The sequence below is a fragment of the Shewanella sp. 10N.286.54.B9 genome (genome assembly GCF_041468565.1).
In the GTDB taxonomy this organism is placed as follows: Bacteria; Pseudomonadota; Gammaproteobacteria; order Enterobacterales; family Shewanellaceae; genus Shewanella.
Genome location: NZ_JBFRIY010000010.1, coordinates 1 through 41,597, shown reverse-complemented (window position 1 = coordinate 41,597; position 41,597 = coordinate 1). Strand labels below are relative to the sequence as shown.

Sequence of the window (41,597 nt, the reverse complement as noted above, 5' to 3'; positions counted from 1 at the left end):
GATGCAGAAGGTAGAGCGAAGCAGGATGCTAGAGCCGAGAATAACTATTAGCTACAACCCACGTGCTTGTCTAAAGTGATTTAAATTCCCGCTGAATGGTCAACTCTTTAATGGAATTGGTATTAGTAAATAATACAACTACTTATTATGCAGTTAAATTAGGCTTTTATCTCCACATTTTGGCGAATAGTGAATATTTTTGATAATGATATAGGCTTTTCCTATCTCCGATTTCATAGAGATAGAATGTTGGTAGGGATGATCAAACAACTAAGGTGAGATCCCTTTAAGTAGCCCACCGCACAACCATGCCATGTAAGTAGCAGTCGCATAACCAAATACTGAAAAAAGTACCGCCACCGGAGCAAAGCTCTTGTGGTATGCCATGGCGACTACCGGTGATGATGCTGCGCCGCCTAGGTTACATTGGCTCGCAATGGCCATATAAGCGACTGGCGCTCGCATTAAGACCCCAGCAACGACAACAAATATTACGTGGATCAACAACCAAACAGCACCGAGCATAAAATAGATAGGAAAGTCAGCAATCGCAGTGATATCCATCTGCAAACCCATTATCGCAATCAACAGGTACAACATCACCGTAGAGACCTTTGACGCGCCTACCTGCTCTAGGTTTCTCGCCTTAGTATAGGACAATAGTAAGCTAGTCAGTGATACCACGACCACTATCCAGAAAAACTCTGAGGTAAAACTAAAGCGAGCCGATCCTGGATAATTAGCTTCGAAGTATGGCACTAAAATATCAGCAACTCCGTGTCCTAAACCCATAACAGCAAACGCCACAGCAAAAATAGCCATATAATCGTTAAGCGTTGGGAGCTGCTTTTTACTGGCAGATAAATGCATTGCCGATTGCTGTAGCCCTTCTAACTGGCGAGTATCTGCTTTGAGCTTACGGTCAATCACCTTGCAATGATTGGCGCAAAAAAGCAGAAACGACATCCAAAAAGCCGAAAAAACCACGTTTACAGTAATCATTACTGAGAAAACATCATCGCCAACTTGATAAATTTCTTTCATGGCAAGTTGATTGGCAGTGCCCCCGACCCAGTTACCCGCTAAGGTAGCCATGCCTTTCCATGCGGCATTGGCGCCCTCCCAAGGTACGCTGTCAGGTGAAATATTAGCAAGCAACAGCAATGCGACTGGCCCGCCAATAATAACGCCTAAACCACCCACCAGGAAAAGGATTATAAGCTTGGGGCCTTGCTGTAAAATCGCCTTTATGTCGACACTAATAATTAGCAGACAGAGACAAGCTGGCATGATGTAACGTGACGCTATTGTGGCCAATTGGCTATTTGAAGTATCAATAATCGCAAATGTATTAAATAGCGAAGGCAGGAAATAACACATTACCATCACAGGAATAAACTGATATAACTTGCGCCAAAAAGCCTGAGGCAATTGACTGGTGTAAAATACCAGTCCCAAAATACCAGCAACTAAACCAAAAAGTATGGGATCCGATGAAATCAAAATAAGCGGCGCCTATTGGGCATAACAAAAATCAAGAAACTTTGTTGCAAGCTCTGAAAGCGGTTCGTTTTCATGCACTATAGACCAATAATTGCGGCTATGATCCCACCCTTCCAGCTCCAGTCTAACCAGTTCACCTCGCTCAACCTCCTCCACAACAGCTAACCAAGGCAAAACACTCACACCGATCCCTGTTCCAATCGCTCGTTTTATAGCGCCCATGGTTGTCATCGTGAGCTCTTGTTCAATATTGATTTTGGCACTCTTCAGTAACTGTATCGCCCGAACTCTTGAGATTGACGTTGGTTGCGCTAGCACCCACAGCTCCTTTGATAAGCTTGCCGCACTCGGTTTTATCGTAGAAATCGGGTTAGTTGCACCAACAACGATACAAATATCATCCTTAAGCCATTGTTGAGTCTGTAGGTTTTTACTCGCTGGTTTTGCGTCAATAAAACCTAAGTCGAGCTCCCTTTCGCTCACCATTTTCTCAATAACCGCGCTATCTTCAACCACTAGCTTGATATCGACTAAAGGGTTGTCTTTTTTGAACAGCGGAATTTTACGCGATAACACATAATTACCTGCAGTTTTACTGCTACCCACCTTTAGTGAGCCTCTAACACCATTGTTTTTTTCAGTAAAAAGTTGCTCTAACTGCATCCCTTTTGAAAGCATGTCGTTGGCGTAAGGTAAAATAACAGCACCATTATCGTTAATCACTAACCCATGACTATTACGGTCAAACAGCCGGCTTTCAAGCGAGCATTCTAGATCTTTCAGTGCCATACTGACCGCTGGAACAGACATATGTAATGCTTTGGCCGCTTTAGAGATCTGGCCACTATTGTGAATAGCCTTAAAAATACTTAGCTGCTTTAGGGTTATTCTCATCATCGCTACCAGGGTAAGAATTTCGATTAATTATATCTGAAGCTAATATGAATACCCGATTAATCAAAAAACATAGATAAGATTTGCTAAGCAGTTAAAGCTTCATGCTAATTATTTGACCTAGAACTGCCAGCATTACAAGACTATGCTGACAGCGAGTTCATCTATTTAAAAATCATATCGAATACTGATACTCGCAACATTATCATCTGCTAACTTAATGACAGGGCCTGCGTTTGCGACGCGGTATTCACCACTGTACTTAGCATAATGAGCATACACTGTCGTTGTTTTTGAAAGTTTATAATCAGCTCCTACAACTAATGAATCAATATCGACATCAGTGGCTTGTTTATAATCATTAGAACTTGCTGCGCTATTTTTAAAATACTTGCCAAACCCAGCCTTATCCTTGCCATATTCAGCCTTTAGATTCACACCATTTAAATTATAAACAGCCGCCAAAAAGTATGAATCACCTTCTTTATCACTATAGCTTTGGCTTTGAGTGTTCTGAAATAACCCTGCCAATTTAAGCTGAGCCACTTTAACTTGTGCCACAGCGCGGTAAGCATCTACTCCGCCAACGGTATTATATGCAGCAGATAGGTAATAGTTAGTTTTCTTTAATTTTTTGTCTCCCGCAACTAGGCTTAATGCATATTGAGTCTCGTCATTATCTTCATAATTATCATCCATTAAGTAGGTCGCATTAACATTAAATGCTCCAAAAACTTTAGGTGAGTAATAAGTAAAACCATCGCCTCGCCTAACTTGTCCAGCTATCATTCTGTTATAAGCTGCGTTAGTTAAAGCAAAGGTTTCAGCCTTTCCTTTAGATGTTTTGAAAACGGTATCATTACGACCAACTAAGGCAGTACCTAGATTAGACTTAATCCCTAAGTATGTGTTTCTCGGTGTGAAAACATCATCATTATCGGTTGCACTATGTACTTGAACTTCCATTTTATATAGTAATTCAATGTCATTTGTTAGTTGTTCACTACCTTTCAAGCCCAATTTTGAAAAGTTGTTTTCAATCACCGTTCCAGACTTTTTATTTTGCGTAGTACTACCGTTATCTGAATGTGTAATAGAGAAATCAAGTCGCCCATAAACTTCAGGCCCATCAGCTAACGCAGAAAAAGAACAGCTTGACACAACAGATATGACAGCGAGAGATAAAAAAGAGCGTTTCATAATAATGCCTTTATAAATATAGTTATTAACAAATAAACTGTGACTTTGTTAACGCACATATTATTTAAGCAACAAACTCAATAACTTTAACCAGCTCACAATCGACTCAGATAAATGGCATCTTAAGTAAAACTTAAACTCTCTTAATAATTACTTATACAGATTTTTAACATGATGTAGATCTAGGTTTTATTTCACTCACCTGATTAACCTATTTGCAAATCACAGCGCGACTAAAAACTGCTGAATAATATGATCGTAAGGAATAAATGATGAGATTAACAAAGATTGCTTCACTGATGACGGTATTACTTCTAACCTCTGGCGCAGCCATCGCTAACGGCGATAACTTAGCTTCATTTCACACTGATATGGGCGGTTGTGACTCATGTCATGTCGCCGAGAAAATGAAAGATATCAAATCGAGTATGACAGATAGCCAAACTCACGAAAATGAGCAATGTCGTTCATGCCACGGTACATACGAAGAACTTGCTAATGACAAACTTGAATTTGATCCGCACACCTCGCATTTAGGCGATATCAACTGTACCTCGTGTCACTCCGGTCACGCAAAAGCGGAATTGACCTGTAATAATTGCCATAATTTTGAAATGGAAATGCCATTTGCTGCAGCAAAGGCTAAAAAAAGATGGGATGCAGGCTGGGATCAAGACAAGATCCAAAAAGCCATTGATAAAGGCCCAATCGAAACCGTCGATGTGATTGTCGTAGGTGGCGGTTCTGCGGGTTTTAATGCCGCAATTTCGGCACAAGCCGCTGGAGCAAAAGTGGTTTTATTTGAAAAAGCCGCTTATACCGGTGGTAACTCAATGCTAGCAGCTGGTGGTATTAACGCCGTAGGGACCCCGCAGCAAAAGAAAAAGGGCATTGAAGATAAAGTAGAGTGGTACGCTGAAGATGCAATGAAAGGTGGACGTTACCAAAATGATGAAAAGCTCGTACAAATACTAGCAGAAGAATCAGCCGATGCAGTTAAGTGGTTAGAATCACTAGGGGCGAATATGGATGACCTGAAACGCTCTGGCGGGGCTCGAGTAGAGCGTACTCACCGTCCATCAGGCGGTGCTTCAGTAGGGCCTCATATCATCGACACACTTCGTAAAGCTGCTATTTCTCGGGATATTCCAGTTAGAGTTAATTCTCGAGTAGAAAAAATTGTCCTTAATGACGACAAGTCTATCGCTGGCGTAGTGGTGCACGGACGCCACAGCGGCTATAACATGGTCGCGGCAGATTCTGTAGTATTAGCCACTGGCGGCTACGGTATGAATAAGCAGATGATCGCTTACTACCGTCCAACCATGAAAGACATGACAAGCTCTAACAATGTCACAGCGACTGGTGATGGCATTACTTTAGCGAAAGAAATTGGCGCATCGATGACGGATATTGACTGGGTTCAAGCACACCCGACTATTGGTAAAGACAGTCGTATCTTAATCTCAGAAACGGTTCGAGGTGTAGGCGCTATCATGGTTAACACTGATGGCCAACGCTTCATTAGTGAGTTGACCACACGAGATCGAGCATCTGATGCGATCCTAAAACAAAAAGACCAGTACGCTTGGTTGGTATTCGATGAGCAACTGATTGAGAAAAAGAAGATGGTTCGCGGATATGAGCACTTAGGTATGCTAAGTAAAGCAAATACAGTAGAAGAATTGGCAAAAATAACCGGCATGAGTCAACTAGCTAAAACCGCTAGCGACTATAATCAGTATCAAGCAAGCGGCGAAGACAAAGCCTTTGGCCGTGAAGATATGCCACTTAACCTAAGCAAACCTCCATTTTATGCAGTAAAAGTGGCACCTGGTATTCATCACACTATGGGTGGTGTTGCCGTCGACACAGATGCCAATGTGCTAAACCTACAAAGCTGGAAAATGTCAGGTTTATACGCTGCAGGCGAAGTAACCGGTGGCCTTCATGGATTCAACCGTCTTGGTGGTAATGCAATTGCTGAAACAGTGGTATTTGGGCGTAAGGCTGGAGAAAATGCCGCCAAGCATGCTCTCGCTAAGTAACATCATTTCAGTCGTGTAGGCTGAGACTATCCCCGCATAACAAAAGGCCAAACCTAAACAACTTGGCCTTTTCTATTAACAACAATAATCGTTATTTACAAACCATAACTGTAACTAGAACCAAGCCCTAACGGCAAGCCAATTGACCAGTACAACAGCAACCAAGCACTCCAAATTGCCATCAACGCTAAACTAAACGGCAACATCATCGAGATGAGCGTACCAATACCGATATTTTTCACATAGCGCTGACAATACACCACCACTAATGGGAAGTACGGCATCAAGGGGGTAATAATATTCGAGCTTGAATCTCCAACCCTATACGCCGCTTGAGACAAGTCTGGACTAATATTTAGCTGCATCAACATTGGTACTAAAACAGGCCCGATTAACGCCCACTTAGCTGATGATGAACCTACGAATAAGTTAACAAAGCCAACGAGGATTATCATTCCCACCACAGTGACTTCGGCTGGTAAGTTTAATGCTTTAAGGCCGCTCGCGCCCTCAACAGCAATTAATGCCCCTAGATTAGATGCCGAGAATGCAGCGACAAACTGGGCACAGAAAAATGCCATCACAATATAATGCGACATACCGCTCATCGACTTAGACATCGCCTGAACCACATCGCTAGAGTTCTTAAAACTACCAGTTATATAGCCGTATACTAGACCCGGTAACATGAAGAAAATAAAGATTAACGGCACAATCGATTGCATTAACGGTGCACTAAAGCTGGTAAGTGAACCATTACTATCTCTAAGTGTGGAGTTCTCTGGAAAAGTCAAAGAGAAGAAACCTACAATGGCAATTAACATCACCAGCGATGCACTTCTAAATGCTTTCATCTCCGTCGGTGTCACCTCATCCATCGCAGGCAGATCAACTTCATCACGATTAACTTTGTGAGTACGATTAAGTCTAGGCTCAAGAACTTTATCGGTTAACCACCAAATAAGCAGCGTAATAGGAATACAAGATGAAGCAGCAAAAAACCAGTTATTCAGCGGGTTAACGCTAATGCTTGGATCAACAATTTGCGCTGCTGATTGCGTAAAGCTCTGCAGCAGAGGATCAATACCGGATGGAATAAAGTTGGCGCAGAAACCACCAGATACCCCAGCAAAAGCGGCAGCAATACCCGCTAATGGGTGGCGCCCCACCGTGAAGAAGATAACACCTGCAAGCGGGATCACCACCACATAGCCTGCATCCGTTGCGGTATGAGAGATTATGCCGACCAACACAACAGCGGGAGTAAGTAACTTTGCAGGGGTCACTTTCAGCATCTGCTTCAGTGCAGTATTGATGAAACCTGAATGCTCCGCGACTCCAACACCTAACATAGCAACTAACACCACACCTAAGGGCGCAAACGCGGTAAAGGTGGTAACCATCGAGGTTAGAAAGTGAGTAAGCGCTTCTGCACTAAGCAAGTTATTAACCACTATCGGGCTATCGGTACGCGGGTCAATCGCATCAAAACTAACACCCGACAATAAGGCTGATAAGCCCCATACTGCAAACATCAATATTAAAAATAACATCGCAGGGTCAGGTAATTTATTACCGACACGCTCAATGCCATCAAGCGCTTTACCCAACATTCCTTGCGGCCCTTCCTCAGCAAGTGCCTGTTTATCTGCTTTCATCATTCAACCTATTTGTATTTAGCCAAATCATCGAGATCGATAAATCTCCTTAGAGTTATCGAACTCGTGCTTTTTTTATAACCTAACAGGATAAAGCTTAAGTCTGTAGTCAAACTTAAAAGTAGCAATTAAATGACGAATAAGGGATGAGTCAAGACTGAATGAAACAGGATTTTTTAGTTATAAAAAAAGCCCCGAGTCATCAACACAGGGCTTTTATAGCGAGACAACTTACTCGCTGATATCTATAAACTTATTTACTGGTGTCAATCGGGTCAAACGACTTAACTAAATCATCTACCGCTTTCATTTGGCTTAAGTAGTTCTCTAACTGATGCAAAGGCAATGCACAAGGACCGTCACATTTAGCATTATCAGGATCTGGGTGAGCTTCGATAAACAGTCCCGCCAAGCCCAATGCCATACCACTACGAGCAAGCTCTGTGGCTTGAGCGCGTCGACCACCTGCGCTATCGCTACGCCCACCTGGTTTTTGCAGCGCGTGAGTCGCATCAAAAATAACCGGGTAGCCCGATTGCTTCATCTCATCCATACCCAGCATATCAACCACTAAGTTGTTATAGCCAAAGCTTGAACCACGTTCGCACAAGATGATCTCGTCATTACCCGCCTCATTAAACTTACTAATGATATGACGCATTTCGTGTGGTGCAAGGAACTGCGGCTTTTTCACGTTAATAATTGCGCCAGTTTTAGCCATTGCCACGACTAAATCTGTTTGACGTGCTAAGAACGCCGGCAGCTGGATAATATCAACCACTTCAGCCACTGGTGCACACTGATGCACTTCATGAACATCGGTGATCAACGGTAGATTGAAGGTTGACTTAATCTCTTCAAAAATCTTCAACCCCTCTTCCATACCAGGACCACGATAGGAATTAACAGAAGAGCGGTTTGCCTTATCGAACGATGCTTTGAATACGTAAGGGATCCCCAGTTTTTGAGTCACTTCAGCGTAAGTCTCGGCAATCTGCATTGCAAGATCGCGTGACTCAAGCACATTCATACCACCAAACAACACAAAAGGTTTGTCATTAGCGATTTCAATCGAACCTAAATTAATGGTTTTATTGCTCATCAATCTCTTCTCTCTATCTGAGCCAAGATGACTGTCTTGGCATTATTCAAAATAAGTTTTGCTTTACGAGTCTAGCTCGCAACTAGTTGCAATATTTGGCCACACATCCACGCCATATAAGTGCCTAAAGCATAGCCCAACACAGCCAGAAGCACACCTACTGGCGCCAGCGCAGGATGGAAAGCTGCAGCGACAACAGGTGCAGATGCCGCACCACCAACATTTGCTTGGCTGCCCACCGCCATATAAAACAGCGGCGCTTTTATCAATTTAGCCACAATTAACATAAAGCTTGCATGGATCAGCATCCAAATCATACCAATAGCAAAGTACCAAAGGTTATCAGCATCGAACAATTTTGAGACATCCATGTGCAAACCAATGGTCGCGACCAGGATATACAGGAAAACCGTGGCGACTTTTGATGCACCAGCGGCTTCTAGATGTCGTACAGGGCTGAACGACATCGCTAAACCAATCGTGGTTACCGTGACAATCAACCAGAAGAATTTAGACGTTAAGCTGTAATCGCGAGTCCAAGGGTAGTTCGCTTCAAAAAATGGCCCTAAGAAGTCGGCGACCACATGGGCAAGACCGGTAATACCAAATCCAATCGCTGCAATCATCATCAGGTCATTTAGGCTTGGGATGCGTGCATTCTCTGCGTGATATTTCTCTACCTTGTCTTTTAATGCTTCTAGAGCCGATGTGTCTGCGCCAGTCTTAGCATCAATCTGTTTCGCTTTAGAGGCCATAAACAGCAGCACTGCCATCCAAATATTGGCCACGATAACGTCAACCGTCACCATGATAGAAAAGATATCGCCACCCGCTTCATAGATCTCTTTCATCGCCGCTTGGTTAGCGCCGCCACCAATCCAACTTCCAGCCAGCGTAGTCATTCCGCGCCATACAGCCTCAGGCCCAGTGACACCAAGCACTTCTGGGTTGATACTCGATATGATCAATAACGCAATTGGACCGCCAATCACAATACCGACAGTACCGGTTAAAAACATAATTATCGCTTTTGGACCGAGCGATAAAATCGCTTTCAAATCGACACTTAAAATAAGTAACACTAAACAAGCGGGAAGTAGGTAACGCGAGGCGACAAAATACAGCTTCGAGCTATCACCATCGATAATATTGAAGGTATTGAGCAATGACGGTAAAAAATAACACATTAACAATGCTGGAATGAAAGTATAAAACTTCTTCCAGAATTGATGGCTACTGTTACTGGTGTAAAATACAAAACCCAGCACAACCGCTAATATGCCAAGCGCTGTGGCATCATTGGTGACCAATGCACTACTGATCGAATCGGAACTACTCATTTTAGCCTATCCCCCTGATAGTGGCTGTATTATAAATAACAATACTTTGCCTAATTATTATTCTTGCTCTTCAATTTGTTGTTTTAGTAATGGTGTATTTGTACACTCTAATACTGATAGTGGTGTAACGAAAAAAGAGCCATTCGGCTCTTTTTTTTACGCTTAATGGAACGTTTCAACGTCCTCTTTAAGCTCTTTCAATTGCATCTTTACCAGCTCAATGACAGGGTCATGTGGACTGTTATCGACAAAATGTTTTAAATCAGCCGTCGCGACACTAATACAACCCAACTGCTGTGCAATAAAGGCTCGTTCGCGGTTGAGGTTGAGATCTTCCGGGTGCCATTGCAGCAGCAAATTACAGCACTCCATCGCAGGCTCAAATTTGTGCGCAACAATACTGCCCGCCTTCATCTCATGGATCATGCGTGACACTATGCGCTTTACTGATGCTGGTTTTAGGTAGCTTGGTTTAAATGCGGCAGCATTACCTAACTCACCACGTACTAATATATGCAATTGATGCTTGCTTAACTCATTGCCCGTTAGCGGATCAATATAGCGAATATCATCGTCAATTTGGCTCAAAAGTACTGTTTGCCCAGGTAAAAGCAATAGCTCTAATTTAAGATCTAATTGCTTGGCCAACAACATCAACACAGTGGCTAACGTGGTGCTATTGCCCTGTTTCGATGTCATGCACTTACCAAGATCTGCCGCTTCCGCACTGTAATAAGCTTCACGCGCACAGAAACCCAAGTCATTGTAAAACCAGTTCAGTAATGCTTTTAATCGGTCATGTCTGTCGACCACATAAAAGCTCAATACCGAGCCAGCCAGCTCCAGCCAAGCCCAATTAGCATTTTTTACTTTAGAAAAGCCCAGATGCTGTGCAACATCAAGGGCTGTTTCTGGTAATTGAATAGAATCGTTAAGTTTCAAGTGAGTCTTCAACCTAATAAAACTGCTTGCTTAAACACAGCCAGTTTCGCGGCGTAAACCACCCAACCAAGTGCACCCAATGCGGCAAATACTTTAAATAATTTATTACGATTAGCCTTAAGAGCGATAGTCGCTAGAAGGATATAAGCAACCACAGCACTTAGTTTTTCTGTCATCCAAGGGTCAACAAATGGATACTGTTTAATAGAAAAACACAAAATCAAACCGGATAGCAGCAGGAAGGTATCGATAACGTGCGGCGCAATTTTAACGAACTTTTCGTCCATTATCGGTGACTGACGTAAATGAAGCGAAAAACGCACAATAAAAAACAGCACACTTAACGCAACAAACGTCATGTGTGTATGCTTAAACACAGGGTATAAACTATAAAAAGTTTCCATGATTTTAGGTCTTTTAGCCGACAAAGGCGCTAGTGTACCCGATCCCCTTAACCATAACCAATATCAGCGAATAGTATTGAGTAAGAGTGGGCAAAATTTAACCTTTGCATTGATATGGTAACGCCTTTAGATGGAAGCGAACTGGTGATGCACCATCATTATTACTCTTGTACCGCTCTGCTCTTAACTGCCTCAGTGCTTTGTTGCCCCAAATCTAGCAATGGCTTCCACTGACTCTATTTCAATAGAGTCTATGTAATACCAATCAATGTAACGATTTGATCTAACGTGGGGGATTTTCATGAACTAAATCAAGGCGAGCGAATTCAAAACGCTGTCGGCAAATGGTGGGATTTGAGCTAATCGTTATTCTCGACTCAGGCATCCCCGGTTATTGCTCCATGTATGACTCTCGATAATTGCTCCTGCATTATTCTATCTTCAACCATCCTTGGTCTCGTACCTCCGAAATCTGACTGCCAAAGAAGGCGGAAATGTCTCATTTTGTATGGAACAAAATAGAGCATTTAGTCGTATATCCAAATCCCATAGCGAAGCAAACGGCGTTTTGCCCATTTTTTGACTTCAGCCGTACTACGTCTGAACGGGTCAAATACTTAATGCAATTGGTATAATGCAACTGCAATTATTGAGAGAAACGCAGGAGCATTTAATAGCCTATGATCATAGCCGCTAAACTCTCACTACTAATCAAATATGTATACTGATTAGTAGCAGAACAATAGGTTAGTTCTTTTCCAGCAAACCCAGCTCGTCCTTAGCGATTCGGCTCCAGCTCAATCTAGCTAAAACGACGAGATCGATAATATTTTTCTAGCATGCCAAGTGAGAATTCCGTCCAAAGTTGCACGTAAACTATATGTTTGCTCATAATATGCAAAATCTTTTACAAAGAGAAAAGCCCCCTCAAAACCCACTTTCCCACACCTACCCTATCGACACACAAAAGCAATAAAATCAACAGCTTAGCCACATAATAACCATCTAAAACAATACCTGCATACCGTAAGCTTCTAATTAACCAAATGATCGCTTTGAAAGAAACCTGCATCAATTAATTGCATATTGTATATCCTTTAGTGTTAAGATGAATAAAATTCAGACCCCCCTTATGGAAATGTTGTCTCAATTTGCAACAGCGGACTTCTGGACGTCTAGATGTTCACTGTGTTAGTCTATTTCATCGCAATAAAAATGAATTCAAGAGCAACATGAGAAAACTTCATGTGAGGATAAAATGATAGAGCTTAGACATTTACGTACATTAGTCGCCTTAAAGGAAAGCGGAAGTCTCGCAGGTGCTGCGAAAAAGCGCTTTGTCACACAATCGGCACTTTCTCATCAGATCAAGGAACTTGAAACTAGGATTAATTCAGCTATTTTTGTGCGAAAGAGTAAGCCGCTATCTTTCACTCAAGAAGGTTCAAGATTGTTAAACCTTGCTGAAGACATTTTACCTAAGGTTATAGAGACTGAATTTGACCTAAAAAAAGGCCTTGAAGAGGGTGATAATAAGCTTGGAGTCGGAATTGAATGCCACAGTTGTTTCCGCTGGCTAATGCCAGTTATGGAGCAATTTAGACAAGAATATCCCCAAGCAGATCTTGACCTTTCAAGCCGCCATCTATTTGATTCACTGAATGCTCTTGAGTTGGGCGAACTCGATGTGGTGCTAACGTCAGATCCTGTTCCAGGGCAAGCTATCGCTTATCAACATCTTTTTGACTTTGAAGTACGCCTCGTTGTGGCCAGTGATCATCCGCTTGCCAATGAAGAATTTGTAACCCCAAAACAGCTCGAAAACTTGTCCATTTTAAGCTACCCAGTATCATTAGAGCGTTTAGATATTTATCGCCACTTCATGGAGCCAGCGGGTATTCAAGCCGGCGCTGTAATTAAGTGTGATCTCACCATGATGCTGCTGCAACGTATTGCCTGTAAAGACGGCATAGCTGCATTACCTAATTGGTCAATCAGTGAAAGCCACGGTCTAAATCTAGTCAGTATTAAGCTCGGGCCTGATGGACTTAGAAGACCACTGTTTGGCGCCTACCGCAGAAACGGTTCAAATGCTCGTTTAGCCCAGCATTGGTTAGAAATGGTTGCTAAAGAAGGGGTTGAAAAGCAAAAGCTCAAATAGAACGACTTGCTCACCAATCAATCGATATAAAAAAGCCTGCTAAATGCAGGCTTTTTATTAACTCTATAGTGGTCTTAATAGGAGGTTTCGTTTAGCTAGCGTTCGTCTAAGTACTAAACCTGGCGACGATGCGTTATGAGTTTGTCGCAAATTATGAGCAATCAAAAATTCATCACGTAGCTCATCATCTAACCCTAGAGACTCAAAAGCTTCCATAGTCAGTGTTTGCTGCTGGTTTTCAAGAATACCTTTAAGCACACTCAGTGAATAAGGCTTTTCCGTTTCACTATTTAGGTATGCAAAGGCAGTCAGTGCAATGATGTCTCCAAAAACACTAAATAGCGCCAGTGTTTGCACTTCATCAGGGCTGATATCAAAACTATCCATTTTGTACAGTGTATCGACCGCATCAGTTGCTACAGCTTCTGTTAATGCCCAGTAACCGTGAACTAGCTTTTTATAAGGCTCTTTCAACTCATCGAGTCTTTCTTTCAAATAAAAAGTAAACGCATAGCGGTAAATATTCACCTGTCCAAGCCTGACTAAAGCATCCTTCAATGAACGATTCTTAGTCGATTGCGCCGAGATTTGATTTGCCGTGCTACTGCGCCACAATAAATGAGCTGATAGCGCGGGATCTGTCGAGACTATGTCAATGACATTTCGAATATCACCATCGGCTATGATGGCTTTTTTTAACGGGATAAGTATCCCTCTACGGCCAATTACCTGCTCTTCATTGCCGATAATAGCGCGTACTTGAGTAAATACCTGCTGCTCAAGATCTGTCATTTGAAACGTTAAACCTTTTATTATATTTATATATATGCTCAATCAGTCAAGGGCTCTTAACGATCAGCATTTGGAGCCAAGCTCTCTGCCCCTAGCTTAGCAAGTTTTAGCCATTTTTTGCGTATTAAATTTAGTTTAGTGAATAAATCTGTGATTCCAATAACAATCCAAATAAAGACTGTGTCAAAGGCATAAATCCCAGAAAACTGGCTAAGTAAGCCTTAATAATTAGTGAGTTCATGGGCTTAACAGTATTTCCAAGCCAACAACCAAGGATCAAGTTCACTATTTTGGCTATTTTTCAGCTGATAATACGCAATATCGCTACATCATTCTCGCGTTAAACGCTGTCTATATGATGATTAATAGCTTCAGCTAATACCCGGTAACCGCTGTCATTGAGATGAATGCTATCAGATTTTTTACTCGGACTGCCTAGCAGTTCACTAACCGTCTCTTCCAATAAGACTAGTTGGTACTCCTCCGCTAGCTCTGCATAGATAGGTGAAGGGGTAAGAAATAGGCTTTTCTTTGGCACTGCGATTAATAGTACTGTAACTCTTTGAGATTGCGCCAGTTCAATCATTGCTGCCAAATTACGTTTAGTCTCAGCCAGAGGATGGTTTCTTAGAAAATCATTGCCCCCTTCAAGTAAAATAAGCAGCTCGGGAGAATGTTTCGCTAATATCCCTGGTAATCTCTTCAGCCCTTTACTGGTTGTTTCTCCAGATATACCCGCATTGATGACGGTTAATTGAGTCATCTCAGCGAGTTGGGCAGGATAATCAGCCCCTTTGCTAGCTCCAACACCGGCGGTTAAGCTATCCCCAAAAGCGACAATGGTGGCGCCTGATGGCAACAATGGCATCCGTACATCTTGGCAAGATTGTAGTAGGAGTATAAAAGGTAATAAAAGCAGTAAACGAAAATTCATATCTGAAACGCACCCAAATTAAAAGATACTAATGGCTAGCATAATGGCTATTCCAGTTAAAATGAATGCTTAATTAGCTAGTCCAAAGGTTATTCACCCACTGGCATTCTAGGTTTCATTACAGTTCTACACTGTAAGCACAAAAAAATCGCTGATGCATCACAGCAGCGATTGTTTATTGCTTTAATTAAGCCTGATTCTATTTGCTGGTTTTCGCTTTACGCAAATAAGGAATAACGAGTAGCGCTACCCCCACTAACAAAAATGGAATACTCAACAACTGTCCTGCACTGAAAGTCCATGTATCTGCGTAAACAGCCTGCTTAACTTTCACCATTTCAATCACAAAGCGTGAACTAAACACTAAAACTAAGAACAATCCAAAAATGGCACCATGTTTCTGCTTCATCTCTGTCATTCTATAGATGCACCATAGCAAGGCGAAAATTGACAAGTAAGCGATAGCTTCGTAAAGCTGCGCTGGATGACGCGGTAACATATCAATTCTTTCAAAGATAATGCCCCATGGCTGATCGGTCGGTAACCCAAGAATCTCTGAGTTAACGAAATTTGCCATCCGCACAAAGAAACCAAAGATAGCAGTGGCAATAGCCAAACGGTCAAGCAAGAATAAAAATGGCAGCTTCACCTGACGCTGATAGTAATAGAGCGCTAAAATAGCACCCAGTCCGCCGCCATGGCTGGCAAGCCCTCCTTCCCAGATAGCAAAAATCTTTAGCGGATGGCTAAAGTAATAAGCCGGATCGTAGAATAGACAATGTGCTAGACGCGCACCGACAATAATACCGACTACGCAATACATCAGTAAATTATCTAGCGACTCTACCGGCAAGTTTTCCCTAACATAAATACGCTTCATCACCTGAAAGCCAGAGGCGATAGCCAGTGCAAACAATATGCCGTACCAATGTACTTTAAGCCCCATAAAGCTGATCGCTACAGGGTCTACATTCCAAATCATGTGGTCCAAATCTAACCTTCCAATGTTATGCTTTTAAATCAAAATATTCGAATCTATTGCGCAGTTTTACGCTGCAACAAATGAATTAGCAAGCGCAAACGCCAATATTGCCAAGCTGATTTTGTAAGAAATTCATTAGAGGCCAAATAATAACCACCAGAGTGTTGCCTTACTCGCTTCGAGTCTCGCACAGAAGTAACCATTATCAATACCGTTCCCCCTGATTATTGTGCTTTTAGCACCTATCAATGTTGCCATATTCAATCGTGTGCATATTCCACTGCATTAGAAATTTTGCTATAGTGCCGCCTCAGCCACCCTACATAAATTTAGGGCAAATTAGCTGCGTGATAACGCGTGCTAAAAAGCCCCCCAGAAATTGGAAATAAAGGCTGATGACTCAGTTTCAAGGTTCACATATCCTTTCGGTAAACCAGCTTAATCTGGATGCCGTGCAGAACATCTTTGATGTTGCTACTCGTATGACTCCCTACGCATTAAGACAGAAACGTACCACTGTTTTAGATGGCGCGGTATTGGGCAACCTTTTCTTTGAGCCGAGCACACGTACTCGTATCAGTTTTGGCTGTGCATTTAACCTGCTAGGCGGCAAAGTTAATGAAACCGTCGGTATGGCGTCATCATCATTATCAAAAGGTGAGTCTCTGTACGATACCGCTCGAGTCCTTTCAAGCTACTCAGATGTGATTGCGATGCGCCACCCTGAAGCGTTTTCAGTCAAAGAGTTCGCAGAAGGCAGCCGCGTGCCAGTCATCAATGGTGGCGATGGTTCAAACGAGCATCCGACTCAAGCACTACTGGATCTTTTTACCATCCAAAAAGAGCTCGCCTCAGGCGGTCGTGATATTAGTGGTATGCATATCGCGATGGTGGGCGACCTTAAGTTTGGCCGCACAGTACACTCTTTATCTCGTCTGTTATGCATGTATAAAGATGTCAGCTTCACGTTAGTGTCACCAAAAGAGTTGGCAATGCCTGACTATGTGATCGATGACATTGAAAATGCTGGGCATAAGATCACAATAACAGACCAACTTGAAGGCAATTTAGATCGCGCTGATATACTCTATCTAACTCGAATTCAAGAAGAACGCTTCCCATCACAAGATGAAGCGAATAAATACCGTGGTAAGTTCCGACTTAACCAAAGTATTTATACAAAGAATTGTAAATCTAACACAGTGATCATGCATCCTTTGCCACGAGACTCTCGTGAACAAGCAAATGAACTGGATAACGATCTTAATAACCACCCTAACCTGGCTATATTTAGGCAGGCAGATAACGGTTTATTAATTCGTATGTCACTGTTTGCACTGACGCTAGGTGTTGACTCTCAATTGGAGCAATATGAGCGCCCAGTCAATTGGTATTCACGAAAAGCTGAATTTTAATCAGGCTACTGACTTTTAAGGATCTAAAATGACCCGTTCCGACGAACTATTTGAACAGGCTAAAAAAACCATTCCAGGCGGCGTTAACTCTCCAGTCCGCGCATTTAATGGTGTTGGTGGTTCTCCACGTTTTATTGAAAAAGCTGATGGCGCCTATATTTTTGACGCTGATGGCAAAAAATACATCGATTATGTAGGTTCTTGGGGACCAATGATCTTAGGTCATAATCACCCGAAAATCCGCGAAGCTGTATTAAAAGCAGTAGACAACGGTCTATCGTTTGGTGCGCCAACTGAACTTGAAGTCACTATGGCTGAAAAAGTTATCGAAATGGTTCCATCTATGGAACAAGTTCGTATGGTCAGCTCTGGTACTGAAGCGACCATGAGTGCAATTCGTCTTGCGCGTGGCTTCACTAACCGTGACAAAATCCTAAAGTTTGAAGGTTGTTACCACGGCCACGCTGACTGCCTATTAGTAAAAGCAGGCTCTGGTGCACTGACTCTAGGCCAGCCTAGCTCTCCAGGTATCCCAGAAGATTTTGCTAAGCACACATTAACTGCAACTTACAATGACCTTGATTCTGTTAAGGCACTGTTTGAACAGTACCCTGAAGCGATTTCATGCATTATCCTAGAACCTGTTGCTGGCAACATGAACTGTATTCCACCAGTAGAAGGTTTCTTACAAGGGCTGCGTGCAATCTGTGATCAATACGGCGCACTGATGATCATCGATGAAGTCATGACCGGTTTCCGCGTATCTAAAAGTGGCGCACAGGGTCACTACGGTGTCACACCCGATCTAACCACACTAGGTAAGGTGATTGGTGGCGGTATGCCAGTAGGCGCTTTTGGTGGCCGTAAAGATGTGATGCAGTTTATCGCTCCTACTGGTCCTGTTTACCAAGCGGGTACACTGTCAGGTAATCCTATTGCAATGTCTGCAGGTCTTGCACAGATGGAAGCACTCTGTGAAGATGGCGTTTACGAGCAGTTAGCTGCTAAGACGCAATACATTGCTGAAGGCTTTAAAGCGGCTGCCAACAAGCACGGCATTCCAATGGCAATCAACTACGTGGGTGGCATGTTTGGTTTCTTCTTTACCGAAGAGGAAAAGGTGACATCATTTGAACAAGTCACTCAGTGCGATGCAGAAAAATTCCCAGAGTTTTACCATGGCATGCTAGATGAAGGTGTTTACCTAGCGCCAAGTGCTTATGAAGCAGGTTTCCTATCACTTGCTCACGGTGAAGCAGAGCTTGAAGCAACGCTCGCTGCTGCAGAACGTGTATTTGCAAAAATGGCAAAAGGCTAACGCTTAAAAGTCAGTTATTGTAGACACAAAAAAAGGAGCACTTCGGTGTTCCTTTTTTATTGCCAGCTGAAAGGTTTAACCCTTAGCCTTGACCGATGTTTTAATCACAACCATTGCAACTAATGCCTGTGCCAATAAAGTTAGATTGTCTCGAACTAAACCTGGATTTTCAAAAACACCCAATCCAACAAGTTGTTTCAAACTGACAAGTAACCAAACAATTGCACCTAACAGTAAAAAACTTCGAACAAAAAAAGCCATTGCTTCGCCCCAATCACTAAATGTTGTAGTCAGTATTTATTTTGAGCACAATATACTGTTCATTTACCAGGCAGTCAATAACTTGACAGTGACAATTTTAAGTCGAAATTTACTTGGCCGACTATAAGTATTAAGTTAACGAAAATTAATCATGTAACTTGCTCAGGTTACCCTACTGCGATCAGGAGCAAACCCAAAACCACAAAAGTAGATACCACTAACAACCACAACAATATCAGTTTAAAAACCTACTAAAGAGCCCGAAATGCACCGCGTAAATCACAGTTTTAATAAAACCTTGAACTAGATAACGGTTGCGTTCTGTTTTTCACTGTGGTCTGATCGCCGCGCTCTACCAAGGAAAGCTTAAATAAGCCTTAAATCTAGACACAGTAATACTGTTTTCAGTATCCAATAAAAAATCTACCAGTGAGTAGCCCTATGTTGTACGCATTTTTAATATCGCTAGCAGTACTTGCGTTGTTGAGTATTGTGTTTGAAGAAGTTACCCATCTAAACAAAGCTAAAACAACCCTGTTTTTCGGATGTATCTCTTGGATTGCACTTTTTATGGCCGCCGGTGATCCTGGCCACGAGAAGTTAATCGAAGAGCAGCTAAACGAAAACTTGCTTGAGATTGCCACTTTATGGTTATTCCTCATGTCGACAATGACATTTGTCGCTTACCTCAATGCCAAAGGCATGATCCAAATACTGGTACAAAAGTTATTCCCACAACGAGTCTCTGTACGGATGTTAATGTTACAAGTCGCATTGTTCTCGCTGGTACTTTCAGCCATATGTGACAACGTTACCGCAACCCTAGTGTCTTTAGGGTTACTGACCACCTTTAAGCTCGATAAACAGATGCGCCGACGTATGGCTGTGCTGATAATCTTTGCCGTTAACTCTGGCGGAGTAGCCCTCATTACTGGCGATGTGACCACATTGATGATTTTCCTTGGTGGCCATGTACACATGTCGGAACTACTGCTGCTATTTGTACCTGCTGCGGTTAGCGTAATGCTACTTGCACTGCTTTTCTCGCTAAAGGCTGAAGGGGAAGTAAGCACCACACCAATCAAGAAAGAGGTACGTTCCGTCGATATTGTTATCGCGGTGATCTTCTTCAGTACCATTGTGATGACCATGGCGCTCAATATCCTGTTTGGCATCCCTCCAGTATTAACCTTCTTAACAGGCTTGTCAGTCATGTTTCTCGTTGGCCATACCACTCGAAGCAACAAAGAGGAGTTACAGATTCTGGAGTACATTCGCCAAGTAGAATACGACACACTACTATTCTTCTTGGGAATTTTGCTACTCGTTGGCATGCTTAAAGAGATAGGTACCCTTGATCTGCTCACGCAAGTCTATTCTCAGTTCGATCCGAATATATCTAACTTTGTCGCCGGTATTGGCTCGGCACTGCTTGATAACGTGCCGCTAACGGCCGCATTGTTGAAGGCTGAACCCGTGCTTAATACACCAGAATGGCTTGGGTTAACTTACTCTGTGGGAGTGGGTGGTTCATTGCTGGTTATTGGTTCTGCCGCAGGCATTATCGCCATGAGCAAAGTGAAGGAGTTAACCTTTGTTAGCTACCTTAAGTTTGTACCAGCGCTAGCACTCTGTTACAGCGTAGGTTATGGGCTTACTTTGCTGTTGGCTTACCATTTCTATGGTTAGTCACTGCATTTATGAGTGATTGTTATAAACAAAAAAGGCCTAACTGTTATTAGGCCTTATTTGTCACTATATAACTTTAATTTCAATAACTTTATTGTTGGAAATCTAGTACTAAATAGCCGGAACTTTAAACTCGGTCCCTTCAATGGACAGAACCACATCACGCGGGCGGATCTCAACCACAGTTAGCTTACCTTGGATCTTATCCCCCTGCTGCAGCTCTTTACCATCGACATTCAACCAACGGTTATCAACCACACTTGAATAAACATGAGCATTAATATTAAATTCAGGAACTTGCAGCTGGAGCCCTGCAGGCAACTGCCCATATTTAGGTATAGGATCTGATTTAGGAGTAGTCGGAATAGGGTCTAATTCCGGTTTAGAGACTGGTGTCGCTACCGCATTCTCACGCTCAACCTCTTTTAGCGCGGCTTCAAATGCAGCCACTAGATTATTATCATTTTTGGGTTTAGGTTTTCTATCTAAACCAACATCAGCCGCCGCGAGATCAACTTCATACTGCAAGGATGCCAGCATATCTTGGCCGCGTTGGTTCGCATTAGCGCCTAAGATAATCGGCTCTACATCACCACTGCTTGGTTGAGTGTTATCAACCATATTGGCGCTATCGGTTTCAACACTTTTCTGTGCAGTAAGCACAGCTGCCAACAAGTCTTGTTGTCCACTATTTGTAGAAGCTTTGCTGCCACCAGAGTTAGCAACAGCCCCATTTACGCTCACAGGTTGTCGCTGAAAGGTGGGGACATCCGTTTGTGGCATAGCCTGCGCAACAGGTAACGCTACCTTTCCGGCAAGCTTAACCCCAGCAGCATTAAATGGCTGCTCACTCAACGCAGGTTGCGCTGTCACTTGCTCGACTTCATTTTGCTGTGTATTTGATCTAGCGAATTGGTCGTCATAAGTATTAGCAACAGGCTTAAGTAACACCTTACTCAACACCCAAGCTAAAGCTATAACCGATAAAAATAGCACGACAAAAATTGCACTACGTTTTGCGATTCGATATTCATTATTATGTGTTTGGTATTGTGCCCGCGGCGTCATCACCACATCATGCTGTATCGCTTGTGATTGTTGCTTATCCCGCGTGACAGCATCCAGTAAAATAGACATTAATACAGCCTCTTAGATTGGCCTAAACGCGGGCCAATATCACTTAAGTAGAGATTTAACTGAACCAATGTTTGCGCGCCAGCAATGCCATCAGCCCGCAATCCATGCTGTCGCTGAAACGCTTTTACTTTTTGCTCAAGTTGACTATCAAATTCACTAACTAACCGCGGTGAAGACTCATTGACCATCGCCAAGCTATTCTCTAGCCATTGCAGCTGAGCTTGATTAGCAGATTTGCCGATTTCATTGACCTGACTCTTTGGCGCTTGCCATAGGATCTCAAAGGTTCCGCTAAAGTGGCGAGTAAACCAATCGCGTTTCACCCACAATTGTTGCTCGTTAAGTTGCAGTAGTATTTGCTCTCCCTGTCTCGCAACCACAGTGCCGTAAAATGCTTGTTGCTGCTCATCGACAAGATAAACAACCGCAGGAAAATTCAATCTCACAATTGAATTCCAATTGCCCTGTTGCTGATAACAAGATAGTCCTTGTTGCTGAGCAGACTGACAAGCGGTTAAACCTATATAGGGTGTTTTCCCCCATAGACCTAATATGCTGGCATAGGCATTATCGATGTCACGGCTTTGCGCTATTGCGCTTTTAAGTACTCGCTGGCTACTGTCTAACTTAGCAACTTTTGCTACTGCTGGTTGGCTACTAGCTTGCGAGGTATTAACCTTACTGACTAGATCCGTCGCATCTTGGCTAAAGAGGTAAAATGCACCACTAAAGGTCAACACTAATGCTGCCGCAACTCCAGCAGGTAACCAAAGATTACGCTTTTCAGGCTCCTCACCTAACACTTCAAGTGAAGCCATATTAATCATCTTGTTATCAATCGGCACTTTAGACTGACCGTAACTGGCCATTAAAGCGCGTTCACACAGCAAGTTGATCAGCCTTGGGATCCCACCACTATGTTTATGCAGAGCTTTTACCGCACTTTTGTGAAATAGTGGCTCATGACGTCCAGCGACCTGCAAGCGATGCTGCACATAAAGTGCAACCTCTTCAACGGTTAGTGGTAATAAGTGATAACGCGCAGTGATACGTTGAGCTAACTGTCGCAGCTCCTGACGTTTAAGCAACTGTTGCAGTTCTGGCTGACCAATTAAAATAACCTGCAGTAACTTTTTGGTATCTGTTTCTAGGTTTGTCAGTAATCTTAATTGTTCAAGCACTTCTGCCTTGAGGTGCTGTGCTTCGTCGATAATAAGAACGGTATTGCGCCCTTTACTGTGGTTATCGAGCAGAAAGGCACTTATGCGGTCAGTTAGCTGCTTTAACGTTGGCGACTCACCGTAAGTTATCTTTAGTTCATCACACAAGGTGGCGAGTAACTCTAGCTCAGTTAGCGCCGGATTTAAGATAAAGGCAGTATCAGTGTTCTCTGGCAACTGATTAAGCAAACAGCGTGATACCGTTGTCTTACCGGTACCCACCTCCCCCGTCAACAATACAAAGCCTCCAGTCTCACCTAAACCATAGGTCAGGTGTGCTAGTGCTTCTCGGTGACGGTCACTTAAAAATAGATAATGAGGATTAGGTGCAATCGAAAATGGATTGTCTTTTAACCCGAAAAACGCCTTATACATACCGCTTTCAATCCTTTTTAGAGCCGCTCACCCACCAAGAGTGGAGATAAATGGCTCTGCAGTTATTCAAACGCTTTGATGCTCGCAAGCTACACCCTTGTAGGCTATATGCGCACCAGCAAACACTTTGCGTATTGATAAAAATGTAGAAATTGCACTCACGTTAAAGCCAAGCACAACCGTTGTCAAAACTTGCTACAAGTTAAACAGCTAAAGTAAGAGGTCTATCGTGGCTGATATTGACGCCGAACATCAATTTATCCATGCTAAACTAGCACTTAAGTCCATAAATGAGCGTTACTGTGAAAATCTACCTTGTTGGCGGCGCTGTCCGCGATAGTTTGTTACATCTACCAATTAAAGATCGTGATTATATGGTGGTTGGCGCGACACCTGAGCAGATGTTAGCTCAAGGCTATAAGCAAGTCGGCAAAGACTTTCCAGTATTTCTGCACCCCAAAACTCAACAAGAGTATGCACTCGCTAGAACAGAGCGAAAAACCGCTGCCGGATATGGTGGCTTTAGTGTAGATGCCGCCCCGAATGTTACCCTCGAGCAAGATCTGCTTCGAAGAGATTTAACCGTCAATGCGATTGCTGAAGATGATGCTGGAAATAGATATGACCCATTCAATGGAGTTAACGATTTAAATAATCGGATCTTAAGGCATGTTTCAGATGCTTTTATAGAAGATCCATTGCGTGTTTTGCGAGTAGCCCGTTTTGCCGCTCGATTCCATAGTCTTGGCTTTAACATCGCAGACGAGACAAAGACACTAATGGCTAAGATAAGCCAAAGTGGTGAACTCGAAGCATTAACCGCTGAACGGGTCTATATCGAACTCGATAAAGCATTGTCGTCCGATGCACCACAGGTTTTCTTTAGCGTACTTAAGGAGTGCGGTGCATTAACCGTGTTGTTTCCAGAGATTGATGCTCTTTTTGGTGTACCACAACCCGAGCAATGGCATCCAGAAATTGACTCCGGAGTACACACCTTAATGGTGCTTGAGCAAGCAGCTAAGCTATCTAACGATAACGCGGTTCGCTTTGCTTCATTAGTGCATGATCTTGGTAAAGCGTTAAGTCCAAAAGAGACACTGCCAAAACACCACGGCCATGGTCAGAAAGGCTTACCTCTTATTAAGGCGCTTTGTAAGCGCTTTAGGGTCCCTAATGAATACCGTGATCTTGCATTACTGGTTAGCGATCAGCATCAAAACATCCATAACGCCTATGAACTTAGAGCCGAAACCATAGTGAAGCTGTTTGATAAAGCAGATTTTTGGCGTAAACCACATCGTCTTCAGCAGTTGCTATTAAGCTGTGAAGCAGATGCTAAAGGACGCACTGGTTTTGAACTGTCGCCCTACCCTCAAGCTGGCTATATTCAGCAGTGTTTTAAAGTCGCGGCTGATGTTGCAGTGAAAGACATAATTGAAGCAGGTTATAAAGGTGCGGAGATCAGACAGCAACTTACCGCGCAGCGTATTGAAGCAGTTCGAGAAGTAAAACGAGATCTCGAAAAATAAGCAAAATACAAAAATTTCAGCAAATATCTATATTAATGGTCTAGTATTATATTTGTGTTACTTAGCATAAAAATTGCACTTAGCTTGCATTTGAGCAAATATTCGCTAAGGTATTCAGACCTTAGCACTAAAATGCATAGCAAAAAATTTTTTCTATGACATAATTAGACTGTTCAGTTGTTATGTGCAGCTGTGCTTATATAATCCAACCTAAATAAAGGGAATTCCCGATGAATAAAAAAGTACTTATGATTGCTGGTGTAGCAATGACTGCCCTTCTAGGTGGCTGTGCAAACACTACTGCTCTTGAAGAAAGCGTTGCAAACCTAGGTAACAAAGTTGACCAGCTTTCAGCTGAAGTTAGCTCACTAAAATCAGATCACGGTAAAATGTCTGCAGACATCAACGATGCAAAAGCAGCAGCTATGGATGCACAAGCAGAAGCTAAGCGTGCTAACGACCGTATCGACAACGTAGCGTCTTCTTACAAGAAGTAATTACGTTTAGGAAGTAGCTTAACTTATTTAAGCGACTCCAAAAGGCTTGGTTCAAGGTAACTTGACCAAGCCTTAAATTTATCTGCTATCGCAACACCATTTCACAACTCAGCGTTCAGCAAACCCCTTCCTTCGCCCTCCATGGCGATCAGGGATAAGTACTTCCGTGTACAAAAAAGCGCCCAAGTATGGACGCCTAATTCAAGCAAGCTTATTGTGACTAACTTTGAATATTAACCGGAATACCATTTTGAGTCAGTAAGGCATCATTTGCTTTAGTGTAATCAACATCTTCTTGCCCAATAAACTCTACCACATCACGATTCATCTCAATCACGCGGTTGCTTTGTCCTTCAGATTCAGACAAAGGGGAATGCACTTCTATAATTTGCCGCCCATCAGGTTCAGTAGAGGTTTTAACGCTCTGGTTAATGACAGTGACAGAGTCACCATACTTAACTTTATTAAAGAGCCACTCGATATCATCAGGGTTCAGACGGATACAACCCGCACTCACTCGCATGCCAATTCCAAAGTCTTTATTTGTTCCATGGATCAAGTAGCTGCCATCACCATAAGAAAGCTGAATAGCGTATTTGCCTAATGGATTATCCGGCCCAGCCAATACCACTCTTGGCAGCTCCTCACCGCGCTCCTCTAAATGCTCCTTGCGGATACTTGCAGGCGGTGTCCAGCTCGGATTAGGGATCCGAGATTTAATTCGAGTCACCATCTCCGGCGTCTCTCGGCCTATTCGACCTATACCAACAGGAAATACGTGTACCTCTTGGCCACCCTTAGGGAAGTAATACAACCTCAGCTCAGCTAAGTTAATCACCACTCCTTTATGCGGTACATCAGGCAACAACATCTGGGTTGGGATTAATAAACGGGTACCCGGCCTTGGCAAAAATGGATCAACACCAGGGTTTGACTCCATTAACTCCAAAATACCTATGTTGTACTGTTTAGAGATTGTTTGGAAATAGTCGCCCTTTTCCACTACATGCTCTTGTAACTCTCCCACTAGACGACTACCGTCTTGCGGGATCTGATACACGTTAGCAAACGAAACTAGCGGTAAAGCAGCTAAGATGAACAACAGCAATGTACGCATCATCAGTATTTAAAATTCCATTAAGTTGAATAAACCAAGATTACCTTGAGCGGCAACTATTTTCTAGTCATCAGGTTAATCATAAAATCTATCTCTAGGGAGTCGAACTTAGCCTGCTGAATATGATGGCGTGTATTGTCATTGGCGCGCCAAGCATAAGGAGTCATCTCTAGTAGCGCAATCGCTTGCTCACCGGAAACGTTCACCTTGATGGACAGTCGCTCGCTCTGGACTAGCTCAAGCTCTTTAGGCAAGTTATGGCTAACAGGCTTTTCAGTCAGATCGGGATAGATAAACTCTCTTATCTGCCACAAGTGCCTAGGTCCTGCTGCCACCTGTAATAAAATCCCATCTTGCTTGAGCACTCGCGTTAACTCTTTACCCTTAAGCTGCTTGTCAATTAAGGTCACTAGATCAAAGCTTTCATCTTTAATTGGCAAGTGCTTTAAGTTTGACACGATATAAGTCGGTCCACTTTGCGACTTAGCTGCCGCAAAAATAGCGTTCTCAGCTTCAGAGATCCCAGTTTGCTCAACATCAATATCAGGTTGTTGCTCAGTGAGAATGCCCTTAACCGTTCTCAAAAAATAACCTTCGCCGCAGTCATAATCTAACTGCGACAATGATGTACCTGCTGCAAATTGAGGTAAGTTTCCAATCATCTCTGCCAGTTTCTGTGCAAGTGGTACATAGATCCCAGATTCAAGCACGTAGCGCTTGGCACGCATCACAGCTCTTGAGTCTACTTTTGGCTTTTTAACCTGGCCAAAGAGCCAGTATCCTTGCTCATTTTTGTCAAAGTGATGCTTATTCTCACAATGTAGCCCTTTAGACTCTTCATGCATCATTAACTCTGATTGGCATATTGGGCAAAGATAAATACTGTTCATAACACGCTCACGATTCAAATAATTAAGTCTAGCTTTACAGGAAGATAAATCCACACAGCACGGCGCCTAGCGCTAATCGATAGATCACAAATGGTGTCATGCCCATTTTACTAATAATCTTCAAGAAGTAATGGATACATACATAAGCGGCAACAAATGACACCACAATACCCAAACCTAGAGCTTGATAATCAATAGCTTGACCACTTGAAATCAGATCTTTCGTCACTAATATTGCTGCGCCGAGGCTCACAGGTACCGACATCAAAAATGAGAATCTTGCCGCTGCTTCACGACTAAGTCCAAGCATCAGTGCTGCAGTAATTGTGGCGCCTGAACGCGATGTCCCTGGTATAAGCGCCATGGCCTGCGCGATACCAATAACTAACGCTTTTTTCCAACCGACTTGGAATTCATTGAAACCTTGGCGCTGCATTCTATCTGCCCACCAAAGCAGTAAACCAAAAATGATAGTCGTTGCGGCAATCACTTCAATATTACGCAAATGCGTTTCAATAAAGCCTTTGGCAGTAAAACCAACAATTACCGCTGGAATAGTGGCCAATATAATCCACCAAGACAACTTACTCTCTTGGGTCTGTTTGCCGCTGGCTATACTGCTAGTCCAAGCCATAAACATAGAAAACAATTCTTTTCGGAAATACATTACCACTGCGAGTAATGAGCCCGTATTCACTGCCACATCAAAAGATAATCCTTGATCCTGCCAATCTAATAATTGCGCCGGTAAGATCAGATGCGCAGAGCTTGAGATGGGTAAAAACTCGGTGAGGCCTTGAATTAGCGCCAATATAATCACCTGAAACGTGTCCATAACTATCCTATTTTAAAAAGCGACTTAAGCAGACCAATTGAACTCAATAGGCCATAATTTTTGTTGTGATTTATCGTATTCGTTCCAGAGCGACTGATATGATTCCAAAACAACAGGATGTTGAAGCTCAGGGGCTATCTCAGCTAACGGCCACAGTACAAATGCGTTGTATAAGATTTCGGCACGGGGCAGTACTATCGGCTTCTGACAAACGATGTCATCATAAAGCAGTAGATCAAGATCTAAGGTTCTTGCAGCAAACTTTTTAGCGCCCACTACGCGACCATGATCTTGTTCAATTTGTTTGAACCTCGCGACGACGTCTTCAATGGATAATTCGGTTTCGGCTGCAACCACCATATTAAGGAAGTTAGTCCCATCAAAACCGACTGCTTCGCTTTCAAAAACCGATGACAGCACTAGCTCATCAAAATGATAATCCAAATCAATTAATGCAGCCTTAAGGTAGCGAACGGGCTCAATATTGCTACCTAAACTGATGTAGAGCTTGGCCATTTATGCATGACCTCTTTCTATCTCGACACCAACAGCAACTGCAGTAGGTACTGCCCCAGGTTTCATCACTTTGACTTTAACCCAAGGTACATTGAACTCATTCATCACACAGCTAGCAACCAACTCAGCAACGGTTTCAATTAACTCTATAGGCTTTTCAGTGATTAGCGCAGTGAGTCGATTAGATACCGTTTCATAGCAAAGCGCGTTCTCATAGGCATCGCTTGCCGCTGCCAAACGATTATCCCACGCCATATCTAAATCCAGTAACAAGGTTTGATGGATCTGTTTTTCCCATTCATAGATCCCAATAACGGTTTCTATTTTAAGTTCTCTAATCAGTACTTTATCCATGTTTTCTCCAAAACCTTAATCATTGCCACTGAGGTCTGATAAGCTAAAACGAACAAAAAGGATATAATCCGTCGCAAAGCTGAGATATTGCTCTATGGCTCTTTCGAACAAGAACAAATCCAAGTAGGATAAGTTCTCGTAAATAAAGAATTAATAAAAACAGCCGCTTTTTATAGCAAGGTAGCTAATAGAGATATTCAAAGCTGTTTTTTATGCTCTCATTCACTGCTAAACCCATAAGGCTGTCAGTTGAATATAAAGAGCATTTTTTTGTGTGGCGCGATAATACCCTAAGACGGATAAGGAAACCAATTTGACCACAATAGCACTAACAATATTAATGATAATGGGCGCCTATTTGGCAGGCTCAATATCGAGTGCTGTTCTGGTGTGTAAAATGCGTGGCCTGCCCGACCCTAGAACTGAAGGTTCGGGAAACCCCGGAGCCACCAATGTGCTGCGCATAGGCGGTGCAAGTTCTGCAGCACTGGTGCTATTTTTTGATATGCTCAAAGGTGCCGCCCCCACTTACCTAGCCTTTAGATTAGGCGTCGATCCAATCTCCTTAGGCCTCATTGCTATAGCCGCTTGCCTAGGCCATATCTTTCCAATATTTTTTGGTTTTAAAGGCGGTAAAGGTGTAGCAACAGCTTTTGGTGCGATGGCGCCAATTGGTCATTTTTTAGCACTATACCTAATGCTCACTTGGGCTATCATAGTCTTAATCACTCGCTACTCCTCTTTTGCTGCTATTTGTACAGCACTGCTCGCACCTGTTTATACTTGGTGGCTCGACGACAGATTTACCATTCCAGTGGCGATGCTTTCAACACTTATCGTGATCCGTCACCGTGACAATATTAAACGCCTGTTAAAAGGTGAAGAATCTAAAGTGTCCCGCAAAAGGCGTAACAAAAGCCTATAGAAATATTTTCTTACGTGGCAAAGGCCATAAAAAAACGGCGCAAGTAGCGCCGTTTTTATATTGATAGCCAGTCGTTAATCGACAGGTTCTAAAGTATCCAGCGGCCATCTTGGCTGACCTTTAACAGCAAGATCATCAGTCTGCCCTGCTTTCAAGCGCTGCAGACCCGCATAAGCGATCATTGCACCATTATCAGTACAAAACTCGCCACGTGGATAAAACACCTTACCACCAAGGTTAGTCATCATTTCAGCTAACTGAGCGCGTAAACGGGTATTGGCACTCACGCCGCCGGCAATCACTAAACGCTGGTAACCCGTCTGCTTCAAGGCACGCTTACATTTTATCGCTAAGGTATCAACCACCGCCTCTTCAAATGCACACGCTATATTGGCACGCGTTTGCTCATCATTTGGCTCTGCCGCTATGGTATTAGCTGCAAATGTCTTAAGCCCTGAAAAGCTAAAGTTTAGCCCAGGCTTGTCGGTCATCGGTCTTGGGAAACGATAGCTATTAGCCACACCTTTAGCTGCCAATTTCGACAACCTTGGCCCACCAGGGTAATCCAGCCCCATTAATTTGGCGGTCTTATCAAACGCTTCACCGGCAGCATCATCAACAGACTCGCCTAAAACCTCATAACGACCAATCCCTTCAACGCCCACAAGCATGGAATGACCGCCCGACACAAGTAATGCCAGAAATGGAAACTCAGGTACGTCATCTTCAAGCATTGGCGCGAGTAAATGCCCTTCCATGTGATGGACGCCTATTGCGGGCTTATCCCATGAAAACGCTAACGCCCGACCTACGCAAGCACCTACAAGCAAGGCACCGATTAGGCCTGGACCTTTGGTGTAAGCAATACCGTCAATATCTTCGATAGTCATATCGGCATCAGCTAACGCTTGACGGATCAGCGGCACGATTTTGCGTACATGATCGCGAGACGCCAACTCAGGAACAACCCCACCGTAATCGGCGTGCAATTTTACCTGACTATATAAGGTATGTGATAAAAGCCCTTTATCGTCATCGTAAACGGCGATTCCTGTTTCATCACAAGATGTCTCTATTCCTAAAACCCGCATTGTTTCTCATCTTTACTTCATATATATTGCCGACAATTCTACCTGCTGTGCTTTAATTACTCCATAGCACAACCGCCATCTGAGTAGATTATTAGTAAGAAGACGTCATTCTGTTCGCTAATAAGGGTTTACAACAGGGGGCGAGTCGGTATAGAATTCCGCACCATTTTTAAATTATCTGAGTCAAGTAATTGTCTCAATACAACCTACACCTAAGGGGTGATGGCGTATGCCAATTATTAAAGTACGTGAAAACGAACCATTCGACGTAGCTCTTCGTCGTTTCAAGCGCTCTTGTGAAAAAGCTGGTATCTTAGCTGACGTTCGCGCTCGTGAATTCTACGAGAAGCCAACTACTGCACGTAAACGTGCTAAAGCCGCTGCTATCAAGCGTCTTGCTAAGAAGCTTTCTCGCGAAAACGCACGTCGCGTACGTTTATACTAATCTCATTATGAGCCTAATTGATCAGCTAAAAGAGCAAATGAAAGACGCCATGCGTGCCAAACAAAAGGTGCGCTTGGGGACTATTCGTATGGCACTAGCGGCCATCAAACAAATTGAAGTGGACACCCGCGAATCTTTGAATGATGACCAAGCTATAGCGGTCTTAACCAAAATGGTTAAACAGCGTCGTGATTCTATTGCTCAATATGCAGCAGCAGGACGTGACGAATTAGCACAAATTGAAGCAGATGAAATTCAAGTACTTGAAGAGTTTCTGCCTCAACCTCTTACTGAAGAGGAAATTGTTGTGCTAGTTGATGCAAGCATCTCTGAGATGGGCGCATCCTCCATGGCGGACATGGGTAAAGTAATGGGATCATTAAAACCTAAAGTAATGGGCAGAGCAGATATGGCGGCAATTGGCGCTATGATCCGTGCAAAACTCAAGTAGTTTTAGTTTTAATGATGAATAAGCCGTGCTTTTGCGCGGCTTGTTTGTTTTCGATTTTCTCTATTTTAACTTCACGAAATTAAAGGCGGCATTTAACAACACTAATGGCGATACCTCGTGATTTTATCAATGAGCTAGTAGCTCGCACTGACATTGTCGACTTGATCGACCCCAAAGTGCCCCTAAAGAAGGCGGGTAAAAACCACTCTGCCTGTTGTCCTTTTCATAGCGAAAAATCTCCCTCTTTCACCGTTAGCAGAGACAAGCAGTTTTACCATTGTTTTGGCTGCGGCGCACACGGAAATGTGATTGATTTTGTCATGGAATATGACCGACTCGATTTCGTGGATGCGATTGAAGAACTCGCAGGACAGTTAGGGCTTGAAGTTCCACAAGAGCAAGGAACCGGCAAGCCTCGCGATCAAGAGCTTAGTCGTGATTTATACCAACTGATGGAAGAGTCGAGCTTATTCTTTCAAAGTCAGTTAAGACAACACCCAGATAAACAAAAAGTACTTGATTACTTAGCCCATCGTGGGCTTTCAAAAGAGGTAGTCGAGCACTTCAATATTGGTTTTGCTCCCGATGGCTGGGACGGCTTACTCAGTCGCTATCGTCAAAATCAAGATTCACAGAACAAGCTGCTCACGGCAGGCATGGTCATCGAAAATGATAGCGGTAAGCGCTATGACCGATTTCGTGACCGATTAATGTTCCCAATTAGGGACAGACGCGGCCGAGTTATTGGCTTTGGCGGCAGAGTTTTAGGAGAAGGTACGCCAAAGTACTTGAATTCTCCAGAAACGCCCATATTTCATAAGGGCAATGAGCTTTATGGATTGTATGAGCTGAAACAGCGTCATCGAGATCCACAACAAGTTCTCATTGTTGAAGGCTATATGGACGTCGTTGCTCTTGGGCAATTTGGCGTTGATTATGCTGTGGCGTCGTTAGGCACTTCAACTACCGCTGATCAATTTCAGCTGTTACTGCGTAGTGCAAAAGAGGTTATCTGCTGTTACGACGGCGACAAGGCAGGCAAAGAAGCCGCTTGGCGCGCACTTGAGACAGCATTGCCACTGTTAAAACCGGGCAATCAAGTTCGCTTCATGTTTTTACCTGAAGGCGAAGACCCTGACACGCTAGTGAGACAGATTGGTAAAGAAAAGTTTGAACAGAATATTAGCCAAGCCATGGCACTTCCTGAGTTTCTATTTGAAAACTTAGCGAAAAAGTTTGGTAAAGAAGACAAAAGTGTTCTGGCAAAAAATGCCATTAAACTGATAGAAAAAGTGCAAGACACTGTATTGCAGAGTCTGCTGCTTGAAGATTTAGCACACAAGCTAAGAATGAACGGTGCTGATGAGCTTAAACGAAAATTTAACTTTTCGTCTAAGACGGCCGATAAACCTAAACAGCACAAAGCGTTGAAAGGACGGGGTACACCATTGCGACTAGCCATTGCATTGTTAGTACAGCATCCGCGCCTAGGTGAAAAATTACCTGAGCAACTCGCGCTAAAACACGTACAAATGCCAGGCATTGACTTGCTAGCCCTTGTACTAGATTTAACTCGCGGCAAAGTAATGAGCAGCGCACAACTACTTGAACAGTTCAGGGGCGATAACCAATTCAGCACCCTAAAAAAACTGACCCAATGGGATCATCAAGTGGCGGATGAAAACTTACTTAAAGAGTTAAAAGGCACCTTAGTGTGGTTAAACAATCAGTATCTGGAGCAACGCTACCAAGAGCTGAGTTTGAAAACTAACCTCACAAAAGATGAAAGATTACAGCTAAGCAAGCTAATTTCAGTGATTAAAAGTAAGGCATAGGTTCAAAATCCGCCTCAAAAGTAAACACTTGGACTAGCACAGTGAAGCACCGAAGGCTATAATTAACGACTTGCGTGGCTGTTTTTCGCCCGTCGTTTTAACTGTTTCCCAACTTGGATGATATCTATGGATCATACTCCGCAGTCGCAACTTAAATTGTTGCTTGCCAAAGGTAAAGAGCAAGGTTACTTAACCTACGCAGAAGTGAACGATCACCTACCTGCAGACATGGTCGACTCTGACCAGATCGAAGATATTATCCAGATGATCAATGACATGGGTATTCGAGTCTATGAACAGGCTCCGGATGCTGATGAAATCATGATGTCTGAAGACAGCACCGATGATGATGCTGCCGAAGAAGCTGCTGCCGCGTTAGCGACAGTGGAAGCTGAATTAGGTCGTACTACTGACCCAGTGCGTATGTACATGCGCGAAATGGGTACGGTTGAGCTACTGACCCGTGAAGGCGAGATTGTTATCGCCAAGCGTATTGAAGAAGGGATCAACACGGTTCAAGCTTCAGTTGCTGAATATCCGCAAGCCATTGCAATGATCTTAGAGCAGTTCGATCGCTACGAAGCAGAGGAAGTTAGACTATCTGACATCATCTCTGGTTTCATCGATCCAAATGCAGAAGACGTTGCGCCAACAGCAACTCACGTTGGTTCTGAACTGTCTGATGAAGAGTTAGACGATGAAGACGATGACGACGATGATGAAGATGAAGAAGAGGAAGGTCCAAAAGGTCCTGATCCTGAAGAAGCTAAAGAGAAATTTACTACGCTTCGAGTTGCTCATGAAAGAGCATTAGAGATCATCTCTATCAAAGGTCGTGGCCACCCTGAATCTACTGTAGCCCTTTTTGAAATCGGTGAGATCTTTAAAGAGTTCCGCTTGATGCCTAAGCAGTTTGACCGCTTAGTTAAAAGCATGCGCGCAATGATGGATAAAGTACGTGTTCAAGAACGTTTGATCATGAAGCTTTGTGTTGAACAAGCGAAAATGCCTAAGAAAAACTTCGTTAAGGTATACACCAGCAACGAAAGTAGCATCGAATGGTTCAATGAAGAACTCGCATCGGGTAAGCCATACGCAGAAGGCCTTAAAATGGTCGATTTTGATGTTCAGCGTTGCCGTGCAAAGCTTGACGCGATTGAAAATGAAACCGGTCTAGCGATTGGTGCGATTAAAGATATCAACCGTCGTATGTCTATCGGTGAAGCGAAAGCACGCCGAGCAAAGAAAGAGATGGTCGAAGCGAACTTACGTCTTGTAATTTCGATTGCTAAAAAGTACACCAACCGTGGTCTACAGTTCTTGGATCTCATCCAAGAAGGTAACATCGGTCTAATGAAAGCGGTAGATAAGTTCGAATACCGTCGTGGTTATAAGTTCTCAACTTATGCAACATGGTGGATCCGTCAGGCGATTACTCGTTCTATTGCTGACCAAGCAAGAACTATTCGTATCCCTGTGCATATGATAGAGACGATCAACAAGCTAAACCGTATCTCTCGTCAAATGCTACAAGAGATGGGACGTGAGCCATCACCTGAAGAGCTTGCTGAGCGCATGTTAATGCCTGAAGACAAGATCCGTAAGGTATTGAAGATTGCTAAAGAGCCTATCTCAATGGAAACGCCAATTGGTGATGATGAAGATTCGCACTTAGGTGACTTTATCGAAGATACCACGCTTGAGCTTCCATTAGACTCTGCGACTGGCGAAAGCTTACGTAATGCAACACACGAAGTTCTTGCAGGCCTAACCGCCCGTGAAGCGAAAGTACTGCGTATGCGTTTTGGTATCGACATGAACACCGACCACACGCTAGAAGAAGTAGGTAAGCAGTTTGATGTAACGCGTGAGCGTATTCGTCAAATTGAAGCTAAAGCGCTACGTAAGCTGCGTCACCCTTCTCGCTCAGAGATTTTGAAGTCTTTCCTAGACGAATAGTCTGAGTTAAGAGACGAGTAGTTTCTAACTAGATTCAAAACTCATTGAAAAAGCTGCCTCATGGCAGCTTTTTTGTTTCTGCGCTTACTAATCGACTTAATATTGATTAACAGATAAGCAGTTGAACCATTAGAGCTAAAATCAGCGAAAAACTCAGGTGACAAGCGCTTTTAAACCTCGTATACTTCTTTTCGCTTTCGGTAGTGACGACTATCCTAAGTCGGCCCCTTAGCTCAGTTGGTTAGAGCATACGACTCATAATCGTCAGGTCCCCAGTTCGAGTCTGGGAGGGGCCACCAATTAAAAACGAAGAAGCCTACCTTGTGTAGGCTTTTTTGTGTCTGAAATTTGTGGGCAATGGAAGCTCTACTCTCAACTGCTAGACGAACGTCATCGTCATCAATTCTCGCAGTTCGAGTCTGGGAGCGCCACCAATACAGATAAACCTGTAGTAGATTAGTTCCTACTACGGCTTTTTCATATCTGGAGTTTACAGTTGTTGTAATAGGTGATGTAGTGTTCTAAGTCACATTAGAAATTCTCTTGCTTGTCTTTCCCCCTTCATTTACCGTTGATTGATTCGTCTTTTATAACGTACATTTACTTTCAGATACTTTGAAATCATAAAGGGATTTATATGGAAGAATTAAAACGTTCAAATGAGTACTCTAGCTATGATCTCATCAAGCTAGCGAGTCAAGCCCAAAGGGAAGGACGAAATGTTGAGGCCTTGAACTTAATGAAGGAAGTGATCCAGCAGGGAACAGATACAGGCGAAGCGTTAGATCGGGGAGTATTTACTAAAATCATACCCTACTTTCAAAAAGCAGGGCTTTATCTAGAAATGGAACCTTATTGCCATGAACACCTGTTCTTACATTGGAACCGTTCGATTTCTCGAAGTTTGGGGCATCAGCCTGTTGATATCCAAAAGGCTTACTTTTTCCTAGGTGTTTCTAAAGTTTATTCAAAAATGGCACTTGCAGCTAAAAGGGAAAAACAAGTCACTGATGAACAAAACTTCCTAAAAGAAGCAAAACACCACAATTCTCTCTACACCCAACATAAATCTATTGGCGAACAAGAACAGCTTGAGATTGAAATTAAAGAGTTAATTGAGCTATTTGGTGAAGACCGCACTAAATGGCCACCAGTCTTTCAACGCAGACTTGGGATTGAATGTACTAGCTCAGATTTGAGCTGACTACACCCATATGCTAATAACAACACTAAAGTTTTACCCCATTCATATGTGGGTGTTCAGCGAGGGCTAACATAGCGAGATCCTCATGAGTGTCACCGTAGGCAAATACTTCACTATAATCACTCAGACAAAACTGTTGCTGCACTTTGGTTGCTTTCATCTCACAACTGCAATCCCCCGCCAGATAGCGACCAGTGTAACTGCCCTGCTCGACAGCCATTTGACTGCAGATTAACCTTATCCCCATAGATTCACACCAAGGCTGTAAATAAATATCGAGAGAGGCTGACACAAGCACAACCTCTGTTCCTTCTGCCTGATGCTGTTTTAGTACCTTCATCATTTCAGGACGGATGGACTTGGGGATGACACTAAGCGCATATTGCTTACCAAGTGTTGTAATAGTGTCTTTGTCTCGCCCTACAAAAGCACAGTAGCTCACCAGTGGCCTAAGCTTACGAGCAGGAATAATGCCCAGTCGGTAAAGTAGGTATAACGGAGAAAGGAAAATAGAGCCTAGAAAAAGCCGCATAGGGCTAGCCGAATATAGGATGAACCGAGTGTACATATCATGATGGGTTAGTGTACCATCAAAATCGAATAGCGCTAATTTCAAGCTGTCTTCCTCTTTATAAACAATCCATGTAACTTGAGTGACTCAACAACAGTATCTCGTTTAACAGTTGTTATCTACCCACTAAAAAGGGCTGCAAAGCAGCCCCTTTATTTCAGATAACAGTGAGCCTAGGACTCGGCAACAACTTTACGTTTCTGGTGGGCTAGGATTAATCCAATCAAACAGATAACACCAACAGCAATTCCCACAGGCTGGCTCATCTCTTGTGGTAAACCAAGACCTATACCTGCAGTCATAATGTAGGACACTGTTACACAGGTACCAACAATGGCAGGTAAGCTGACTATCCAATGGAAAGTGCCGCGATCAAACAGGTACTTAGTTGCTAACCACAATACACTGGTCGATAACAACATATTAGAGAAGGCGAAGTAGCGCCAAATCAATGAGAAATCGATTTTAGTCATGAAGTAAGCAATGATTAAAATTGGAATAGCCAATAGCAGACGGTTACGCATACTTTGCGGGATCTTAAATGCATCAGTAATAGTCAGACGCAGCGAACGGAACGCTGTATCACCTGAGGTAATAGGAAAAATCGCCACGGCAATAATCGCCATAATACCACCCGCAACCCCTAGGTAAGTTGTTGCCACTTGGTTCACAACCAGACCTGGCCCACCCGCATCGAGAATACTCTTAAGCTCTACATAGCCGCCAGGGAATGCTGCAATACCCGCTAAAGCCCATACACATGCGACAATACCTTCAGACATCATCGCACCATAATAAACAGGACGAACGTATTTCTCATTGGTTAAACAACGCGCCATGATTGGCGCTTGAGTAGAGTGAAAACCACTAATCGCACCACAAGTAATAGTCACAAACAGTAGCGGCCATACAGGTAAACCGTCTGGGTTCGGCGCTAATAGGTCATTGTTATAATGGCTATGGTCGAAATAGGCAAAAATATCACCGACTTCAGGTAACTGCGGCGCACTCACTAACAATCCTATTGCGATAGAGACTGTCATAACGATCATCAATAAGCCGAACAATGGGTAAAGCTTGGTGATGATTTTATCGATAGGTAGCATGGTTGCAAAAAAGTAGTAACCTAGGATAACTAACACCCAGAAGGTGTTATTAGCGAGAATCGTTCCCTCAAAGTAATCCAAGCTACTTAGCAGTCCAGCTGGGCTCATAATAAATACCACCCCGACGAAGAACAGCAACATCGCAGTGAACACTAGCATGACGCCTTTAAAGTAGATGTTGAAGTAATGCCCGGCAATTTCAGGCAGACTTTTACCATCCTCTTTGATGCTCAACACGCCTGAGAAGTAGTCGTGTACTGCGCCGCCAATAATGTTACCCAACACAATCCAAACTAATGCGATAGGGCCATACAGCGCACCTAAGATAGGGCCAAAGATGGGTCCAACACCGGCGACATTAAGAAACTGAATGAGGTAAGCTTTAACCGGATGCACTTTTACATAGTCCACACCGTCATCAAAACGTGTTTGAGGGGTTTTTGCTTTTGGATCAATGCCAGCTTGTTTCTCTACAAAAGGGCTGTAGAACTTATAAGCGAGCAATAATAATCCAATACAAATAAAGAAAATAAGCATGTTTTGTTAATCCGTATTTTGTAGGGTAATTATTGTTATCCAAGTGTCAGTCACATCCATTCTACGGTCAAGTAACAATGTGTTATACCAAGGTCGAGTTCGCATGCTTGCGTTTTTAAAGTAGAGAGATTTCACCGCTTTACTGTAATACAACTACATTAACAACAGCTAATTAACAAACCCTACAATAACGGGGAGTTAGTATCTGTTTGACGCCTTTCCGACCCCTTCGGTAATGATTGCCTTAGACCAAGATATAGATTGAATCATCGATGTTATCGTTATAAAAAATAATCACCCAAAAATTAGCTGAGAGTACTATTTAACAATTAGCTTCACTTTATAGCGCTAAGTAGCAGCATTTCTATAGCAATACCTTTTGTAAATTCAACGTAACTTAAGCTCGTTGATTAAGCCCTTACGAGCATCTTCAAATAGAACAGGTATAGACTGAGCCAATCCCCGCCATAAACACCGCCATCGGAGTTCGCTCTGTAAATAAGCGCAGACTTAATCGCTTCCATCATCTCTCGTCTCAATAAGGCATTTCTCTATCCATAAAAATAGGATAGATTGAGTTGTATCAATCGTAATAGAGGAATGTATAAACAGATGAAACAGAAGAGCATATTAGTAAAAAGCTACTTTGCCAAAATTGAAACAGATAAACAGCAGCAGATGTGGGAGGCAAAACCCAAGACCACTGAGTGGGAATATTCTAGCTGCAAAGTGGATTCACAAAGGCTTAATGACGATCTGCAGCAAGCTATTGAGTCTCTTAATGCACAAGGCTATAGAGTGGTGCAAATCACCCCTATCACCTCTGGCGACTTCCACTTTAGCGACCACTTAAGCGATCCGCATCTATTGGGTAATGGAGTGACCACTGAAGGCGGCTACGGTTACGGATTTTCCTACACAGACAGCTTAGTCATTTTGGCTGAACAGGTAGCATCTGAAATTGAAACTCTCCCTGCAGAAGAGCCTACGATTATGTCAGAGGATGTGATTGTTGTTGATTAACCCGAATTGAGATTAAGTGTTAAACGTTCTGAAATAAGAACTCTAGTGTAAATGTAATAATGACTTGATGAATACGCTCAGAGACAGCATCTTCTTTACTCCAGTTATATTCAGGGGTCACTGAGTAAAATAACCAATCACGGGCAAAGTTCTGTCGATAAGTAAAATCTACACTCGCATTTTGAATATAGTAGTAAGGCTCATCGACACTGTGTATTGCCCCTTGGTAACTAATCGCTTGAGTGCTACTAATGTATTGATAAAGCTGCACACTTGATCCCAACTCCCAACCATTTCCGCGGTTCTCGTATTGCGCAGCACCGCTCCAGCGTAGCAGGAAAGTCTCATTAAATGAGTGCTCGACATCCAATTCACTAGACTGTCCAGTAACCTTTTTTTCTTGATAGAGTTTTTGGGTAAAGCGGGCAACGGTATTATCTGAGAACGGGTAAGTGTAACGCCACCTTGCTTCAACTTTGGGCTTTAAATTAGCTTGAATATTAAAACTGCTTCGCCCCTTGGCATACCAATCATAGCGCAGACCAACTTCGCGATCTCGATCTGTATTTGGCGCTTTCGATGCCACAAAAAGATCGTCTTCTTCTGACGAACCCAAAATGAGCTTAAGGCGCTTATTAACGCCTGGAAGGTTTAAACGAGCATTAAAGTTGGCTCTATATTTAAAACTTTCCTCCCCATAGAACGAGAAGTCGTTGTACCAACGGATGACAGTGCCAGCTCGCGCATCCTCTTCTATACGATCGTCAACAAAGAAGCTATCGAACCAGATAGCTGGCTGACAAAATTTGGTATTGAGGTAATCAAATGCTCGATCTATTGTCTGATTTTGCTGCGAGATACTATGGCAAGGATCATCATCTTCCGCCTCGGTTTGAGGGCTTGCAGCTGGCTGTTTAGCGTCTGCTACCTCTGTCTGCTCGCCAGACTGTAATGATGATGCCACTGGTCGCTCAGAAGATGGTTCCGCAGCAAAGGCTGGTAGCAATGCCATTAAGCTAACAATAATAACAGCTACAAATGTTTGGGATTGCGACGACAAGCAATTAACTCAATGACAAGAAGTATTTCCCAATAGTAACACTAGCCACATTTGGGCTACAGTGATTTAACTAAAAAACAGCTTTATCGCGACACAACTTTAGCGAATGACTTAAAACGAAAAAAAGCAGGAATAAAATATTATACCAATTCCATTAAAGATGTGATCAATTCAGAGCTTTCTCAGGGCTTTCAATTCAAGGCGCATTGTGGAAGAAATGGTTATTCCCTTTTAAGACAATGCAACGCAGCAGTGAATGTCCTGAGAAGCTCAC

37 protein-coding genes and 1 tRNA gene are annotated in these 41,597 nt (G+C 43.1%); 15 read left to right on the top strand and 23 right to left on the bottom strand.

Going from position 1 to position 41,597, the window contains the following annotated elements; all coding sequences use genetic code 11:
* Positions 1 to 270: 270 nt before the first annotated feature.
* From AB4135_RS03375 to AB4135_RS03365, 3 genes are all read right to left on the bottom strand, one after another.
* The gene (locus AB4135_RS03375; RefSeq protein WP_371990320.1) at positions 271 to 1,503 is read right to left on the bottom strand and encodes a DUF819 domain-containing protein; all 1,233 of its coding nucleotides are present in this window, start codon (positions 1,501 to 1,503) and stop codon (positions 271 to 273) included.
* Positions 1,504 to 1,515: 12 nt separating this feature from the next.
* Entirely contained in the window at positions 1,516 to 2,397 is an 882-nt protein-coding gene (locus AB4135_RS03370; protein ID WP_371990318.1) for a LysR family transcriptional regulator, read from the bottom strand.
* 168 nt (positions 2,398 to 2,565) lie between these two features.
* Positions 2,566 to 3,597 (bottom strand): porin, encoded by a 1,032-nt coding sequence (locus tag AB4135_RS03365; protein ID WP_371990316.1) that lies wholly within the window; start codon positions 3,595 to 3,597, stop codon positions 2,566 to 2,568.
* A gap of 272 nt (positions 3,598 to 3,869) precedes the next feature.
* Between AB4135_RS03365 and AB4135_RS03360 the strand changes: the two genes are divergently transcribed.
* Positions 3,870 to 5,645: a flavocytochrome c gene (locus AB4135_RS03360; protein ID WP_371990314.1), complete on the top strand. Its 1,776-nt coding sequence runs from the start codon at positions 3,870 to 3,872 to the stop codon at positions 5,643 to 5,645.
* 95 nt (positions 5,646 to 5,740) lie between these two features.
* Here the strand turns inward: AB4135_RS03360 and AB4135_RS03355 are convergent, their stop codons facing one another.
* The 5 genes from AB4135_RS03355 to AB4135_RS03335 form a co-directional block, all read right to left on the bottom strand.
* Positions 5,741 to 7,303: an AbgT family transporter gene (locus AB4135_RS03355; protein ID WP_248973584.1), complete on the bottom strand. Its 1,563-nt coding sequence runs from the start codon at positions 7,301 to 7,303 to the stop codon at positions 5,741 to 5,743.
* 253 nt (positions 7,304 to 7,556) lie between these two features.
* A complete protein-coding gene (gene kdsA / locus AB4135_RS03350; RefSeq protein ID WP_371990312.1) occupies positions 7,557 to 8,405 on the bottom strand; it encodes a 3-deoxy-8-phosphooctulonate synthase in 849 nt (282 codons plus the stop codon).
* 71 nt (positions 8,406 to 8,476) lie between these two features.
* Positions 8,477 to 9,745 carry a DUF819 domain-containing protein gene (locus AB4135_RS03345; RefSeq protein WP_371990310.1) on the bottom strand — a complete coding sequence of 423 codons (1,269 nt, stop codon included), beginning with the start codon at positions 9,743 to 9,745 and terminating at the stop codon, positions 8,477 to 8,479.
* 162 nt (positions 9,746 to 9,907) lie between these two features.
* Positions 9,908 to 10,687: a tetratricopeptide repeat protein gene (locus tag AB4135_RS03340; RefSeq protein WP_371990309.1), complete on the bottom strand. Its 780-nt coding sequence runs from the start codon at positions 10,685 to 10,687 to the stop codon at positions 9,908 to 9,910.
* Positions 10,688 to 10,695: 8 nt separating this feature from the next.
* Positions 10,696 to 11,091 carry a SirB2 family protein gene (locus AB4135_RS03335; protein ID WP_371990307.1) on the bottom strand — a complete coding sequence of 132 codons (396 nt, stop codon included), beginning with the start codon at positions 11,089 to 11,091 and terminating at the stop codon, positions 10,696 to 10,698.
* Positions 11,092 to 12,349: 1,258 nt separating this feature from the next.
* On the opposite strand from AB4135_RS03335, the gene AB4135_RS03330 reads away from it, so the two are divergent.
* On the top strand, positions 12,350 to 13,252 hold the full coding sequence (locus AB4135_RS03330; protein WP_371990305.1) for a LysR family transcriptional regulator: 903 nt from the start codon (positions 12,350 to 12,352) through the stop codon (positions 13,250 to 13,252).
* A 63-nt stretch (positions 13,253 to 13,315) separates the two neighbouring features.
* Here AB4135_RS03330 and AB4135_RS03325 read toward each other — a convergent pair whose 3' ends face one another.
* The 3 genes from AB4135_RS03325 to lgt all read right to left on the bottom strand — a co-directional run bounded on the left by AB4135_RS03325 (position 13,316) and on the right by lgt (position 15,969).
* Complete coding sequence (locus AB4135_RS03325) at positions 13,316 to 14,044, bottom strand: HDOD domain-containing protein (protein ID WP_371990304.1); 729 nt, start codon at positions 14,042 to 14,044, stop codon at positions 13,316 to 13,318.
* A gap of 340 nt (positions 14,045 to 14,384) precedes the next feature.
* A complete protein-coding gene (locus AB4135_RS03320; protein ID WP_371990302.1) occupies positions 14,385 to 14,978 on the bottom strand; it encodes an arylesterase in 594 nt (197 codons plus the stop codon).
* Between the two features lie 199 nt (positions 14,979 to 15,177).
* Positions 15,178 to 15,969 carry a prolipoprotein diacylglyceryl transferase gene (gene lgt, locus AB4135_RS03315; protein WP_371990301.1) on the bottom strand — a complete coding sequence of 264 codons (792 nt, stop codon included), beginning with the start codon at positions 15,967 to 15,969 and terminating at the stop codon, positions 15,178 to 15,180.
* Positions 15,970 to 16,355: 386 nt separating this feature from the next.
* Between lgt and AB4135_RS03310 the strand changes: the two genes are divergently transcribed.
* Entirely contained in the window at positions 16,356 to 17,375 is a 1,020-nt protein-coding gene (locus AB4135_RS03310) for an aspartate carbamoyltransferase (protein WP_371990300.1), read from the top strand.
* 28 nt (positions 17,376 to 17,403) lie between these two features.
* Positions 17,404 to 18,693: a glutamate-1-semialdehyde 2,1-aminomutase gene (gene hemL / locus AB4135_RS03305; RefSeq protein ID WP_371990298.1), complete on the top strand. Its 1,290-nt coding sequence runs from the start codon at positions 17,404 to 17,406 to the stop codon at positions 18,691 to 18,693.
* A gap of 75 nt (positions 18,694 to 18,768) precedes the next feature.
* Here hemL and AB4135_RS03300 read toward each other — a convergent pair whose 3' ends face one another.
* Positions 18,769 to 18,954 carry a hypothetical protein gene (locus AB4135_RS03300; protein WP_371990296.1) on the bottom strand — a complete coding sequence of 62 codons (186 nt, stop codon included), beginning with the start codon at positions 18,952 to 18,954 and terminating at the stop codon, positions 18,769 to 18,771.
* Positions 18,955 to 19,395: 441 nt separating this feature from the next.
* Between AB4135_RS03300 and nhaD the strand changes: the two genes are divergently transcribed.
* Positions 19,396 to 20,643: a sodium:proton antiporter NhaD gene (gene nhaD / locus AB4135_RS03295; protein ID WP_371990294.1), complete on the top strand. Its 1,248-nt coding sequence runs from the start codon at positions 19,396 to 19,398 to the stop codon at positions 20,641 to 20,643.
* 111 nt (positions 20,644 to 20,754) lie between these two features.
* Here the strand turns inward: nhaD and AB4135_RS03290 are convergent, their stop codons facing one another.
* On the bottom strand, positions 20,755 to 21,780 hold the full coding sequence (locus AB4135_RS03290; protein ID WP_371990292.1) for a general secretion pathway protein GspB: 1,026 nt from the start codon (positions 21,778 to 21,780) through the stop codon (positions 20,755 to 20,757).
* Complete coding sequence (locus AB4135_RS03285; RefSeq protein WP_371990290.1) at positions 21,780 to 23,375, bottom strand: AAA family ATPase; 1,596 nt, start codon at positions 23,373 to 23,375, stop codon at positions 21,780 to 21,782. Before AB4135_RS03285 ends, AB4135_RS03290 begins: the two co-directional genes overlap by 1 nt.
* Positions 23,376 to 23,677: 302 nt before the next feature.
* Here AB4135_RS03285 and AB4135_RS03280 point away from each other — a divergent pair, with 302 nt between their 5' ends.
* Entirely contained in the window at positions 23,678 to 24,907 is a 1,230-nt protein-coding gene (locus AB4135_RS03280) for a multifunctional CCA addition/repair protein (protein WP_371990289.1), read from the top strand.
* 230 nt (positions 24,908 to 25,137) lie between these two features.
* Positions 25,138 to 25,404, top strand: a complete 267-nt coding sequence (locus tag AB4135_RS03275; protein ID WP_020911298.1) for an Lpp/OprI family alanine-zipper lipoprotein — start codon at positions 25,138 to 25,140, stop codon at positions 25,402 to 25,404.
* A gap of 220 nt (positions 25,405 to 25,624) precedes the next feature.
* Here AB4135_RS03275 and AB4135_RS03270 read toward each other — a convergent pair whose 3' ends face one another.
* Genes AB4135_RS03270 through folB form a run of 5 tightly spaced genes read right to left on the bottom strand, consistent with a single transcriptional unit; the run spans position 25,625 to position 29,116 of the window.
* Positions 25,625 to 26,524, bottom strand: coding sequence for a L,D-transpeptidase family protein (locus AB4135_RS03270; RefSeq protein ID WP_371990287.1), 900 nt, complete (start codon positions 26,522 to 26,524; stop codon positions 25,625 to 25,627).
* A gap of 53 nt (positions 26,525 to 26,577) precedes the next feature.
* Positions 26,578 to 27,411, bottom strand: a complete 834-nt coding sequence (locus tag AB4135_RS03265; RefSeq protein WP_371990285.1) for a putative RNA methyltransferase — start codon at positions 27,409 to 27,411, stop codon at positions 26,578 to 26,580.
* 34 nt (positions 27,412 to 27,445) lie between these two features.
* Positions 27,446 to 28,246: an undecaprenyl-diphosphate phosphatase gene (locus AB4135_RS03260; RefSeq protein WP_371990283.1), complete on the bottom strand. Its 801-nt coding sequence runs from the start codon at positions 28,244 to 28,246 to the stop codon at positions 27,446 to 27,448.
* A 24-nt stretch (positions 28,247 to 28,270) separates the two neighbouring features.
* Positions 28,271 to 28,762, bottom strand: coding sequence for a 2-amino-4-hydroxy-6-hydroxymethyldihydropteridine diphosphokinase (gene folK / locus AB4135_RS03255; RefSeq protein ID WP_371990281.1), 492 nt, complete (start codon positions 28,760 to 28,762; stop codon positions 28,271 to 28,273).
* Positions 28,763 to 29,116 (bottom strand): dihydroneopterin aldolase, encoded by a 354-nt coding sequence (gene folB, locus AB4135_RS03250; RefSeq protein WP_371990279.1) that lies wholly within the window; start codon positions 29,114 to 29,116, stop codon positions 28,763 to 28,765. It lies immediately after the preceding gene.
* Positions 29,117 to 29,429: 313 nt separating this feature from the next.
* Here folB and plsY point away from each other — a divergent pair, with 313 nt between their 5' ends.
* Positions 29,430 to 30,041: a glycerol-3-phosphate 1-O-acyltransferase PlsY gene (gene plsY, locus AB4135_RS03245; protein WP_371990277.1), complete on the top strand. Its 612-nt coding sequence runs from the start codon at positions 29,430 to 29,432 to the stop codon at positions 30,039 to 30,041.
* Positions 30,042 to 30,115: 74 nt separating this feature from the next.
* Here the strand turns inward: plsY and tsaD are convergent, their stop codons facing one another.
* Positions 30,116 to 31,132: a tRNA (adenosine(37)-N6)-threonylcarbamoyltransferase complex transferase subunit TsaD gene (gene tsaD / locus AB4135_RS03240; protein ID WP_248973252.1), complete on the bottom strand. Its 1,017-nt coding sequence runs from the start codon at positions 31,130 to 31,132 to the stop codon at positions 30,116 to 30,118.
* A 229-nt stretch (positions 31,133 to 31,361) separates the two neighbouring features.
* Between tsaD and rpsU the strand changes: the two genes are divergently transcribed.
* The 6 genes from rpsU (at position 31,362) to AB4135_RS03210 (ending at position 37,026) form a co-directional block, all read left to right on the top strand.
* The gene (rpsU, locus tag AB4135_RS03235) at positions 31,362 to 31,577 is read left to right on the top strand and encodes a 30S ribosomal protein S21 (protein ID WP_020911290.1); all 216 of its coding nucleotides are present in this window, start codon (positions 31,362 to 31,364) and stop codon (positions 31,575 to 31,577) included.
* Positions 31,578 to 31,584: 7 nt separating this feature from the next.
* Complete coding sequence (locus AB4135_RS03230) at positions 31,585 to 32,028, top strand: GatB/YqeY domain-containing protein (RefSeq protein ID WP_371990274.1); 444 nt, start codon at positions 31,585 to 31,587, stop codon at positions 32,026 to 32,028.
* Between the two features lie 104 nt (positions 32,029 to 32,132).
* On the top strand, positions 32,133 to 33,863 hold the full coding sequence (gene dnaG, locus AB4135_RS03225) for a DNA primase (protein ID WP_371990272.1): 1,731 nt from the start codon (positions 32,133 to 32,135) through the stop codon (positions 33,861 to 33,863).
* 126 nt (positions 33,864 to 33,989) lie between these two features.
* Positions 33,990 to 35,822, top strand: a complete 1,833-nt coding sequence (gene rpoD / locus AB4135_RS03220) for an RNA polymerase sigma factor RpoD (protein ID WP_371990270.1) — start codon at positions 33,990 to 33,992, stop codon at positions 35,820 to 35,822.
* A gap of 222 nt (positions 35,823 to 36,044) precedes the next feature.
* Positions 36,045 to 36,121: transfer RNA gene (locus AB4135_RS03215), tRNA-Ile, on the top strand.
* Positions 36,122 to 36,459: 338 nt separating this feature from the next.
* Positions 36,460 to 37,026 carry a hypothetical protein gene (locus AB4135_RS03210; protein WP_371990268.1) on the top strand — a complete coding sequence of 189 codons (567 nt, stop codon included), beginning with the start codon at positions 36,460 to 36,462 and terminating at the stop codon, positions 37,024 to 37,026.
* Between the two features lie 25 nt (positions 37,027 to 37,051).
* On the opposite strand, the gene AB4135_RS03205 is transcribed toward AB4135_RS03210, so the two are convergent.
* Complete coding sequence (locus AB4135_RS03205) at positions 37,052 to 37,642, bottom strand: HAD family hydrolase (RefSeq protein WP_371990266.1); 591 nt, start codon at positions 37,640 to 37,642, stop codon at positions 37,052 to 37,054.
* A gap of 128 nt (positions 37,643 to 37,770) precedes the next feature.
* Positions 37,771 to 39,240, bottom strand: coding sequence for a carbon starvation protein A (locus AB4135_RS03200; RefSeq protein ID WP_371990264.1), 1,470 nt, complete (start codon positions 39,238 to 39,240; stop codon positions 37,771 to 37,773).
* A 612-nt stretch (positions 39,241 to 39,852) separates the two neighbouring features.
* Here AB4135_RS03200 and AB4135_RS03195 point away from each other — a divergent pair.
* Entirely contained in the window at positions 39,853 to 40,263 is a 411-nt protein-coding gene (locus AB4135_RS03195) for a hypothetical protein (protein WP_371990262.1), read from the top strand.
* Between the two features lie 19 nt (positions 40,264 to 40,282).
* Here AB4135_RS03195 and AB4135_RS03190 read toward each other — a convergent pair whose 3' ends face one another.
* A complete protein-coding gene (locus tag AB4135_RS03190) occupies positions 40,283 to 41,323 on the bottom strand; it encodes a hypothetical protein (RefSeq protein ID WP_371990260.1) in 1,041 nt (346 codons plus the stop codon).
* Between the last annotated feature and the right edge of the window lie 274 nt (positions 41,324 to 41,597).

Bases quoted from the DNA above. Each gene is read 5' to 3' on its own strand.
- AB4135_RS03370 (WP_371990318.1), bottom strand. From the start codon at position 2,397: ATGAGAATAACCCTAAAGCAGCTAAGTATTTTTAAGGCTATTCACAAT.
- AB4135_RS03365 (WP_371990316.1), bottom strand. From the start codon at position 3,597: ATGAAACGCTCTTTTTTATCTCTCGCTGTCATATCTGTTGTGTCAAGC.
- AB4135_RS03360 (WP_371990314.1), top strand. From the start codon at position 3,870: ATGAGATTAACAAAGATTGCTTCACTGATGACGGTATTACTTCTAACC.
- AB4135_RS03355 (WP_248973584.1), bottom strand. From the start codon at position 7,303: ATGAAAGCAGATAAACAGGCACTTGCTGAGGAAGGGCCGCAAGGAATG.
- kdsA (WP_371990312.1), bottom strand. From the start codon at position 8,405: ATGAGCAATAAAACCATTAATTTAGGTTCGATTGAAATCGCTAATGAC.
- AB4135_RS03345 (WP_371990310.1), bottom strand. From the start codon at position 9,745: ATGAGTAGTTCCGATTCGATCAGTAGTGCATTGGTCACCAATGATGCC.
- AB4135_RS03335 (WP_371990307.1), bottom strand. From the start codon at position 11,091: ATGGAAACTTTTTATAGTTTATACCCTGTGTTTAAGCATACACACATG.
- AB4135_RS03330 (WP_371990305.1), top strand. From the start codon at position 12,350: ATGATAGAGCTTAGACATTTACGTACATTAGTCGCCTTAAAGGAAAGC.
- AB4135_RS03325 (WP_371990304.1), bottom strand. From the start codon at position 14,044: ATGACAGATCTTGAGCAGCAGGTATTTACTCAAGTACGCGCTATTATC.
- AB4135_RS03320 (WP_371990302.1), bottom strand. From the start codon at position 14,978: ATGAATTTTCGTTTACTGCTTTTATTACCTTTTATACTCCTACTACAA.
- AB4135_RS03310 (WP_371990300.1), top strand. From the start codon at position 16,356: ATGACTCAGTTTCAAGGTTCACATATCCTTTCGGTAAACCAGCTTAAT.
- hemL (WP_371990298.1), top strand. From the start codon at position 17,404: ATGACCCGTTCCGACGAACTATTTGAACAGGCTAAAAAAACCATTCCA.
- AB4135_RS03300 (WP_371990296.1), bottom strand. From the start codon at position 18,954: ATGGCTTTTTTTGTTCGAAGTTTTTTACTGTTAGGTGCAATTGTTTGG.
- nhaD (WP_371990294.1), top strand. From the start codon at position 19,396: ATGTTGTACGCATTTTTAATATCGCTAGCAGTACTTGCGTTGTTGAGT.
- AB4135_RS03290 (WP_371990292.1), bottom strand. From the start codon at position 21,780: ATGTCTATTTTACTGGATGCTGTCACGCGGGATAAGCAACAATCACAA.
- AB4135_RS03285 (WP_371990290.1), bottom strand. From the start codon at position 23,375: ATGTATAAGGCGTTTTTCGGGTTAAAAGACAATCCATTTTCGATTGCA.
- AB4135_RS03275 (WP_020911298.1), top strand. From the start codon at position 25,138: ATGAATAAAAAAGTACTTATGATTGCTGGTGTAGCAATGACTGCCCTT.
- AB4135_RS03270 (WP_371990287.1), bottom strand. From the start codon at position 26,524: ATGATGCGTACATTGCTGTTGTTCATCTTAGCTGCTTTACCGCTAGTT.
- AB4135_RS03265 (WP_371990285.1), bottom strand. From the start codon at position 27,411: ATGAACAGTATTTATCTTTGCCCAATATGCCAATCAGAGTTAATGATG.
- AB4135_RS03260 (WP_371990283.1), bottom strand. From the start codon at position 28,246: ATGGACACGTTTCAGGTGATTATATTGGCGCTAATTCAAGGCCTCACC.
- folK (WP_371990281.1), bottom strand. From the start codon at position 28,762: ATGGCCAAGCTCTACATCAGTTTAGGTAGCAATATTGAGCCCGTTCGC.
- folB (WP_371990279.1), bottom strand. From the start codon at position 29,116: ATGGATAAAGTACTGATTAGAGAACTTAAAATAGAAACCGTTATTGGG.
- tsaD (WP_248973252.1), bottom strand. From the start codon at position 31,132: ATGCGGGTTTTAGGAATAGAGACATCTTGTGATGAAACAGGAATCGCC.
- rpsU (WP_020911290.1), top strand. From the start codon at position 31,362: ATGCCAATTATTAAAGTACGTGAAAACGAACCATTCGACGTAGCTCTT.
- AB4135_RS03230 (WP_371990274.1), top strand. From the start codon at position 31,585: ATGAGCCTAATTGATCAGCTAAAAGAGCAAATGAAAGACGCCATGCGT.
- dnaG (WP_371990272.1), top strand. From the start codon at position 32,133: ATGGCGATACCTCGTGATTTTATCAATGAGCTAGTAGCTCGCACTGAC.
- rpoD (WP_371990270.1), top strand. From the start codon at position 33,990: ATGGATCATACTCCGCAGTCGCAACTTAAATTGTTGCTTGCCAAAGGT.
- AB4135_RS03210 (WP_371990268.1), top strand. From the start codon at position 36,460: ATGGAAGAATTAAAACGTTCAAATGAGTACTCTAGCTATGATCTCATC.
- AB4135_RS03200 (WP_371990264.1), bottom strand. From the start codon at position 39,240: ATGCTTATTTTCTTTATTTGTATTGGATTATTATTGCTCGCTTATAAG.
- AB4135_RS03195 (WP_371990262.1), top strand. From the start codon at position 39,853: ATGAAACAGAAGAGCATATTAGTAAAAAGCTACTTTGCCAAAATTGAA.